Raw genomic sequence first — 56,017 nt, forward strand, 5'->3', positions numbered from 1 at the left:
AATCAGGGTTGTGCCTGGCCCAGCGAGGAGCGGATGCGGGTGCCGCGTTCGTGAGGGAGTTGCCGTGAACGCACGACGTCCCGCGAGCCGTACCTCAGGCTCATCGCGCAGTTCCTCCCCCAGGCGCAAGTCCGCCGCCCCAGCCATCACGACATATGTGCTGGACACGTCGGTACTGCTGTCCGATCCTCTCGCCCCCACCAGGTTCGCGGAGCACGAGGTCGTGCTGCCGCTCGTGGTGATCAGCGAGTTGGAGGGCAAGCGCCACCACCCCGAACTGGGCTGGTTCGCGAGGGAAGCCCTGCGTCTGCTCGACGACCTGCGCTTGCGGCATGGTCGCCTCGATTCGCCCATCCCCATCGGGGATGTGGGAGGCACCTTGCACGTCGAGCTCAACCACTCCGACCCGGAGGTGTTGCCATCAGGTTTCCGAACGGACTCCAACGACGCCCGGATCCTCGCGTGCTCGCTCAACCTCGCTGCTGAGGGACGCGATGTCACGCTGGTGACCAAAGACATGCCGCTGCGGGTCAAGGCCGGATCGGTCGGACTCAAGGCGGAGGAGTACCGGGCGCACGACGTCACCCTGTCAGGCTGGACGGGAATGTCCGATCTGGACGTTCCGCAGTCCCTGGTGGACAGCCTGTTCAAGGAGAACGTCGTCGACCCGACCCAGTACGAGGACCTGGAGCACATCGCGGAAATGCCCTGCCACACCGGACTCCGGTTGCTGGCGGGCACGTCGAGCGCTCTGGGCCGGGTGACCGCGGACAAGCAGATCAGGCTGGTGCGCGGAGATCGGGAGGCGTTCGGACTGCACGGAAGGTCCGCTGAGCAGCGGATCGCGCTGGACCTGCTGCTCGATTCCGAGGTCGGCATCGTCTCGCTGGGCGGACGTGCGGGCACGGGAAAGTCGGCGCTGGCGTTGTGCGCCGGCCTCGAAGCGGTGATGGAACGCAGGCAGCACCGGAAGGTCGTGGTGTTCCGGCCGTTGTACGCGGTCGGTGGCCAGGAGCTCGGGTACCTGCCGGGTAGCGAGAACGAGAAGATGGGCCCGTGGGCGCAGGCGGTGTTCGACACCCTCGGCGCGCTGGTGAGCCAGGCGGTGGTGGAAGAGGTGATGGACCGCGGGATGCTCGAGGTCCTGCCGCTCACCCACATCCGCGGCCGCTCGCTGCACGACTCCTTCGTGATCGTGGACGAGGCGCAGTCGTTGGAGCGCAACGTTTTGCTGACCGTGCTGTCGCGACTGGGCAGCAACTCGCGGGTGGTGCTGACGCACGACGTGGCGCAGCGCGACAACCTGCGGGTAGGCCGGCACGACGGTGTGGCGGCGGTGATCGAGAAGCTGAAGGGCCACCCGCTCTTCGCACACGTCACGCTGACCCGCTCGGAGCGTTCGCCGATCGCGGCTCTCGTCACGGAGATGCTGGAGGACTACGCCTCATAGTGTCCTGAGTGGAACGGCCCCGCGCAGCTTTCGTTGCGCGGGGCCGTTTCGCTTTAGTCCAGTGCGCGCTTCATGAAGCCGCGCAGACCGAGCCCGCCGAAGCCCGCGATCGCCACCACGAGCACCAGCAGCACGATCGGCAACGGGATGTGCGGCACGTTCGGCACCAGCTCCGCGCGCATGCCCTCGCTCACGTACGTCAGCGGGTTGAGCGCGCAGATCACCTTGAACCACAGCAGATCATCGCTGAGCGACCGCCACGGGAACTGCGAGGAGCCGGTGAACAGCAACGGCGTCAGGATCACCGCGAACATCACGTTGACCCGGCGCGCGGGCACCGACGTGCCGATGACCATGCCGACGGAGCCACCGGCGAGACAGCCCAGGATGATCACGACCAGCGCGCCCGGAATCCCCGACCAGGCCCAGGAAACGTCGAGCATCACGAACCCGACCGGCACCATCAGCACCGCCGCGAAGAACCCGCGGATCGCGCCGAACACGATCTTCTCCACCGCGACCAGCGGGATGGAGATCGGTGCCAGCAGCCGGTCCTCGATCTCCCGCGTCCACGAGAAGTCCAGCACCAGCGGCAGCGTCGTGTTCTGCAACGCGCCCAGGAACCCGTTCATCGCGATGATGCCCGGCAGGAGCACCTGCGCGAAGTCGTTCTGGACATAGCCGATGTCCCCCAGCACCTTCGCGAAGATGAAGAGGATGAAGAACGGCTGGATGATCACCTGCGCGAGGAAGCTCGGCAGCTCACGGCCCGTGACGAAGACGTCGCGCCACAGGATCGCCTGGAACGTGCGGAGCTGAGTCATTCTGGGTTGGCTCACCGCAGCTCCCTGCCGGTCAGGTGGATGAAGACGTCTTCCAGGCTGGGCTTGCCGATCGCGACGTCGCTGACGACGACGTCGAGGTCGCGCAACGCGTTCAGCACCGCGGGCAGCGTGACCGAGGTGTCCGCGTCGGTGTAGACGCGGAACATGCTGCCGACCTCCTCGACCCGCTGCGCTCCGTCCACTTCGGACAGCACTTGGGTGATCTTGGCGGGCTCGTGGCCGTTCAGACCGACCGTGACGCTGACGGTGTTGCTGCCGGGCAAGCTCTTCGTCAGTTCTTCCGGCGTGTCCAGGGTGAGCAGCTTGCCGTGGTCGACGATGCCGACGCGGTCGCACAGCTTCGTGGCCTCGTCCATGTCGTGCGTGGTCAGCACGACCGTGACGCCGTCCGCGTGCAGTGCGGCGACGCGTTCGTGGACGAAGAGCCTGGCCTGCGGGTCGAGGCCGGTGCTCGGTTCGTCCAGGAACAGCACCTTCGGGCGGTGCATCAGCGCGCGGGCGATCATCAGCCGTTGCGCCTGACCGCCGGACAACGTGTCGACGAGCGCCTTCTCGTGGTCCTTCAGGCCCATCCGCTCGAGGATGTCGTCGGCGAGCTTCTTGCGTTCCGCCGGCCCGATGCCGTGGTAGGCCGCGTGGAACAGCAGGTTCTGCTTCGCGTTGAGCGAGCGGTCGAGGTTGTTGCGCTGCGGCACGACAGCCAGCAGCTGCCGTGCGCGCTTCGAGTCGGCGACCACGTCGACGCCCTCCACGAGCGCCTGCCCCGCGGTGGGGCGGACGCGCGTGGTCAGGACGCCGACCGTGGTCGTCTTGCCGGCGCCGTTCGGGCCGAGCAGTCCGAAGACCTCACCGCGGCGGACGGTGAAGCTCAACCCGTCCACCGCTGGTTTTTGTCCGGTTTTATAGACTTTGCGGAGATCTCTTACTTCTACCGCTTCGTCCATTTCTCACCATCCCCCTGGCAACGGGCGTCCTTCCGCGAACCCAGCCGCCGACTGGATGCCGAGAACCGCCTTGTCGTGGAATTCCTCCAGCGAGTTCGCACCGGCATACGTGCAGGCCGAGCGCACACCGGACGTGATCGCATCCAACAGATCCTCCACGCTCGGACGCACCGGGTCCAAGCGCATTTTCGAAGTCGAGATGCCTTCTTCGAACAGCCCCTTCTTGGCCCGGTCGAACGCGTTGTCGCTCCGCGTACGGGCGGTCACGGCGCGCTTCGACGCCATTCCGAAGGATTCTTTGTAGAGGTTTCCGCGCTCGTCGCGCTGCAGGTCACCGGGCGACTCGTAGGTGCCGGCGAACCAGCTGCCGACCATCACGCTGCTGGCCCCCGCCGCGAGCGCCAACGCCACATCGCGCGGGTGCCGCACGCCACCGTCGGCCCACACGTGCTTGCCGAGCTTCCGCGCCTCTGCCGCGCACTCCGCGACCGCTGAGAACTGCGGCCTGCCGACCCCGGTCATCATGCGCGTGGTGCACATCGCGCCGGGCCCGACGCCGACCTTGATGATGTCCGCGCCCGCCTCGACCAGATCCCGCACACCTTGCGCGGTGACGACGTTGCCCGCCGCCACCGGCACGCTCGGGTTCGCTTCCTTCACGGCCTTCAGCGCCGCGATCATCTTCTCCTGGTGACCGTGCGCCGTGTCCACGACCAGCACGTCCACCCCGGCCTTGATCAGCGCCTCGGCCTTGGCCTTGACGTCCCCGTTGACCCCGACCGCGGCCGCGATCCGCAGCTGCCCGTCGTCGTCAGTGGCAGGCTTGTAGACCTCGGCCCGCAACGCCGTCAGCTCGGTCAGCACGCCGCTGAGCCGCTGCTCCTCGTCCACTCCGAGCGCGATCTTGTGCGCGCTGTGGTGGAGCTGGTCGAACACGTCCTGCGGCTTGGTGCCGAGCGGAAGCTGCAGGACGTCGGTGTTCATGACGTCGCCGAGGCGCGCGAACCGATCGACGCCTGTGAGCGCCGCCTCGTCGACCACCCCGATGGGCCTGCCGCCGTCGTCGATCACGACAACCGCCCCGTGAGCCCGCTTGTGCAGCAGGTTCCACGCGTCCGCCACCGCGTCACCCGTGGTGAGCGTCAGCGGGGTGTCCCAGACAGGATGCCGCTCCTTGACCCACGCGATGATCTCCGCGACGGCCTCGGTCGGTACGTCCTGCGGGATGACGACGAGGCCGCCCCGTCGCGCGATGGTCTCCGCCATCCGCCGCCCGGCGACAGCCGTCATGTTCGCGACGACGATCGGGATGGTGGCACCCGTGCCGTCCGAGGTGGACAGATCAACGCCGAACCGCGACTCCACGGCGCTGCGGCCGGGGATCAGGAACACGTCGTCGTAGGTCAGGTCGTAAGAGGGTCGATGCCCTTCGATGAACCGCACGTGCTTCCACGATACCCGCAGTGTCTCGATTGGGCAGTCAGTCGGAGTTCTGCCACCAGAGCACGCCCGGCCCGTCCGGCGTGAGCACCGGCAGCCACGCCTCGTCGAACTCCTGAATCCGGCTCTCGTCGAGCACGATCGGCACCGGTTCTGGGTACAGGCGGTCGTCCGCCCACCACGAGATCCGGCTGACCACCCGCCGGAGCAGGTCGAGCTGGTCCTCCCGCCACTCGAACCGCACTCCGTCGTGGTTGGTCGTGCCGTACGTCCCCAGCGTGCCCTCGAAGAAGTCCCGCAACTCTGCCAGCGCCTCGGCACCGAAGACGGGGACGAGGTAGCCCTGCACCTCGCCGTGCCGGCACATGACGCCGCCGTACTGGTGCTTGTAGACGATCCGGGTCCTGGCTCGGACCACGACGTGCAGCCGGCCCTCCGCCGGGCCGTCCACCCAGACGATCCGGACTCTCACCTCGGGTTCCAGGCATATCCAGTGGTCGTGGTGACGGCCACGAACCCGAGCCGCTCCAGGATCGGCCGGCTGTCCTCGGACGCGTCGACCTGCAGGTATTTGACGCCCCGCGCGACGGCGAGCCGGGCCCGATGCGCGATGAGCGCCCGGTAGATGCCCTTGCCGCGCCACTTCTCGAGCGTGCCGCCACCCCAGAGCCCGCCGAACTCCGTGCCCGGCACGATCTCGATCCGCGACGACGACACGACCTGCCCATCAGCCTCCGCGACCACCGCGACGACGTTCGGGTCGTCCTTCTTCTCCAGCAGACGCTCGATCAGCCAGTCGTGCCCCCGGCCGAACACTTCGGTGGCGGTCGCGGCGAGCCGGTGCACGTCCGCCTCCTCGGCGACCTCCCGCACGACGATCCCGTCGAGCTGAACCGGCGCCGTCATCTCCTCCGCGATGCCGACGAGCACGGTTTCGCGGCCCTCCGACACGAACCCGGCCGCCTGCAACCGTTCGGGCAGGTCAGCGGGCGTGTCATGGCCCCACGTCTTCCACTCGACGCCTTGGTCCCGCGCGGTGAAGAAGTCACGCTGCCGAGCGATGAGCTCGTCCAGCTCGACACCGGTGACGCCCAGGTCGGGCGGTCCCCCGACGAACCCGCGCCGGCGGGGCCAGGACACCCGGAACACGGGGCCGTCGCGGTCAACGGTGGCGCCGGGGTCGAGGACCGTCCACTCGGCGGGGCGGGCCTGGTCGTCGAAGGCGCGCAGGAGCGCGGCAGCATCGGTCATTGGTGCGACACTATTTGCCGATTCCGGGGAGCCGCACTCGATTTTCGCCGCCGAGCACTTCGACGTGCCGGGACAGTGGTGGTCGTGTCAGGCCTCGGGATTTGGTTGTGCGGTGGGCAGAAGTGCCCTCACCTCCTCGATCGTCGTGGCTTCTGACGGGTCCTTGTCCGGGCGGTAGCGCACGACGCGGGCGAACCGCAGTGCGACACCACCGGGGTAGCGCGGCGAGACCTGCACGCCGTCCAGTTCGATCTCGATCACGAGCTCCGGGCGGACCATGACCACCCAGTCGTTCTGCTCGGTCGCGATCTCCTGCAGGGCCTTGGTCTGCCACGTGAGCAGCTCGTCGGTGAGGCCCTTGAAGGTCTTGCCGACCATCACCGGCGGGCCGCCGTCCGGGTCGCGGGCGCCCAGGTGCAGGTTCGACAGCCAGCCGCGCCGGCGGCCGCTGCCCCATTCGACGCCGAGCACCACTAGATCGAGCGTGTGGACCGGCTTCACCTTCTGCCAGGCACGGCCGCGACGGCCCGCCGCGTACGGGGAAGCCAGCGACTTCACCATCACGCCCTCGTGGCCTGCACCGAGCGCTGCCGTGACGACCCCGGCGGCCTCGGAAGGCGACGGGTCCAGCACGCCTGGGATGACGTGCTCACCCGCGACCTGACGCAGGGCCGCCAGGCGGTCGCGCAGGGGTTCGTCGAGCAGGTCCTTGCCGTCGAGGTGCAGGCAGTCGAAGAAGTACGGGTGCAGGAGCAGCTCGCGCTCGTCCTGAGCGCCGAACCGGCTCATCGTCTCCTGGAACGGGCGGGGTCTCCCCTCGTCGGTCAGCGCCAGCGTCTCTCCGTCGAGCACCACCGACGTGCACGGCAGGCCGCGGACCAGCTCGACCAGTTCGGGCACCGTCTTGGTGATCTCGCGCAACGTGCGGGTGAAGACGTGCACGTCGTCGCCCGAGCGGTGCACCTGGATGCGCGCACCGTCGAGCTTGTGCTCCACCACGCAGCTGCCGAGCTCGGCCAGCGCGTCGTCGAGCGACTCCGCCGGCGAGGCCAGCATGGGGCGCAGTGGACGGCCGACCTCCAGCCGGAACGCCTCCAGCTCCGATGCGCCACCGGCGAGCGCGGCCACCGCCGTCTCCGGTAATCGGCCGGACAGCATGAACGCGCGCCGCACCGTCTCGCCCGGCACGTCCGCGGCCGAGGCGATCGCGTCGAGCATCACGCCTTCCAGCGCGCCCTGACGCAGCTCGCCCGTGAGCAGGCGGCGTAAGAAGTCCTGCTCCGCCTCGGTGGCACGGCCGAACAGCGCCGCCAGCAGATCGACCCGGCGTTGCGCCGAGCCCTTGCCGGACGTCGCGGCCACCTCGGCGAGCGCGGCGTCGACCTCGGCGACCGTGAGCCCGGCCTGCTCGACCGGCGGCACCGACAGGTCGAAGACCGTGCGCCAGCCCGCGCCGATGCGGCCCTGACGCGGCGTGCCTATGAGGAACGACACCACCGCGAGCACGACATCGGCAGACGCTCCGCGCAGCAACGCGGACAGCGCCTTGACCTTGGCCAGGCGCGACCGGGTCGCCGCGACGGCGGCCGACGTGTCGACTACTTCGGAGAGAAGCACGTACTCATGGTGCACCCGAGCACTGACATTTTCTGGAGTCGGCGGCTAGGCTGGCCGCGACAACCGTTCTGCCTGGGGGTTTACCACGCCATGCGTGCTTTCAAGATCATCGCTGCCGCCCTGCTGTTCGCTGCCGTCGCGGCGCTGACCGGACCGGCCATCGGCGAAGCCCGCGAACACATCCTCGGCGCGGACGTCGACACCAACGCCAAGCGCGAGCACATCCTCTAAGAGGCCGCCGCGATCTCCCTCACCGCCTCGCGCAGGCGGTCCGGCGTGAGTGCCGCGTAGCCCAGCACCAGCCCGGGCCACATCGGCGTGCGCGTGTACTGCGCCAACGCCCACACGTGCACCCCACGTTCCTCAAGCCTGCTCTTCAGCGCGAGGTCGTCCGTCCCGTCCGGCATGCGCAGCACGACGTGCAACCCGGCCGCAACGCCGATGGGCTGCCACGCAGGCAGGTACTCCGCCACCGCGTCCAACAGCGCGTCCCGACGCTTCCGGTAGAGCGCGCGCGTACGTCGCAGATGGCGGTCGTAGCCACCCGTTCGCAAGAGGTGCGCGAACGCCGCCTGCGGGATCGTCGCGGTGCCCATGTCGTTGTACTTCTTGCGGTTCACGACGCCCTCGCGCAACCGCTCCGGCACCACCAGCCACCCGAGCCGCAACGCCGGCGCCAGCACCTTGCTCGTCGTCCCCTGGTACACGACGTGCTCCGGCGCCAACGCCTGCAACGCCCCGAGCGCGGGCCGGTCGTACCGGTGCTCGGCGTCGTAGTCGTCCTCGATGATCAACCCGTCCCGTTCGCGCGCCCACTCGACCAGCGCCCGCCGCCGTTCCGGATGCAGCACCACGCCCAGCGGAAACTGGTGTGCCGCGGTGACCAGCACCGCCCGACAGTCCGTTTTGGACAGCAGATCGACCCGAATCCCCTTGTCGTCCACCGGAATCGGCACGGTGTTGAGCCCGTGCGACCGCAACATGTCCTCGCCACCGAAGTGGCTGGGCTCCTCGATCGCGATGCTGCCGCTGAGCAGTCTGGCCGTGAGCTGCAACCCGTCCGCCGCGCCGTTGGTGATCACCGCATCCCGCGCGACGACCGCCCTCACTCGTGCCAGGTAGTCGACGATCTCCTTGCGCAGCCCCACGAATCCGGCCGGATCCGGATACGCGAGGTCGTCGTCGGGCAGCTCCGCGAGCGCAGCGCGATGCGCCGCGACCCACTCGGCGCGCGGGAAGGCTCCCAGCGCCGGCAGCCCGGGCCGCAGGTTGAACCGCCACCGCTGCGGCGGCTCCGGCACACCGCACACCTCGGCGGGCCCGAGGCTCGCGACGGTCGTCCCTGAGCCGCGTTTGCTGGTCAGGTACCCCTCAGCCAACAGCTGCGTGTACGCCGACGTGACGGTGCCGCGCGCGACTCCGAGCTGCGCCGCGAGGTCCCGGCTCGACGGCAGCCGCGTCCCCGGCGCGAGCCGCCCGTCCCGGATGGCCCTGCGCAGCTCGACCTCCACCCCACGCCGCCGCTGATGCCCCGGCAACAGCAGCTCGCGAAAAGTGGTCCAGTTCGTAGTCATTGAAGTGGAGCTTAAACCTGGACCAGTTCGCCGCGAAGCTTCAGTCATGAAAATCGGGGTGGCCGCGGGAGCAACAGCGGCAACGATCGTCGGAGCGTCGGTCCCGGTAACGGGAATGCTGGAGGGCTACCCGGTGCTGACCGGCCAGGCCATGCGTTACCTGCTGGGTGCGGCGGTGCTGCTGCTCGTGGCCCGCCGTCTGCCCATGCCGTCGTGGCGCGACATCCCGCCGTTGCTGGGCGTCGTCGCCACGGGAATGCTCGGCTTCAACGCCGTCCTGCTCGCCGCCCAGCAGTACGCCGAACCGGGCTTCGTCGCCGCCGTGATGGGCGGCGCCCCGATCGCTCTGGCCCTGCTCTCACGCCAACGCACCACGTCCGCCGTTGTCGGCGCGGTGGTGGTGGCCGCGGGCATCGTGCTGTTGTCCGGCGGCGGCTCGTGGCACGGTCCGGGCCTCGCGCTGGCGTTGCTGACGATGGCCGGCGAGGTGTGCTTCACGCTGTTCGCCGTGGGTGTGGTTCGTCGCCTCGGCGTGCTGGGCGTGGCCACTTGGACCTGCTTGCTGGCCTCAGGGATCGGGGCGGTGCTCGGCACGTTCTTCGGCGGATGGCAGGTGCCCAACACACGGCAGGCCTTCTCTCTCGTGCTGCTCGCGTTGGTGGTGACCGCGCTGGCGTTCGGGCTCTGGTACTTCGCCGTGAACCGCCTCGGGTCTGACCGCGCGGGAGTGCTCATCGGCCTGATGCCGGTCTCTGGCCTTGTGACTTCCGTGTTGTTGGGCGCGCAGCAACTCACGATGGTGTCCGTGTTGGGTTCCGCGACGGTCGCGCTCGGATGTGCCATCGGTCTGCGTAAGGGTGCTCACCACACACACGGCGCGGGCCGGGTACCCCCAAATTCAACAATAGCGAGCGGGTCTGACATTCCGGCGGAGGTTGTTGCGCCGTAAGCGTTCAGCAGCTTCGAGGCAGCCGCGCACCAGCACGTGGATCAGGGTGGTGGTCTCCGAGAGCAGGTCCTCACGGGTTCGCGGCGGGGCAGGACGATCGCGGCTCACGGGATCCGCGAGGACGCGCCATCTGCCGAGCCTCGGCACGGGTCAGGCGTTGCTGACGACGACGGCCATCTGCCGCAACACGTACAGAGAGTCCCGGAGCTCTGAGTACGTCTGAAAGTCACGGGTGCCGTCCACCGCCGCGAACCGAGCGACTCGGTCAGCGCGCACCAGCTCGAACATCTCCCGCTGCACCGACGTGAACCGCCCGCGTTCCACCAGCGCGGCAACGAGGGCGTGCACGTCGATGTCCGCTGAGGCGCCCTTCGAGTACCAGAACCAGACAGCGTGCCCCGCGGCTTCTCGCCGGGCGCCGTGCCAGTGCGTTGGCCGGTGAGGGTTGAGATCCAACGGATGTGGCACGCGGTAGCCGAGTTGCTTGACCTGACGGCGAAGCACGCCGTACGCGCGGAGTTCGGCCTGCCAGGCGGTGTGGCCGGCGGTCAGCAGTTCCAGTGCCGATGTCAGGGCGGCCGGGTCGCGGTAGAGGTCGCCCGCCAACGACTCCAGGAAGCTGAACGACGCCTCGAAGCCGATCGGGTGGTAGTGCGACAGACATTCGCGCAGCGCTGTGACGCGGCGGTTCAGCGGGAGAGACGGATCGAGGACCTTCCTCGCGCCGGCAGCAAAGCTCACGACTTCACCTTGGCCAGCCAGGACGCGGTCTCGTCCGGCGACAGCTCCCGGACGACGTCCACCATCGGCGTCATCATCGGGTAGAGGCGGCCCGCGTTCCACGACCGCGCGTAGGCCGGCTCACCCAGCACGACCACGCGAACGCCGTCCAGCACAGGGATGTCCGCCGGGCGGCCCTCGTTCCAGATCGTCTCGCCGAACGCGTCGGAAAGCTCGAACTGGCCCTGAATCCCGCCCGCGGGCTCCAGCTCCTCCCCGACGGATGCGGCCTCCACCCAGGCCTGAAGAGGCGGCTCACCGGGCAGGAACGCAGGGATCAGGCGGTAGGCGAGCAGCGTGTGGAGCTGGAAGTTGTCGCCGAGACCGCCGATCGTCACCTCGAAACCCTTGCCGCTCAACGGGTGCAGCACCAGCAACGCCTCGAGGTCCACCACCCGCAGCAGGCCGTGCAACCACGAGTCCGAAGGCACGGCGGCCAGCAGCTCGGTACGTCGAGGCAGGCCGTGGCGAACGTCCTCGTCCTGCATCGGCAGCAGAAGAGCACTCTCCCACTCGTCGAAATCGCCGCGCACCAAGGAATCCAGCACGCGCTGCACCAACGGGTCCAGAGCCGGAGTGGCGCCGATGAAGTAGAGCAGGTTGCCGAGCAGGTGGTTGACCTGCACATCCTCAGAACCGGACAAGACCAGGGCCGCTGCCGACACTTCGTCGGGCGAGCGGCCCTGGGCCTCCTCCACGAACCGTTCGAACGCTCCGGGCTCCAGCGCGACAACAGATTCGGCGATCGACGTCAGCTCCACGCCGCGCAGGTTACGTCAGATCTGGCCCCTGCGAACGGAGATCGTCCACCTTCGACATCGCATCGCGCAGCTCGCCGAGCCACGAGTCCGCGTGCTCACCCACGAGCCGCACGGCCCACGCCAGAGCGTCCGCACGGGAGCGGGCGACACCGGCCGCGACCAGCGTGTCGAGCACTTGGCGTTCCGGCTGGCGCAGGCGCGTCATCACCGGCACGGCCAGGTGCGTGAACAGCTCGCGCGTTTCACCCAGAGCAGCTCCCCAGGCCACCTTGCGGCCGTAGCGGTGCTCCGCCTGGCGCGCGATCTCGATGCGCTCGTCGCGCGTCTCCTCGCGCCACCGGGCGATGCGTCCCGACTCGGCCGCGGAGCGCGAGGCGTCGTCGAACTCGCCCTCCAACGGGGAAAGCGTGCCGATGACCGTGATCTCCTCGCGGTCGACGATCACCTCGGGCGCGCCGACGAACCAGCCGTCGGGCAGCCGGCCCGCGAACCACGCCGCCGCGTCGTCGGCCGACGGCAGGTCAGCCTGTTGCCAGCCGCCTCTTCCTCGCCATCCACGTCCCATTTCAACCACCCCTGATTACATGATTACGTCATTACTGACGTTACGCCTGCAATCAGCTAGCGGGTGTTCGCCGACAGCGAAGTGACCAGGGCATCTACCGAAACCACCGGCCTGTCGCACACGTAGCCGCGGCACACGTAGGCCGCCGGAGCCTCGTCGACCAGCGGACGGTCCTCCAGCAACGGAGCGCTGCCCGGCTCACCGGCTACGACGACGCCGCCACCGGGTACATGAGCAACCGCGGCCGCCCACAACGACGCACGGCGCGCGTCGTCCACACCAACAACAGCAACCTGCAACGGGCCGGCCACCAACGTCTCGGCGACAGTCAGCCAGTGCCCGGCGAACCGAGGTGCCCGCGCGGCCAGCAGACCAGCGCGCGTCACGGCCTCCGAGGCAGCCGTGAAATACCCGGCAGATCGGTCGGCGCCGGCCAGCAGGGAAGCCGTCAGCAACGCCGAGGCCAGCGAAGACGCCCCAGAAGGCGACGCGTTGTCGGTCGAGTCGGCAGGGCGGCGAACCAACGACTCCGCGTCGTCAGCGGTGTCGTAGTAGGCGCCGGCAGAGCCGGCAACAGCGAAACGAGAGAGCGCGGTGTCCAACAGGCCGCACGCCAGGTCGAGCCACCGGATCGAGCCGGTCACCTGGTGCAACGCCAGCAGCCCATCGGCCAGACAGCCGTAGTCCTCCAGCACCCCGAACGACGGCCCGGCCACACCGTCACGCGAGGTCCGCAGCAGCCGCCCCTCGACCAGGTGCACCGAGGCCAGCAACGCCGCCGCCTCCGAAGCCGCCACGATCCACGACGGCTCCCCGAAGAACGCCCCCGCCTCAGCCAGAGCCGCGATCGCCATGCCGTTCCACGCGGCGATCACCTTGTCGTCACGACCAGGCTGCGGGCGAGCAGCACGCTCGGCCAGCAACGACGCCCGCACGTCCTCCCCCGGCTCCGACACGAACCGCAGAGTCGACTTGCCGTCCTCGAAGTTCGGCTCCTCCGAAACCCCGAAAGCCGCGGCAGCAGAACCCAGTTCCTCGAAGGACCACACGTAAGTCAGGCCCTCGACGCCATCGGTGTCGGCGTCCAGCGAAGCCGCGAACCCGCCCTCGGCCGTCCGCAGATCCCGCAGCAGGAACGAAGCCGTGTCGCGGGCCACCCGCGCATACCGCCCGGACTCGGTCACCCGCGCGAGATGCGTGTAGAACCGGAGCAGCAAAGCGTTGTCGTACAACATCTTCTCGAAGTGCGGCACCACCCACGACGCATCGACGCTGTAGCGCGCAAAGCCACCACCCAGTTGGTCGTACATGCCGCCGTTGGCCATCGCGTCAGCCGTCGAGGTCGCCATGGAGATCGCTTCGACCGATCCGGTGCGTTCGTGGTGCCGCAACAGGAACTCGCACACCATCGACGGCGGAAACTTCGGAGCACCACCGAATCCACCGTTGCGCCGGTCGAACTCGCCCAGCAACGACACCACCGCACCCGCCAACGCGTCGGCGTCCACAGCGGACGGAGGCAACGGCGCCGTGTTGCGTGAAATCTCCTCCACCACAACGGAAGCCGACTCCAGGATCTCGGCAGGCCGCGACGTCCACGCCGACGACACGGCCTCGATCAGCTGGGTGAACGAGGGCATGCCAGGACGCGGCGACGGCGGGTAGTAGGTCCCGGCGTGGAACGGCCTGGCGTCCGGCGTCAGGAACACCGTCATCGGCCACCCGCCGTGCCCGGTCATGGCCTGCGTGACCTCCATGTACACGGCGTCGACATCCGGACGTTCCTCGCGATCGACCTTCACCGCCACGAAGTTCTCATTCACCAAGGCGGCAACCGAAGCGTCCTCGAACGACTCGTGCGCCATCACGTGACACCAGTGACAGGCCGCGTACCCGACCGACAGCAGCACCGGCACGTTGCGCCGTCGCGCCTCCTCGAACGCCTCCGGGCTCCACGGCCACCAGTCGACCGGGTTGTCAGCGTGCTGCAGCAGGTAGGGGCTGGTCGCGTCCGCAAGGCGGTTGGTCATGCGATCCACACTAAATCAGCAGCGCAGAGGCCGACTCTCGATCAGACTCGACCTCGTGCTGCTCACCATGACCACCACCCACCAGCCGGCGACCGATCTCGGTCACCTGCTGCACAAACACCCGGACCGGGCTCAGTCCTTCACGACGAGCTCGGGTGTCGCGCACGTCTTCTACCCGAAGGCGACGAACGAGGAGTGCACGGTCGCGCTGCTCCTCGAGGTCGACCCCATCGCGCTGGTCCGAGGTCCCGGCAGCACGCTCACCCAATACGTCAACGACCGCCCCTACGCGGCCGGCTCGTTGCTGACGGTCGCGCTCGGCAGTGTGTTCCGCACCGCGATGAACGGACGGTCGGAGAGCTACCCGGAGCTCGCGCAGACCCCGATTCCGCTGGTCATCCGCATCCCGGCGCTGCCGCACAAGCTCGCGGAACGGCTGTTCACGCCGCTGGGCTGGGAAGTCCGGATCAACGAACACGGCGACTCGCGGTACGGCGACGTCACGCTCACCGGCACGGTGAAGCTCAGCGACGCGCTCAAACACCTCTACGTGCTGCTGCCCGTGCTCGACGGCGGCAAGCACTACTGGGTCGCGGCCGACGAGGTCGACAAGCTGCTCAAGGCCGGTGACGGCTGGCTGGCAGCTCACCCGGACAAGGAGCTGATCACCACCAGGTACCTGGCCCGGAAGCGCCCGCTCGTGCTGTCCGCGCTGGAACGCCTCGCCGAGGTCGACGAGGTCGAGCCGGAGGAGCTGGACAACGCGCTCGCGGAACCGAAGATCTCCCTTGCCAGACAGCGCAAAGAAGCCGTGATCAAGGCCCTGAAGGAGGCACGGGCCAAGCGCGTGCTCGATCTCGGCTGCGGGGGCGGCGCGTTGCTGCGCGAGCTCATCACGGAGCCTGAGTTCACCGAGATCCACGGCGTCGACGTGTCCGCGAAGGCGTTGCAGGAGGCCGCGCGCAAGCTGCGGCTCGACCGCATGCCCGACCGCACCCGCGAGCGGATCACGTTGCGGCAGTCGGCTTTGACGTACGCCGACACCGAGCTCGCCGGCTACGACGCGGCCGTGCTGATGGAGGTCGTCGAGCACGTCGACCCGTCGCGCCTGCCCGCGCTGGAGCACTCGGTGTTCGCGGTGGCGCGGCCGGCGACGGTGCTGGTGACGACGCCGAACGTCGAGTACAACGCGCTGTTCGAAACGTTGCCGGCCGGCCAGATGCGCCATTCCGACCACCGTTTCGAGTGGACTCGGGCAGAGTTCGCGCAGTGGGCGGAGGGCGTCGCTTCGCGGCGCGGCTACCGCGTGAAGTACGTGGGAATCGGGCCGGAGGACGCCGAACGCGGCGCTCCGACCCAGATGGCGGTGTTCAGCTTGGGGGACGAGAACTGATGGACCTGAAGATTCCAGACCTGTGCTTGGTGGTGCTGATCGGCGCCTCGGGTTCCGGCAAGTCCACGTTCGCGCGCAAGCACTTCCTCCCCACGCAGGTGCTGTCGAGCGACTACTTCCGCGGGCTCGTGTCCGACGACGAGAACGACCAGTCGGCGTCCGCGGCGGCGTTCGACGTACTGCACTACGTTGCGGCGAAACGGCTTGAGGCCGGCAAGGTCACCGTCATCGACGCGACCAACGTGCAGGCGCCGGACCGCGCCAAGCTGATCGAGGTCGCGAAGAAGGCCAACGTGCTGCCGGTCGCGATCGTGCTCGACACGCCGACCGACGTGTGCCTCAAGCGCAACGCTTCCAGGCCGGACCGGGACTTCGGCGCGCACGTCGTCAAGCGGCACCGGGCGGCGTTGCAGCGGTCGTTGAAGTTCCTCGGCAAGGAGGGCTTCAAACGCGTCCACGTACTGCACTCCGAGTCCGATGTGGACAATTCCGTCATCGTGTACGAGAGGCTGTTCAACGACCTCAGGCACGAGACCGGTCCGTTCGACGTGATCGGTGACGTGCACGGCTGCCGCGCCGAGCTGGAGGAGCTGCTCGTCGAACTCGGGTACACGCTGGTCCGCGACGCCGAAGACCGTTCGGTCGACGCGATCCCGCCGGACAACCGCAAGGCGGTGTTCGTCGGCGACCTCGTGGACCGCGGCCCGGACACTCCTGGCGTGCTACGGCTCGTCATGGGGATGGTCGGCAACGGCCACGCCCTCAGCGTGCGCGGAAACCACGAGGAGAAGCTCGTCCGGGCGTTGCGCGGGCACAAGGTGACGGTCCGGCACGGGCTGGAGAAGTCGCTGGAGCAGCTCGCGCACGAGACGCCCGAGTTCCGGCGCGCCGCGGAGAAGTTCTGCGACGGCCTTGTCGCGCACTACGTCCTCGACGACGGGAACCTCGTTGTGGCGCACGCGGGTCTGCCCGAGCGCTACCACGGTCGCGCGTCGGCGAAGGTGCGCAGTTTCGCGCTGTACGGCGACACGACCGGTGAGACCGACGAGTACGGACTGCCGGTGCGTCTCCCGTGGGCGAACGACTACCGCGGTTCGGCGATGGTGCTCTACGGGCACGTGCTGGTGCCGGAGGCCGAGTGGATCAACAACACCATGTGCCTCGAAACCGGTGTGGTGTTCGGCGGCAAGCTGACCGCGTTGCGCTACCCGGAGAAGGATCTCGTCTCCGTCAAGGCGCACCAGACCTGGTACGAGAACGAATGGCCGTTCCCACCGCCGGTCGCGGAACGCGCACCGGACGTGTTGGCGTTGACCGACGTCACCGGCCTGCGCCGGATCGAGACCTCGGTGATGGGTGCGGTGACGATCCGCGCGGAGCAGTCGGCTTCAGCACTCGAGGTGATGAGCCGGTTCGCGATCGACCCGCACGACCTGCTGTACCTGCCGCCGACGATGGCTCCTTGTGCGACCTCGCCGCGCGACGACGTGCTGGAGCACCCCGACCAGGCGTTCACGGAGTACGCGGCTGCCGGTGTCTCGCAGGTGATCTGCGAGGAGAAGCACATGGGGTCGCGTGCGGTGCTGTTGGTGCGCAGGGAGGGTGGTGCGATCTACACGCGCACCGGACGGACGTTCTTCGACGGCGCGCTGGGTGAAGAGCTGCTGGACCGCGTACGGGACGGCGCCAAGCCGTTGTTCGACGAGCTCAGCACCGACTGGCTGCTGCTCGACGCCGAGCTGATGCCGTGGAACGCCAAGGCTTCCGGGCTGATCCGCGAGCAGTACGCGGCGGTCGGCGCGGCAGCGGTCGGCGCGCTTCCCGTGGCTGTGTCCGCTTTGGAGACGGCTGCTGGTCGTGGTGTCGACGTGTCGGAACTGTTGGCGCGCACATCGCAGCGGGCCTCGAACGCTGAGGCTTACCGGAAGGCGTACGAGCGGTACTGCTGGCCGACCGAGGGACTGGACGGCGTGCGGATCGCGCCGTTCCAGCTGCTGGCGGCCGAGGGGCAGACGTTCCACGACCGTTCGCACCTGTGGCACCTGGAGACGCTGAGCAAGCTGGCAGGCCCGTTGTTCCAGCAGACCCGGCACCTCGTGGTCGACACGGCGGATCCCGCCGCGGGTGTGAAGTGGTGGGAGGAACTGACGGCAGAGGGCGGCGAGGGCATGGTCGTGAAGCCGCTGCAGAACCTGACGGGTCGCGTGCAGCCGGGTGTGAAGGTGCGCGGCCGCGAGTACCTGCGGATCATCTACGGCCCGGACTACACCGAGCCGCAGAACCTGCAGCGACTGCGCAAGCGGAGTCTCGGCCGCAAGCGCGGGCTGGCGCTGCGCGAGTACGCCCTGGGCATCGAGGCGCTGGAACGCGCCGCGCGCGGCGAGCCCTTGTGGCGCGTGCACGAATGCGTTTTCGGTGTGCTGGCGCTGGAATCGGAACCGGTGGACCCACGACTGTGATTCTCGAAGCGATCATCGGTTCGCACGCCTACGGGCTGGCGACCGAGGAGTCCGATGTAGACAGACGAGGTGTGTTCGTCGCACCCACGGAGTCGTTCTGGCGCCTGGACAAGCCACCGACGAGCGTCGAGGGCCCGGAACCGGAACGGCTCAGCTGGGAGGTCGAGCACTTCTGCAAGCTGGCGCTGAAGTCGAACCCGACCGTGCTCGAAACGCTGGTGAGCCCGTTGGTCGAGATCTGCACGCCGCTGGGAGAGGAACTGCGGGCGCTGCTGCCCGCGTTCCTGTCCCGGTACGCGGTGCGGGCGTACACGCGCGCGACGGAGATGCAGCTGTCGCGCGCGGGCCGCAACCTGAAGCCCAAGCAGCTCATGCACGTCGTGCGGCTGCGGCTGCTCGGCTTGCACCTGGTGCGCACGGGTGAGCTCGACATCCGAGCGGACCGCGAGCTCCTCAAGATCCGGAATGAGGAGATGCGCTGGGACGACGCGGTCAAGTGGGCACATCAGCTCGGCGACGAGCTGGCGAACGCCGAAGGACCGTTGCCCGAGGACCCGGATCGGGCACGGGTGGACGATTGGCTGGTCTCGGTGCGCAGGAGGGCGTTGTGAGCTACGAGGTTCCAGACCTGAGCGCGGTCGTCGCGGAGCAGTCGCACGACCTGCTCTTCGCGACCGTGTCCGGCGCGCACCTGTACGGCTTCCCGTCGCGCGACTCGGACGTGGATCTGCGCGGCGTGCACGTCCTGCCGCTCGCAGAGGTCGTCGGGCTGAAGCACGGCCCGGAGACCAAGGAGCGCATGTGGGTGCGCGACGGCGTCGAGATCGACCTGGTCACGCACGACGTGGAGAAGTTCTGCCGGCTGCTGACGCGCCCCAACGGTTACGTGCTGGAGCAGCTGCTCTCGCCTCTGGTGGTGCACACCACCGAGGGCCACCGGAAGCTGGCCGAGCTCGCCGCGGGGTGTCTGACGTCACGGCACGGGCACCACTACCGCGGGTTCGCCGTGACCCAGTGGCGGCTGTTCGAGCGGACCGGCGAGATCAAGCCGCTGCTCTACACGTTCCGCGCGCTGCTGACCGGCGTGCACTTGATGCGCACCGGCGAGGTCGTCGCGCACCTGCCGACGTTGCTGGAGAAGCTCGACGGGCCGGACTACCTGACCGCGCTGGTCGAGGCCAAGATCCTCGGCGAGCACCGGGCGCTGGCGGGCGTCGCGGAACGGCCGGCGCCAGAGCGGCTGGAGGCGGACCTCGCGCACTGGCAGGAAGAACTGCAGGTCGCGCGGATGACGACCGACCTGCCCGAGCACCCGCCGGCATTCGAGGCGGTGCACGAGTTCGTGGTCGCGACGCGGCTGAGTTAGTCCTTCTTCTCGGCCGGCGTCTCGGGCTTCTCGTCGGAAGCCGGCTCGTCGAACGACGCCGGCACCCGCTTGAGGTGCTTGTTCATCGACTTGACGAGGAAGAAGACCGCGATGAAGAAGACGATCAGCAGGACGAGGCCGACCGGGGAGGACTTGCCGAAGTCCTCGCCCTGGCCGCCCTTGTCGTTCTCGTTCGTGTTCGACGGCTGCACGGCGACGAGCGCCACCGTGTTGCCGAGCGAGAAATCTGGGGAGAGCACCCCTAGACCTTAACTCCGGCGAACAGGTCGTTCTCCGGCAGCGTCGAGTCGACGGCGGAGCGCACGAGCTCGTACTCCTCGGTCGGCCACACCTCACGCTGCAGGTCCTGCGGGATCGCGAACCAGCGGCTGGTCGGGTCGATCTGGGTGGCGTGGGCCTTGAGGGCCTCGTCCCGGATCTCGAAGTACTCGGCGCACTCGACCTGCGTGGTCACCCGGTCCATCACGTCGGGACGGTTGGCGTCCCAGTTCGCGAGCCACTCGGTGTACGGCGACTCGAGACCACGAGCCTCCATGGCCTCGTGGAACGCCTGCAGCTTCGCGCGTGAGAACCCGTGCCCGTAGTAGACCTTCTGCACCTCCCACGCCGAGCCCAGCGAGGGGTCGAACGCGGGATCCGCGGCGGCGTCCAGCGCGGCCATCGAGATCTCGTGCGTGCGGATGTGGTCAGGGTGCGGGTATCCGCCGTTCTCGTCGTACGTCACGACGACGTGCGGCCGGAAGTCGCGAATCGCCTCCACCAGCGACGGGACGGACTCCTCCAGCGGCACCAGGGCGAAGCAGCCCTCCGGCAGCGGTGGCTTCGGGTCGCCCTCTGGCAGGCCCGAGTCCTTGAAGCCCAGCCAGCGGTGCTGGATGCCGAGGATCTTGGCCGCGCGGGCCATCTCCTCGCGGCGGATCTCGATGATGTTCTCCAGCACGTCCGGCCTGTCCATCGCCGGATTCAACACACTGCCCGCGCCACCGTCGGTACAGGTCACGACCATCACGTCGTGCCCTTCGGCGATGTAGCGGGCCATCGTGGCCGCGCCCTTGCTCGACTCGTCGTCGGGATGTGCGTGCACTGCCATAAGGCGCAGCTTTTCGGCCATGACCCCCGTGGTCCTCCTGTGTGAACGGTCCTGCGACACTCAACAACTGAACGTCAGGCCACATTGTTCCCCAGCGGGTGAGGAGGCGCGGGAAAGTGTCGCAACGCGCGCTCCCCGAGGGACGCTACGGCAACAGCACTCGCAGGCCGCTCAACAAGTGGGCGCGCTGGCTGTTACTCGCTGTAGCCGTGGCCGTAGGTGCCGTGGTCGCCTTCGTCGGTTACCGAAATCTCGGCACAAAGCCGATCGAGGCGAAGCAGACGACGTTCATCCTCCTCGGCGACGACAGCGTGAAGGTCAGTTTCGAGGTTTCCCGAGATCAACCGGAGCGAGCAGCCGTCTGCATCATTCGGGCCCGGTCCAAGGACGGGGACGAAGCGGGCAGACGCGAAGTTCTGGTTCCTCCAGGGAATTCCGTCGTCGTCGAGACAACAGTTCTCCGCACCTCGAAGCCGCCGGTCACCGGCGAGGTGTTCGGGTGCTCCTACCAGGTTCCCGCCTACTTGTCCACGACCTAGCGGCCAAGCGGGTGATCTGCGGTTTAAACGGCGAGATGCGGAACAAATCGCCGTCGCTGAACGTTGTCTCCGTGTTACTATTGCCGCTCAAGCACGGCCCCGGCGCGGGCCGTGTTTTTCCGTTCCGAGCCCCAGGCCCGGGAACTATCTGGTGCACACGCATGCACCAGAGCAAGACGAGGAGTTGGTGACCGTGAGCGACACCCAGGTGACCTGGCTGACCCAGGAGGCCTACGACCGGCTCAAGGCTGAGCTGGACGAACTGATCGCGTACCGCCCGGTCATGGCTGCCGAGATCAACGCCCGTCGCGAAGAGGGCGACCTCCGCGAGAACGGCGGCTACCACGCGGCTCGCGAGGAGCAGGGCAAGCAGGAGGCGCGCATCCGCCAGCTGCACGAGCTGCTCCAGGCCGCGAAGGTCGGCGAGGCTCCCACCACGAAGGGTGTCGCGGCGCCGGGCACGGTGCTCACGATCCGCTACGACGGGGACGACGAGACGGAGACCTTCCTGCTCGCGACCCGCGAAGAGGGCGCGCACGGCGAGATGGAGGTCTACTCCCCGCTGTCGCCGCTCGGCAAGGCGCTCAACGGCGCGAAGGACGGCGAGACCGTCTCCTACGAGCTTCCGAACGGCAAGCAGCAGAAGGTCACGCTGATCTCCGCGGTGCCTTACCAGGCGTAGTCACGCCACAAAACGTGCGAAGGGCCGGTCACTTCGGTGGCCGGCCCTTCACGCGTTCCAGGAGTGGCCGCACGCGTGGGGGCACGGGAGTCGACAAAGCGATAGACGTCGACAAGCGGCGCACGTGCGGCACGTCCACGACGTGATCGACCACGCGCTGCAGGTCCGCGTTCGACCTCGCGACGATGCGCATGAAGAGGTCGCCCTGCCCGGTCGTCGCGTGCACCTCGCACACCTCGGGAATCGCGGCCAGCCCCTCGCACACCTCGGCACGCCGTCCCTGGGCGATTTCCACCACCGCGAACGCCGTCAGCCCGTACCCCATCGCGCCCAGATCGAGCGCCGGCGGGAACCCGGTGAGCACGGCGCGTTCGACCAACCGGTCCAGCCGGGCCTGTACGGTTCCGCGCGCGACACCGAGCCGGCGGGAGCATTCGAGGACGCCGAGGCGGGGCTCGTCGGTCAGCAGCAACAGCAGCCGCGCGTCCAGTTCGTCCACGGGCTGGTCAGAGTGCTCACTCTGTTGGTCAACAACCATGATTCACTATACAAACTGTCCAGCAAAATCGCAGACTGTTGCTCACCCTGCTAGGCCGTTTCATGCTGTGAAGCATGACGCAGCAGCTTGACGACGTGAGCTACGACCAGCTCCGGCAGCTCGTGGGGTTGGTCGACTACGACGCGACCAAGGACCCCTTCCCCGTGCGCGCCATGGACGCCGTGGTGTTCGTCGCGGGCAACGCCACCCAGACCGCGTGGCTGTACCAGGTGGCGTTCGGCATGGAGCTCGTGGCCTACGCGGGCCCCGAGACCGGCCAGCGCTCCCACAAGTCGTTCGTGCTGAAGTCGGGCTCAGCCCGCTTCGTGATCCACGGCGGCGTCCTGCCCGGCTCCGAGCTCCTCGACCACCACCGCCGTCACGGCGACGGCGTGGTCGATCTGGCCCTGGAGGTCGGCGACGTCGACCAGTGCATCAAGCACGCGCGTGAGCAGGGCGCGACCGTGCTGGAGGAGCCGCACGACGTCTCCGACGAGCACGGCACCGTCCGTCTCGCGGCCATCGCGACCTACGGCGAGACCCGCCACACGTTGGTGGACCGCTCCCGCTACTCCGGCCCGTACCTGCCCGGCTACGTCGCCCGCACCTCGACGGTCAAGCGTCCGGAGGGTGCGCCGAAGCGCCTCTTCCAGGCCGTCGACCACTGCGTCGGCAACGTCGAGCTCGGCAAGATGGACTACTGGGTCGAGTGGTACAACCGCGTCATGGGCTTCGTGAACATGGCGGAGTTCATCGGCGACGACATCGCCACGGACTACTCGGCGCTGATGTCCAAGGTCGTCTCCAACGGCAACCACCGCGTCAAGTTCCCGCTGAACGAGCCGGCCGTCGCCAAGAAGAAGTCGCAGATCGACGAGTACCTCGAGTTCTACGAGGGCGCGGGCGTGCAGCACATCGCGCTGGCGACCAACGACATCATCCGCACGGTCACCGCCATGCGCGACGCCGGTGTCGAGTTCCTCGAGACCCCGGACTCCTACTACGACGACCCGGAGCTCCGCGCCCGCATCGGCGAGGTCCGCGTCCCGATCGAGGTCCTGAAGGAACACCGAATCCTGGTCGACCGCGACGAGGACGGCTACCTCCTGCAGATCTTCACCAAGCCGATCGGCGACCGCCCCACGGTCTTCTACGAGCTGATCGAACGTCACGGCTCGTTGGGCTTCGGCAAGGGCAACTTCAAGGCACTTTTCGAGGCGATCGAGCGGGAACAGGAACGCCGCGGCAACCTCTGATGGCGTTCCCCCGGTAAGGTGCTTTACGGGGGATACACATCGTGGGGAGGTGGCATGGCACTCGTACGACGCGTGGCCGCGGTGATTCCGCTGGTCGGAGCCGTGACCACGGCTGCGGCACTGACCGGAGCGGCGTTCCTGACCGTGGCGCACGCCGGGTGTGACGAGGCCGGCCGCTTCGTCCGCAACGGCGAGTCGATCGAGTTCGTCGGCGGCTGTGTCAACGGCGCCGACCTCCCGTCGGCACCGACTGCGGACAACGCTGAGAACGTGGACAGGTTCGGCGGCTCCAAGAAGCCGTGATGCGCTGAGGGCGTCTGCAAGTACTACCAACTCGCAGTTGGCGGTACTTGCAGACGCCCTTTCGCGTTGCCGAAACCTCAGCCCAGGGCTTCGAGCAGGTCGGCCACCAGGTCGTCGCCGGACTCGATGCCCACGGAGACGCGGACCAGGTCCGAGGGCACTTCCAGCATGGAGCCGGCCGTGGAGGCGTGCGTCATCTTGCCGGGGTGCTCGATCAGCGACTCGACGCCGCCCAGCGACTCGGCCAGCGTGAACAGCTTGGTGCGGGCGCACACGTCCAGCGCGGCCTGCTCACCACCCTCGACGAGGAACGACACCATGCCGCCGAACCGCCGCATCTGCTTGGCGGCCACCACGTGGTTCGGGTGCGACTCCAGCCCGGGGTACAGCACCTTCTTCACCTTCGGGTGCCGCAGCAACGCCTCGGCCACCAGCTCGGCGTTGTCCGAGTGCTTCTCCATCCGCAGCTCGAGCGTCTTGAGCCCGCGCAGGGTCAGGTAGGCGTCGAACGGCCCTGGCACCGCGCCGGCACCGTTCTGCAGGAACCCGAACGCCGCGTCGATCTCCTCGTCAGAAGTGATCAGCGCACCACCGACGACGTCGGAGTGGCCGCCGATGTACTTGGTGGTCGAGTGCAGGACGACGTCCGCACCGAGCTCCAGCGGCGTCTGCAGAGCAGGCGAAGCGAACGTGTTGTCCACGACGAACTTGGCCCCGGCCGCGTGCGCCACCTCGGCGATCGCGGCGATGTCACCGATGTTCAGCAGCGGGTTGGTCGGGGTCTCGATCCACACCAGCTTCGTCTCCGGGCGCACCGCCGCGCGGATGGCGTCGACGTCCGAGACCGGGGCAGGCGAGTGGGTGACACCCCACTGCGAGAAGACCTTGTCGATCAGCCGGAACGTGCCGCCGTACGCGTCGTTCGGGATGACGATGTGGTCGCCGGGCTTGAGGAACGTGCGCAGCGCCGCGTCGGTCGCACCCATGCCGGAGGAGAACGCACGGCCGTAGCGGCCCCGTTCCAGCGACGCGAGGGCGGTTTCCAGCGCGCGGCGGGTCGGGTTGCCGGTGCGCGAGTACTCGAAGCCCTCACGCAGACCGCCCACGCCGTCCTGGGCGTAGGTCGACGTCGCGTAGATGGGCACGTTCACCGCACCCGTCGTCGGGTCCGGGTCCTGGCCGGCGTGGATCGCCCTGGTCGCGAAGCCGTAAGGGGTGCTCATCACCCAAGGGTACTCACCCGTCTGGCGGTCGACGGCATTAGTCCAACCAGTGAAAAGAGCCCCCGGCCGCGAGGGCCGGAGGCTCTTCTGGACTGCTGAGGGCTTACCAGCCCTGCTGCTGACCGCCGTAACCCTGCTGCGGCGGCTGGCCGTAGCCACCCGGCTGCTGCTGCGGGTAACCGCCGGTACCCGGCTGCTGCGGGTAGCCACCGGTGCCGGGCTGCTGCGGGTAACCGCCGCCGCCGTAGGGCGAAGCGGTCTCCGGGGCGTTGATCACGATGGACTTCATGATCTTGTCGGCCCAGGTCTGCTTCTTGGGCTCCCACAACGGGGCGAAGAAGCCCGCGTAGCACGGCAGGCCGTCGACGACGTGGCACAGCTGGCGCACGAACGTCGTACCGCCGCCGAGCGGCTGCATGGTCTCCTCGGAGACCAGCTTGATCTTCGCGACCTTCTTGCCGATCGACTGGCCGGTCTGCCCCTGCTTGATCACCGTGTTCCAGATGATGAAGCCGAGGTTCGCGAGCCACACCAGCACGCCCAGGAACATCAGGCCGGGTGCGTCGGAGGCGACCGCGATGCCGATGATCACGTAGTACAGGATGACCGTGACCACGGTCGGGGCGCCGATGTCGATCAGGTAGCCGACGAAGCGCGAGCCCCACTCGGCGTAGCCCGTGGGAGGCGGCGGTGCCATCGCGGGCATGCCGTAGCCGGGCTGGCCGTAAGGCTGCTGCGGCTGGCCGTACGGGTTCGACTGCGGCGCACCGTACGGCTGCTGCGGCTGACCGTAGGCCGGCTGCTGCGGCTGGCCGTACGGGTTGGACTGCGGAGCGCCGTACGGCTGCTGCTGCGGAGCCCCGTAGGGCTGCTGCGGTGCGCCGTACGCGGGCGGCTGCTGGGCGGGGAACCCGCCGGAGCCGGGTCCCTGCGCCGGGAAGCCACCCGAACCGGGAGCTGCCGGCGGCACCTGCCCGGGGCTGACGACCTGGGTGGCGTCCGCGTTCTGCTGCGGTGCTGCGGGAACCTGACCAGGCGAGACGACCTGCGTCGCGTCCGGGTTCGGGTTCGCCGCGGACGGCTGGCCACCTCCCGGGACGACCTGCGTTGCGTCCGCGTTGGGCTCCTGCGGCTGACCGCCGAACGGATTTCCTGGCGGCTGCGGAGCGTTCATCCGGTTTCCAACCCCCTTGGCTGGGCCGTGTGTGGTTACAGACTGATGATCTGGGGCGTCACGCTATCGGACGCACCGGGCTCCACGCTCAGCGACCAGCCAAGAACCCCAGAATGTCCTGCCGAGTTACCACTCCGGCAGGCTTTCCGTCCTCCAGGACGAGGGCCGCGTCGGCATTCGAAAGCGCGTTCATCGCGATGCCGACGGGCTCACCCGCGCCGAGCGTGGGCAGCGGCGGCGACATGTGCTTGTCCAGGCGGTCCGCCAGCTGGGCCTTGCCGGTGAACAGGGCGTCGAGCAGGTCGCGTTCGTTGACCGCGCCCGCGACCTCGGCGGCCATGATGGGCGGTTCGGCGTTGACGACCGGCATCTGCGAGACACCGAACTCGCGCAGGATCGCGACCGCGTCACCCACGGTCTCGTTCGGGTGCGCGTGCACGAGGTCGGGGAGCATGCCGCCCTTGCGACGGAGCACGTCGCCGACGGTCGCACCGGTCGAGTCCGGCGGGAGGAAGCCGTACGAGGCCATCCAGCGGTCGTTGAAGACCTTGGACAGGTAGCCGCGGCCGCCGTCCGGGAGGATCACGACCACGACGGCGTCCTCCGGCAGGTCCTTCGCGATGCGCAACGCCGCCGCGGCCGCCATGCCGCAGGAGCCGCCGACCAGCAGGCCCTCCTCGCGGGCGAGGCGGCGGGTGATGTCGAACGAGTCCGCGTCCGAGACCTCGACGATCTGGTCGCAGATGGTCTTGTCGTACGCCTCCGGCCAGAAGTCCTCGCCGACGCCCTCGACCAGGTACGGACGACCGGTGCCGCCCGAGTAGACCGAGCCTTCCGGGTCCGCGCCGATGACCTGCACGGCGCCGTCCGAGACCTCCTTGAGGTAACGGCCGGTGCCGGAGATCGTGCCGCCGGTGCCGACGCCCGCGACGAAGTGCGTGATCTTGCCCGCCGTCTGGCGCCAGATCTCGGGACCGGTCTGGTGGTAGTGGCTCGCCGGGTTCTCGGGGTTCGAGTACTGGTTCGGCTTCCAGGCTCCGGGGATCTCCCGCACGAGCCGGTCCGACACGTTGTAGTAGGAGTCCGGGTGCTCCGGCGCGACGGCGGTCGGGCACACCACGACCTCGGCGCCGTAGGCCTTCAGGACGTTGCGCTTGTCCTCGCTGACCTTGTCCGGGCAGACGAAGACGCACTTGTAGCCCTTGCGCTGGGCGACCAGCGCGAGCCCGACTCCGGTGTTGCCCGAGGTCGGCTCCACGATCGTGCCACCGGGCTGCAGCTCACCGGACTTCTCCGCGGCTTCGACCATGCGCAGTGCGATGCGGTCCTTCACGCTGCCGCCGGGGTTCAGGTACTCGACCTTCGCCAGCACGGTGGCCTTGATCCCCGTGGTCAGGGAGTTGAGCTTCACCAGCGGCGTGTTGCCCACCAGGTCGACGACGTGCTCGACGTACTCCACCGGTATCTACTCCCCACTCCCACTCTCCGAGATAGCGAAACGAAGCCTAGCTCTAGTGGCTGCGGAGGTTAATTCGAACAGCGGTACCGACGATTCATCTGGAAAGGGGTTGTTGCGGATGATCGGACTGAGGACGCTGCGAGCGGTGGCGATGACCGCCGCGACGCTCGGCGGGCTGTCGGGGGCGCTGGTCGGGTTGCTGACGGAGCAGGGCAGACGTGCCCGGCTGGCCATCGGGGTGCTGGAGCACCTGTGGCCCGCGCCGGACGGCGTCTACCGCGACGACGGCCGCGACCCGCTGCGGCTGGCACTGCTCGGCGACTCGATGGCGGTGGGCGTCGGTGTGACACATCCCTCGCAGATGCCGGGCGTGCTGCTGGCCCAGGCGCTGGCCGAGGAGGCCGAGCGGCCGGTGCGCCTGTCCACCTACGCCATCAGCGGTTCGACGACGCGGGACCTGGTGCCGCAGGTCGACGCGGCCGTGCGGGACGCACCTCAAGTGGCGTTGATCATCATCGGTGCGAACGACGTGACGTCGCGGTTGGGCGTGCGGGAGTCGGCCCGGTTGCTGGGCGAACAGATCCGGAAACTGCGCGCTGTCGGCTGTGGCGTCGTCGTCGGGACGTGTCCTGACCTGGGAACCGTGCGGCCGATTCCACAACCGCTGCGGTTCGTCGGGCGGCAGTACAGCCTGCGCCTCGCGGCGGCGCAGACCGCCGAGGTGCGCCGGGACGGTGGCGTGCCGGTGTCGTTGTCGAACCTGTTGTCGCCGGAGTTCATGGCACGGCACCTCGACATGTTCAGCTCCGACCGCTTTCATCCCAGCGCCGTCGGCTACGAGGCCGCGGCTGGAGTGCTGCTGGCGCCGTTGTGCCAGGTGGCGGGGCTGTGGCAGGGCTGGGCTCCTGCTGCTTTGCCGGTGCGGTCCGCGGCGGCGATGGCGCTGCGGCAGTCGCGGGTCCCGGCCTGGCTGCAAAGACGGCACGCGTGAGTTCCGGAATTCTCGTCACGTGCGCTGGCCGGGGTGAGCGGGCGTTAACTAGGCTCGGCGGCAACCTTGACTCTCAACGAGGAGTTTCGTGATGCCTGAGGCCGTGATCGTCTCCGCTGCCCGCTCCCCCATCGGCCGCGCGGGCAAGGGCTCGCTGAAGGACGTCCGCCCGGACGACCTGGCCGCGCAGATGATCCAGGCGGCGCTGGCCAAGGTGCCGCAGCTCGACCCCGCGCAGATCGACGACCTGATGCTCGGCTGCGGCCTGCCCGGCGGTGAGCAGGGCTTCAACATGGCCCGCGTCGTCGCCGTGCTGCTCGGCCACGACTCGCTGCCCGGCACGACCGTGACGCGGTACTGCGCTTCTTCGCTGCAGACCACGCGCATGGCCCTGCACGCCATCAAGGCGGGCGAGGGCGACGTGTTCATCAGTGCCGGTGTCGAGACCGTGTCGCGGTTCGCGAAGGGCAGCTCCGACTCGTGGCCGGACACGCACAACCCGCTGTTCGCCGACGCCGAGGCCCGGACCGTCTCCGTTGCCCAGACCGGCGCTTCTTCCTGGGACGACCCGCGCGTGTCGGGTGTCGTGCCGGACATCTACATCCCGATGGGCCAGACCGCCGAGAACCTGGCGCTGCTGAAGGGCGTCTCGCGGCAGGAGATGGACGAGTTCGGCGTCCGCTCGCAGAACCTGGCCGAGAAGGCGATCGCGGACGGCTTCTGGGCACGCGAGATCACGCCCGTGACGCTGCCGGACGGTTCGGTCGTCTCCGCTGACGACGGCCCGCGCGCCGGCGTGACCTACGAGGCCGTTTCGCAGCTGAAGCCGGTCTTCCGTCCCGATGGCCGCATCAACGCCGGCAACTGCTGCCCGTTGAACGACGGCGCCGCGGCCCTGGTGATCATGTCCGACACGAAGGCGCGCGAGCTCGGCATCACGCCGCTGGCCCGGATCGTCTCCACCGGTGTCTCCGGTCTGTCGCCGGAGATCATGGGTCTCGGCCCGGTCGAGGCTTCCAAGCGCGCATTGGCGTTGGCCGGTCTGTCGGTCTCCGACATCGACCTGGTGGAGATCAACGAGGCGTTCGCGGCCCAGGTGATTCCGTCGTACCAGGACCTCGGAATCGAATTGGACCGTTTGAACGTGAATGGTGGCGCTATTGCCGTCGGCCACCCGTTCGGCATGACGGGCGCGCGGATCACCACGACCTTGATCAATTCCCTGCAGTTCCACGACAAGCAGTTCGGTCTCGAGACCATGTGCGTCGGCGGTGGCCAGGGCATGGCGATGGTCCTCGAACGCCTCAGCTGATCTGGGCTTTTACTGGGGATTCCCCATAGTTCAGCCCTCAAGATCTGCAATTTGACGCTTGCAAGTAGCTCCGCTTCACCCGAACGGAGCTACTTGCCTGCGACCTTTCTGCCGATGAGATGAATCGTCGCGCAACTGCGTCATCAGGCGAGGGGGAGTCCGTCCCTACCGATGAGTAAGGAGGGTCGGACATGCCGTACGTGTGGTGGCAAAGCGAATACGACCTGCAATGCCATGCTTTCTCTCTCGATCAAGCCAATGGGCCTCGCAGTTTTTACGAGGCCGTCTGCGAACACTCGGTGCCCGATGAACGGGTGTCGCGCGCGCAGGCAGGCGCTCTGTGCACGAACTGCCTGATCAAGGTGGGCACGGAGATGCCGGACGTGCGCTGGCGGGCCTAGGCCCTGCGCATTCCGATCGAGCCCGGTGCGGTCTCCACGAACCCATGTCGTGCGTAGAGACGACGGCCGGGCGGATCGGCCAGCAGGTTGACGTAGGCGCCGGGCGCCTCTTCGTCGATCCTGTTCAGCAATGCCGTCATGATCGCGTCGCCGATGCCTTTGCGTTGGTGGTGCGGCAACACGGCCATGTCGATGATGTGGAAGTACCAGCCGCCGTCGCCGATCACGCGGCCCATGCCGGCGGTCTCTCCGGTTTCCTCGTGGACTACGTGGCACGCCGCCCACGCACCTCCGACGCACTTCTCAGCCTGTTCCCTGGTGCGCTCGCTGAGGCCTGACTCCTTGCGCAATCGCAGGTAGTCGTCGACGGCAGGCGGTTCCATGACGATGCGGTACGCGGAGTCCACGCATTCCCTCTCAGTGTGCGCATTGTTCGCCCGCTAACCGAAAGGGGGCGCCCCGCCGCAGCGGAACGCCCCTCGCGGAAAGCCTCGGATCAGTCCGAGTTGAAGTACGACAGCAGGCGCAGGATCTCGGTGTACAGCCACACCAGGGTGACCGTGAGACCGAACGCGATCTGCCACGCGTACTTCGCGGGCACGCCGGCCCGGATCGCCTGGTCGGCCGCGTCGAAGTCGATCAGGAAGCTGAACGCCGCGAGGCCGATGCAGACGAGGCTGAAGATGATCGCGAGCGGGCCACCGCTGCGGATGCCGAGGCCGCCGTCGGTGAAGAAGCTCATGATCAGGTTGACGATCATCAGGAAGACCACGCCGATGATGGCGCCGGTGATCCACTTGGTGAACTTCGGCGTGACGCGGATCGCGCCCGTCTTGTAGACGAACAACATGCCGCCGAACACACCGATCGTGCCGATGATGGCCTGACCGATGACCACGAGCCCCTGGCCGGGGTTTTGCGTCAGGGCGTCGATCCTGCCCCCGATGATGCCGCTGAAGGCACCGAGCACGATGCCCTGGGCGACCGCGTACGCGATGATCAGGGGCGGGCTCGGGACTCGCTTGAACGAGTTGACCAGGCCCAGCACGAAACCGATGATCAACGCGGGGAAGAACAGCCCCCACAGTTCCAGCGTGTACGTGGTCACGGCGCCGACGGCCACGATGCCCAGCATGATGCCGGACTTCGTGACGACGTCGTCGATCGTCATCGGCCGCTCACTGGTCAGCGGCGGCGGAGCCTGCTGGTAGCCAGCCTGTTCTGGCTGGCCGAAGCCTGCGTAGCCTCCGTACCCGCCGCCGGTCGGCAGGTTACGGAAAGCCGGGTTGCTGCTCGAGCGCACCTGGTCCTCCTGGGGCGTTGCTTTACGCCGTCACGGGTACAACGAGCACACTCGGTGCCGGGTTCCCCGTCGGTAAAGGCGACTTTACCCCCGACGACGATCACACGTGCGCAAATACTGCGCTAACTCCGGAGCGTAGTGAGACAACGGCGTGTCGCGGCGTGTCACTCACAAAGTGAGTAAGGCCCGTCACATTTCAATCACGTTCACACCCAGAGTGACGACACACTTCCCCCTCGTGGCGGCTTGTCCCCGGTGTGGGGTACCGACAGGCTCGCACGCGGGAATTACCACAGGTCAGAGGGGACCAAGATCCAAAATGGGCTGGAAACGTCTTGCCGCTGTGGCAGCGGTCGCGGGCCTCGCGCTCCTGACCTCTCCCACGACGGCGACAGCAGTCGGCGTCAAGGGCATCGGTCACAACGCGTCAGAGCGCCAGCCCCACGCCGTGCCGGGCAGCGAGTGGCACGGGTCGTACATCTACCAGGACAAGCAGGTGTGGTGCGTGCAGTACGCGCTGCCCGCACCGGACAGCACCGTCCCCTACAAGGAAGGTGACTCGCTGCGGACGAAGGCGGGCAAGGAGCTCGCGCCCGACGTCGCGGCGAACATCTCCTACCTGCTGCTGCGCTACTCCACGACCAAGTCGCCGGACGAGGCCGCCGCGCTCGCGCACCTGCTGCACACCTGGACCTCCCCGGTCGACGGCGCGGTGCGGCTCGACACGGACGACCAGAAGCTCCTCGCCTACGACAGCGCCTTCTACGCCTCGAAGCTGCCGCCGTCCGTCATGGACGCGGTCGCGCGCATGAAGGCCGACGCCGAGGCCAACCGCGGCCCGTGGGCGCTCAGCGCCACCGCGCCGAAGGAACCGCTGATCATCGGCACCGAGTCGGACTGGACCGTGTCGCTGGTCAAGGCCAACGGCCAGGGCGTGCCGAAGGCGCCGATCAACTTCACGCTCGTCGACGCCACGCTGGTCGACGGCAGCGTCGGCGGCAAGGTCGAAACCGGCGCCGACGGCGGCCCGGCGACCATCAAGATCGTCCCCACCGGCCCGAAGCCCTCCGTGGCGGCCGTGGCGGACTCCCCCGCGGACAAGCCGGTCGTGCACCAGCCGATCCCGACGGACAACATGCAGCGCATGGTCACGACCGGCGGCGAGAAGAAGCTGACCGCGAACGCCAACGGCCTGGCCAAGACCGCTCCGGGCGCCGTGAAGATCACGAAGATCGACTCGGAGACCAAGAAGGCCATCGCCGGTGTCGCGCTGAAGGTCACGGCCAAGGACCAGACGTCGCCCGCGAAGAAGCAGGACGACACCGACCTGGTCGGCACCGACGGCAAGCCGATCGTGCTGCAGACCGGCGCCGACGGCACGGTCGAGGTTCCCGGCCTGCGCACCCCGCAGGAGATCTGCCTCGTCGAGGTGGCCGCGCCCAAGGGTTACGAGGAGTTCTTCGACCCGAAGTCGCCGCCCGCATCGTGCGGAACGGTCGCGGCGGGGCAGACGCTCGCGCTCGAACTGGTGAACAAGCCGAACAAGCCGGTGGTGCCGAGCACGATCCCGGCCGGTCAGGACGGCAGCACGCCGGTCGCGACCGCGTCGTTCGACACGCAGCTGCGTCCGGGCCTGATGCTCGCGGTGGGTGGCCTGGTGCTGCTCGGTGCCGCGCTGGCAGGCTTCCTGGTGTGGCGCAGGCAGTGAGTCCCAAGGCTTTTCTGACCGGCGTGCTGGTGGCGGGAGTAGCCGCCACCAGCGTGCTGGTCAGCACGTCCGAGACCGAGGTCCTCAAGGGCCGCGCGCTCGCGGACGAGATCCCCGTGGTCGGGGCCGGCCCGGTCGCGGACAGCCTGAGCACCGGCCGCGGCGCCGACCTCACCGGACTGATCGGCGGGGCGAACACGGCCAAGGCCAAGCCCGCCGACCCGACCCAGCAACAGCCCGCGCCACCGAAAGCGGGTCCGGGCTCGGTCAAGCTCCCCGCGGGCGGCACGGCCACGCTGGTCCGCCGCGAGGTCAAGGACGGCGTGCTGCCCGTTCCGGACGGCATCGGCGAGGCGACCTGGTGGGGCACCGAGCTGGCGGGTTCCGAGGGTGCGACAGTCCTCGCCGGGCACGTCGACTGGAAGGGCGCCAAGGGTCCCTTCGCCGAGCTGTGGCAGGCGCAGAACGGTCGTGAGGTCGTGATCGCGGACAGCGCCGGGAAGCAGTTCACGTTCCGGATCACCCAGATAGAGACTGTCCGAAAGGACGAACTTCCGGCCCGCGCCGTCGAGTTCTTCGGCCCGCGCGGCCCGCACCGGTTGGTGCTGGTCACCTGTGGTGGCACCTGGATCGGCGGGCAGAAGGGCTACGAGGCGAACCGAGTGGTGATCGCCGAACCCGTTGGGTGATGAAGCAACCCCTTCGGGTGACCATCCGTCTCCTTTAGTGTGAAACGGTGGGGATGGTTGACCACGGGCGTGGCCCTCGCGCTGGCTCTCGCGCTGGTGATGACTCTGGGGCCGCACAAGGACCAGGAGAGCCAGGCGGACTCCGGCCCCTTACCGATGGCGCCGCGACTGCCCACCCCCAAGGACGCCGGCCCGACGCCGACGGTGCCCGCCCCCACCGCCGCCCAGTTGCAGAAGCAGCCGTGGATGCACAAACTCGCGCCCGGTGAGAAGCCACCGCAGTTCGTGCTGTTCTCGTTCGACGGCGCGGTGTCCAAGCAGCACTGGGACAAGGTCCTGCCGATCGCCCGGCAGAAGAACGCGCACGTGACGGGTCTGCTGTCCGGCGTGTACATGCTCGCGGACCAGGACGCGAACCAGTACCAGCCGCCGGCCGGGCTCAAGCGCGGTGCGAACGACATCTCGTTCGGCGGCAGCAGGCAGGACATCGCCGCCCGGATCGGCTACCTCAACCAGGTGATCGACGAAGGCCACGAGATCGGCACGCACTACAACGGCCACTTCTGCTCCGGCGGCACCCAGCCGTCGGTCGACAAGTGGAACACCGACGCGTGGAACCAGGAGCTCGACCAGTTCAAGCAGATCGTGGACCAGGCGCGCGCCGCCGGGTTCAAGCTGCCGGCCGACGCCGTCCGGGGTGGACGGACGCCGTGCCTGGAAGGCGTGTGGGACCAGGCTTTCCCGGCGATGGCCGCGCACGGCCTGGTCTACGACACCAGCAAGGTCGCGCTCGGTGTGCAGTGGCCGTCCGTCCAAAACGGAGTGTACGAGTTCCCGATGCCCGAGGTGAGGGTTCCCGCGCTGGGCAAGCAGGTCGTCATGATGGACTTCAACCTCTGGTACTCGCTCAACGGCGCCCAGGAGCAGCCGGAGCGCGCGCCCGAGTTCACCCAGATCGTCTTCGACACCTACAAGTCGGTGCACCAGGCGGCGCTGAACGGCAACCGCGCGCCGCTCGTGGTCGGCAACCACTTCAACGAGTGGAACGGATCGGCGTTCTCCAGCGCGATGGAGCAGTTCCTCGGGTACGTGTGCGACAAGCCGGAGACGGTGTGCGCCACCTACACCGAGGTGATCCAGTGGATGCAGCTGCAGGATCCTGCGGTGCTGGACCAGCTCCGCAAGATGCCCGCCGCGCGCAACTAGGTCCCCCATCCGTGTTTGCGGACCGCACGCGGGGACCTTTCGTCCTGCAGGAGAGGACGAAGGGTCCCCGCGTCAAATCAAGGTCAGACCGAACGGGTTAGCCGTCGGTTGAGAGGATGCGGTCGTCGGTCGCACCCGGCGAGCCGTTGTTGTCCTGGTTCGAGGTGCTCAGCCACAAGGTGCCGTCCGGGGCGGCGGCGACTGCGCGGACACGGCCGTAGCCGGTGAAGACGGACTGCGGGGTGCCGAGCGAGGTGCCGTTCACCGGGATCTTCCACACGCGCTTGCCCGTGACCGCGCCGATGTACAGCGCGCCCTTGTACAGCGCGATGCCGGTCGGTCCGGCTTCCTTGTTGCTCCACGTCTTGACCGGGTTGGTCATGCCGGCGACGTTGCAGTTGCCTTCGCAGTTCGGCCAGCCGTAGTTCTTGCCGGCCTCGATCTTGTTCAGCTCGTCGGTCTTCGAGTCGCCGAACTCGGTGGCGTACGCGGTGGTGCCGATCCACGTGATGCCCTGGACGTTGCGGTGGCCGATCGAGTAGACGATGCTGCCGGCGCGAGGGTTGCCGGCAGCGGGCTTACCCGCCGTGTCGAAGCGGAGAACCTTGCCGCCCAACGAGTTCCAGTTCTGCGCGTTCGGCTTGTTCTGGCCGTCGCCGGTGGTCGCCCACAGGAAGCCGTCCGGACCGAACTCGAGGCCGCCGCCGTTGTGGTAGGTGTTCTTCGGGATTCCGGTGACGATCGGCTCCGGTGTGCCACCGATCTTCATCTTGGCGACGCGGTTGTCGTTCGCCGTCGAGTAGTAGATGAAAACCGTGTTGTCCGTCGCGAAGGACTTCGACAGGGCGAGACCGAGCAGGCCGCCTTCACCGCCGGTCGTCTGGGCCTGTTCCACCGTGTCCAGAGTGGTCACGGTGGTGCCCTTGATCTTCTTGATCTTCTTGGTGTCCCGCTCGGTGAAGATGCCGCTGCCATCAGGCGCGAACTCGATGTCCCACGGGATGTCGAGCTTGGTGGCGAGCGTCCGCACGGCCTGGGCGCTTGGCCCGTCCTGCGCGGAGGCTCCGGGGATCACGCAGAGGGATGCGGCCACAGCAGTACAGGCTGCCGCGACCGCGATACGACGAGCACGCATGTGTGCTCTCCTTTGGGTCCGCTCGTAATTAGGCTGCGGCGGCGGCGTTGCAGGGCGTATTTACCCAATCACACATCGGAGTAACCCACAACGGTCATCGGATGTCTCGGGACGCTCCTCGCCTCCGAGCGGGTGAGGCGAGGAGCGTTCTCAACTACCCGAGGTAGCCGAGCTTGAAGATCAGGACCCGTCGGCGATGTGGATACCGCCGGGCGTGATCACCCAGAGTGACCCGTCGGGACCCGCGACCTCGTCCCGCGTGCGGCCGAGGCTGGTGTAGATCTTGCCGCCGTTGCCGCTGGTGTCGAGCTTGTACGTGCCGCCCTTCAGCGACGCCATGTACAGCGAGCCCTTGTAGGTCGTGATGCCAGACGGGGTGGCGGACGAGGTCGGCCACTGCTTGACCGGGTTGGTCATGCCCGCGGTGTTGCAGGAGCCCTCGCACTTCGGCCAGCCGTAGTTCTTGCCGGCCTCGATCTTGTTGAGCTCGTCGACCTTGCTGGCGCCGATGTCGGAGACGTAGAGCTGGCTGCCGACCCAGGTCAGGCCCTGCACGTTGCGGTGGCCGTAGGAGTAGACGAGCGAGTTGAAAGGGTTGCCGGGCGCGGGCTTGCCGTCCTTGGTCACGCGCAGGACCTTGCCGCCCAACGAGTTCTTGTTCTGCGCGTTGTCACCGTTCTGACCGTCACCTGTCCCGGCGTAGAGGAAGCCGTCGGGACCGAACTTGATGCGGCCGCCGTGGTGGAAGTCCGAGCCGCGCGGGATGCCGGTGACGATGGGCTTCGGTGCGCCGCCGCCGATCTGCCAGGTGGCGATCCGGTTGTCGCTTCCGGTGGTGTAGTAGAGGAAGAGCGTCTTGTCCGCGGCGTACGAGGGCGACACCGCGATGCCGAGCAGACCGGCTTCCTTGGTCACCGAGACGCCCGGGATGTCCCCGACCTTGGTGACCTTGCCGTCCTTGGTGATGGTGGAGACGGTCTTGGCGTCCTTCTGCGTGAAGATGCCGGTGCCGTCCGGCAGGAAGTCGATGCTCCAGGCCTGCTTGAGGCCGCTGGCGATGGTCTTCACGGCCATCGTGCCGACTTGGTCACTCTTCGCGCCGCTCTCGGCCGCGGACGCCAGCGTGCCGCTGGACAGTCCTGCCGCGAGTGCGAGGACGCCGACGTAAGCACTTCGACGAGCACCCATTGTGCTGACCCCTCAAACTTTCGCGTCGGTGCGGCGACGGAAGAGGGCCTTCAGATACAACCACGGTGTGTAGTCGGCGCCGAATCCGCCGATCAGGTAACCCATCCGATGACTTTAGGTAACTTTATGTACGGTCTAGACCTTGACCGCTCGCACGACATACGGTGTGGTTCGCCGCCGCGCCCCCACGGAAGTGCCGCGTGCCCGCTTCGGGCCCGCAGGCCAGGACCCGAGGAGTTGCGCCATGAACGTTGCCGTCACCGCTACCGAGCAGAAGCTTCCCGAGGTCAAGCGCGAGTGGGTCAAGCCCGACTTCCGCGACTTCGAGACGCCGATGGAGGTCACCGCCTACGCAGCTCGCAGCTGACGTCAGGCTTCGCCGGGGTTGCCGCCTTCCGCGGAAACCCCGGCCCCACTCCGAGGAGTTTCCGCCCATGTCTGCCGTGCCCGCCGAGGAGTTCGTCGCCGAGCTCCGCGCCCTCGCCCCCCGGTACTGGGACAGCCATCCGTTCCACCTGCGCATGCACGCGGGCCAGCTGAGCAAGCACGAGCTGCAGGCGTGGGCCGCGAACCGCTGGTACTACCAGCGCTGCATCGCGCAGAAGGACGCCGCGATCCTCTCGAACTGCCCGTTGCCCGAGATCCGCCGCCAGTGGCGGGAGCGGATCATCTGGCACGACGGCACTCAGCCGGGTGAGGGCGGCGCCGAGAACTGGATCCGCCTCGCGGAAGCCGTTGGGCTGACGCGGGAAGAGGTGCTCGACGAACGCCATGTGCTGCCCGGCACCCGGTTCGCCGTCGACGCCTACGTGAACTTCGCGCGCACGCAGCCGTGGGTCGTCGGAATCGCGTCCGGCCTGACCGAGATGTTCTCCGGTGCGTTGATGCGCAAGCGTTTGGCGGCGTTGCGGGAGCAGTACCCGTGGATCGCCGAGGAGGGTTTCGCCTACTTCACCAACCGCATCCAGGCGGTGGCCGGTGAGGGACGGGCCACTTTGGACATCGTGGTCGAGCACTCGCTGACCCGTGAGCAGCAGTTGGCGGCCGTGGCGGCGCTGTCGTTCAAGTGCGACGTGCTGCGGGCCGTGCTGGACGCCGTCGACTACTACTCGGGCAAGGGCAAGCCGTGACGTCCGTGGTCGCGCTGGACGCCGTGCCGCACATCCGGCGCGGCGTGAAGTGCACTTACGACCAGATCCGCGAGTCGCACGTCGTCTTGTTCCCCGAGGGTGTGCTCGTGTTGAACGAGACCGCTGCTTCTGTTGTGGCGCTTTGTGATGGCGTGCGGTCGGTCGGGGAGATCGCGTTGTCGTTGGGCGATGTGTACGCGGGTGTGGAGCCTGAGGACATCGCCGGACTGGTGGCGCGGCTGGTCGAGCGGAGGGTGGTGGACGTCGATGGCTGAGGCACCGTTCGGCCTGCTGGCCGAGCTGACGCACCGATGCCCGTTGCAGTGCGGTTACTGCTCGAACCCCGTCGAGCTGGTGAAGCGCAACGCCGAGCTGGACACCGAGTCGTGGCGGCGTGTTTTCGACCAGGCCCGGTCGCTGGGAGCGTTGCAGATCCACCTGTCGGGCGGCGAACCGTTGCTGCGGCCGGACCTGCCGGAGCTGGTGGTGCACGCGAACAGCCTCGGCTGCTACGTCAACCTGGTCACCTCGGGAGTGGGACTCTCGCGGGACCGGTTGCGGGACCTGGCTTCGCGCGGTGTCGACCACGTGCAGCTCTCCCTGCAGGACGCGACCCGTGAGGGCAACGACCGGATCGCGGGCATCAAGGCGTTCGACCGGAAGGTGGAGGCCGCGGCCCACATCCGGGAGGAAGGCCTGCCACTCACCGTCAACACGGTGCTGCACCGGCAGAACCTCGACAACATCGCGGGAATCATCGCGATGGCCGAGGAGATGGGCGCGGAACGGCTGGAGCTGGCCAACACCCAGTACTACGGCTGGGCGCTGCGCAACCGCGCGGTACTGCTGCCCACTCGCGAACAGCTTTCGGTGGCGGACCCGATCGTCGCCGCGGCGCAGGAACGTCTGCGCGGCCGGATGGAGATCGTCTACGTCATCGCGGACTACCACGAGGCTCATCCCAAGCCGTGCATGTACGGGTGGGGTGCGCGGCAGCTGACCGTGGCACCGAACGGCGACGTGCTCCCCTGTCCGGCCGCCACGGTGATCTCGTCGCTGAAGATCGAGAACGTACGGGACTCGTCGTTGCACGACATCTGGTACGACTCGCCGTCGTTCAACGCCTTCCGCGGCTTCGAGTGGATGAAGGACCCGTGCCGCTCGTGCCCGCGCAAGGAGATCGACTTCGGCGGGTGCCGGTGTCAGGCTTTCCAGCTGACCGGTGATGCCGCGAACACCGACCCGGTTTGTTCGCTGTCGCCTGACCGGTCCACTGTGGACCTGATCCTGGAGACCGAGATGACGCCTTCGGTCGTGCCCGCGATGGCCATGAGGAAGATGAGTTGAAAGCGGTTCTGCTCGGTACGACGGCCGGTGGTGGGTTCCCGCAGTGGAACTGCGCGTGCGGTCTGTGCGTGCGCGCTCGCTCCGGTTCGTTGCCGTCGCGGTCGCAGGACTGCCTGGCGGTCAGCGGCAACGGCACGGACTGGTGGCTGGTCAACGCTTCTCCGGACATCCGCACCCAGATCGCCGGCTGTTCCTCGTTGAATCCCGGTCCTGGCCCGCGTGACACGCCTCTGCGTGGCGCGCTGTTCACCGACGCCGAACTGGACCACACGCTGGGGTTGCTGACGTTGCGCGGCGGGGCCGGGCTGACGGTGTGGGCGCCTGGGACGGTGTTGCACGCGTTGAAGGACCAGTTCGACCTGCGCACGGTGATCGACGGCTACGCGCCCGTGGTGTGGCGTGAGGTCGAGCCGGAGCAGTCGTTCGACCTAGGTGGCCTGCAGGTGTCCGCGATCCCGATCAGCGGCAAGCGGCCGAAGTACGCCCGTTCGTCCACTGTGGATGGCCCGTGGGTGGTCGCTTACCGCTTCTGCGATCCCGTGAGTGGCGGCGTGCTGGTCTACGCGCCGTGCCTGGCGTCGTGGCCGGAGGGTTTCGACGACGTCGTGGCCGGGGCCGACTGCGTGCTGCTCGACGGCACGTTCTACGCGGCGTCCGAGATGGGGTCGGCGACCGGCAGCTCGTCCGGTCAGGCCGCGATGGGCCACCTGCCGATCACGCACAGCCTGCCGGAGCTGCTGCGGTTCCCGGAGGTTCGGCGGATCTACACCCACCTCAACAACACCAACCCGGTGCTGGATCCCGAGTCGCCGGAAGCCCTGAAGCTGCGTGAGGCCGGCGTCGAGGTACCCCTGGACGGCACGGTCATCGAACTCTGATCACTCTTTCGAGTAGCTTTTCTCCCCTTTAGAGCGAATAACTGGACGACAATTCTTGCTATGAGTTGTTGATATCCCTCTAATGGGGATCGCCCTCGCGGCTCCGTATTCTTCGGGGCCTTGACGAGGGAGGTCCTGCGTGTCCGGATACCTTGAGCTCGTTGTCTCCACCGCGCTCTACGGCCTGGGCATCGTGGCCCAGACGGTGGCGGCGCAGCGGGCGGACCGGCGGCCTGGAACCGGGATGGGACTGCTCGCGCGACTGGCCAAGGACCGTCTTTACCTGTTCGGTTTCGCGGGCCAGGTGGGTGGTTTCGGGTTCGCCTTTCTCGCTCGCGCCGAGCTGCCGTTGTACTTGGTGCAGGCGGGTTCTTCGTGCGCCGTCGGCCTGGCCACGGCGTTCGGTCTGCTGGTGCTGAAGTGGCACGTGCGGCCGGTCGAGATCGCGGTCCTGGTCATGATGGCGGCCGGGCTCGTCCTGCTGGTCACCGCGTCGGAGTCGTCGGTCGCGAAGGACATCCCGGCCGTGCCCGGACTGATCCTGCTCGGGTTGCCGTTGCTCGTGGTCGTGTTCGGCACGCGGGCGATGCAGAACACGAACGCCGTGATGATCTCGGTGCTCGCCGGGGTGGCGTTCGCGGTGGTGGCGATCATCGGCCGGTCCGTCGCGGACGGGTCGGTGCTCGACGTGCTGCTGAACCCGTTGACGTGGCTGATGATCGTGGCGGCGCTGATCGGCCAGTCGCGCCTCGCGGTGGCGTTGCAGCGCGGCACGGCCACGTCGTCCGTCGCGGCCATGGACGCGACGACGGTGGTGCTCACGTCGATCGTCGGCATCGGGATGCTCGGTGACCGGATCACGCCTGGCTGGGAGTGGGCGGTCGGGTTCGGGATGACGCTCGTGGTCGCCGGGGTGCTGACGCTGGGTGCGCCGAGCCGGGTCGCCGCCGGAGCGGCCACGTGAGAACCGCGAGCGTCTCGCTGGACCTGGACAACCTGTGGGCCTATCTGAAGACCCACGGCGATCCCAGCTGGGAGAGCAGGCCGAGCTTCCTCGCCACGGCTGTGCCGCGGTTGCTGGACGTGTTCGGTGAACACCGGCTCACCACAACGGTTTTCGTCGTCGGGGCGGATGCCGAGCGGGACGACGGTGCGCAGGCCGTTCGAGATGTCGTGGCGGCGGGGCACGAGGTGGCGAACCACTCGTGGGGGCACGAGCCCTGGCTGCACCGGTACTCGCGGGCCGAACTGGAAGCCGAGCTGACCAGGGCCGAGGACGCGCTCGTCGCCGCCGGTGCGCCCCGGCCCGTCGGGTTCCGCGGTCCCGGGTACAGCGTCACGCCTGCTTTGCTGGAGATCCTGGCTGCGCGTGGTTATCGCTACGACGCGAGCACGTTGCCGACGTGGATCGGGCCGCTGGCTCGTGCGTACCACAACCGCACTGCTCCCAGTGGTGCCGCTGAGGACCTCTTCGGCGGGTTCGGCAAGGTGCGCTCGCCGAACATCCCGTTCCGGTGGGGTGCCACCGGTCTGGTCGAACTGCCGGTGACCACGATGCCGTTGCTGCGGGTGCCGATCCACGGCGCGTACCTGTTGCAGCTGCACCAGATCTCGCCGCGGCTGGCGCGTGGGTACTTCCGCGCCGCGCTGCGCTTGTGCTTGCTGACCGGCACCGCGCCGTCGTTGCTGCTGCACCCGACGGATGTGCTGAGCGGTGCCGAGGCGCCGGGGATGGAGTTCTTCCCGGGCATGGCCGTGCCGGGTGCCGAGAAGGTGGCGTTGCTCGGCTGGGTGTTGTCGTTTTTGCGCAGGCACTTCGACGTCGTCGGCACCGGTGCGCACGTCGACCGGCTGGCTCTGCTCCGAGAACGCCGGACGGAGCTGTGCGGATGACGTTGCTGCTGCGGGTGCTCGCGTGCGCGACGGTTCTGCTGGCTCCGCTGGAGGGCTACCTGCAGGAGGTGCACCCGCACCTCGCCAAGGTGGCGCCGGGGCTGCTGATCGTGTCGTGGGTCGCGCAACGGGTGCGTCAGCGCCGTTGGCCCGCACCGCATCAGTTGCACGCGTTGCTGGCTCTGTTCGGCGTGGTGTTGCTGGCGTCGTCGGCCGTGCACGCCGGCGATCAGTTCACGATGGACTACGCCCAGCGGTTCCTGCCGTTCCTGGTGATCACCGCCGTGCTCGTCGACGTCGTGGCCCGGGAGGTGCCGGTACGGGCGGTGCTCGGCGCTGCCGTGGGTGGTGCTCTGTTCGCTGCGCTCGGCGCGCTGTACAGCCTGGTCTTCGAGGGTGAGCCACGGGCGACCGGTCCGCTGGAGGACCCGAACGACCTCGCCTACTTCCTGGTCGTGGCGCTGCCGTTGCTGATCGCGTTGCCTGCCAGGAAGTTCCTGCTTCCTGTGGGCGCGGTGCTGGCGGCTGGTGCGGCTGCCACGTTCTCGCGTGGTGGTGGGATCGCGCTGGCGTTGGCCGCGGTGTGGCTCGTGGCGCGGCGCGGGGTGTCGATGCGCGCGGTGGCGGCGACGGTGGGCGGGCTCGCGGTCATCGGGCTCGGGGCCGTGGTGTTCGCGGGGCCGGTGCTGGACCGGGCACTCGACGAGAAGAAGTACATCGCGGCGACCAATGTGGACACTCGTGAGCTGCGCTGGCAGGCCGCCGCCCGGATGCTGGCCGCGAATCCCGCACTGGGCGTGGGACCGGGTGGGTTCCGCAGCAATTATGCCGCCGCTTCGCGCAACGCCGAGATCGACGAGCAGCAGCCGGTGGCGCACAACATCTACCTGGAGATCGGCGCGGAGCTGGGACTGCCTGGCCTGGCCTGTTTCCTCGGCGCGGTCGCGCTGGCGTTCGTGGCAACGGAACGCGTGCTGCGGGTGAGCTCCGATCGGCGGCCGATGCTCGCCGTCCAGGCCTCGCTGATCGCCGCGCTGGTCGCGTCGACCTTTCTTTCCGAGCAGTACTACCTGCCGATCTGGTCGCTGGTCGCGGTGGCGATCGCGGCTCAGGTGCGTGTTGAGGAGCGTGAGCGCGATGCGTGTGTTGCACGTCATCAGTGAGATGGGTGCGGGAGGGGCCGAGGCCGTCGTCGCGGGCATGGTGCGGTCCGGTTCCGACTTCGGCTGGGAGTCAGGGGTCGCGAGCGGGGGTGGGCATCGAGCAGAAGCCTTGCGTGCACAGGGCTTCTCGACGTTCGACGTGCCGGTCGCGCGGCGCAGGGCCGTGGGTGTGCTTCGAGCTGTTTCCGCTGCCCGGTCTGCGATTCGGGCTTTCTCGCCGGACGTCATCGTGGCGCACAACGTGTCCGCGTCGCTGGTTGCTCGGCTGGCAGCGCGGGGAAAGCCCGTGGTGACCGTGTTCCACGGCGTTGCCGAAGCGGATCTTTCCGGTGCCGCGCGGGTGTTGCGGCGGACTTCGCGTGCGGTGGTGGCGGTGTCGTCGGCCAGCGCGGACCGGTTGCGGGTTGGTGGTCTTGCGGTCGAGGTGATTCCGAACGCGGTGTTCGCGGAACCGCCGCGAGTGCCTCGGGCCGCGGTGCGCGGGGTGCTCGGCATCGGCGCCGACGTGCCGGTGGCGTTGTGTCCCGCCCGCCTCGAACCGCAGAAGCGGCACGATGTGCTGCTGGAGGCGTGGACGAGGGTCGCCGGTGCCGTGCTGTTGCTGGCAGGTGACGGCAGCCTGCGCTCGGATCTCGAACACCGCGCTGCCGAACTCGAGGTGGCGGACCGCGTGCGGTTCCTCGGCACCCGGTGCGACGTCCCGGATCTGCTGGAGGCAGCAGACGTCACGGTGCTCACCAGTGACTGGGAGGGCATGCCGATCGCGGTGCTGGAGTCGCTGGCCGCAGGGCGCCCGGTCGTCGCGTCCGATGTGGACGGTGTTCGTGAGGCGCTGGCCGGTGGCGGCGGAGTGCTCGTGCCGCGTCGTTCTCCAGAGGCGACGGCTACCGCGCTGGCCTCGTTCCTGTTCGACGCGCGGGCGTGCGCCGCGGCCGGCTCGGCGGGCCAGGCGGCGGTCGAGCGCGACCACGACCCGCACACCTTCATGAAGTCCTACGACGAACTGCTCCGAACCTTTGTGGGAGAACGACGGTGAACAAGCGCACGCTGCTGGAGGCGACGGCGGTGGCGCTGATCGTCGCGGTGCTCGTGCTGGCGGTGACGTCACTGCGCGGCGAGCAGTACGAATCGCGGGTCGCCGTGCTCGCCGTGCCCGTCGCGCAGACCGACTCCGCCGCCCAGTACGGCGAGGTCGCGTCGTTGGCGATGCCGGCGATCGTTCAACTGGTGCACAGCCCTTCCGTGCTCGACGCCGCCGCGGCCGCTTCGGGCAGCACCGCGAGTGAGATCGCCGCGGGTGTGGGCGTGGAGCTGATACCGGCGTCCGGCCTGGCGCGGCTGTCCGTGCGCGCGGGTTCTGCCGCTGCCGCTTCGGCTGCCGTGACCGCCGTGGCCAAAACCGTGGCGGACGCGAACCTCCTCGCCCCCGCCGGCAAGTTGCGCGTGCTCGACGACCGCCCCGACACCACTCGCGTGGCTCCGGACTGGAAGCTGGCGGCAGGACTGGCATTGGCCGCCGCACTGGCAGCCGGGATCGCCACCGCCGCGGTTCGGACGTTGCGCCGGCCCCGCACCGGAGAAGCGGCTGTGCGGGCGGCCATTGCCGCCGCTGGAGTGCGCCATCCGGTGGCGCTGGTCCGGGAAGACGACCCGGACATGCTCGACCGGCTGACCGCGTTGTGCGTGGCGGCTGCGAGGCCGGTGCGGGTGATTCCGGCTGATCACGGGCTCACCGCGCAGGCGGAGTCGCTCGCGGACTCGTTGCCGGACAAGGCAGGAGAGCCAGGCGACGGCACTGCGGTGATCGCGGTGGCCGATGCCGAGAGCGAACCGGGAGACCTCGCGGCGGCACTGGCCGTGTTGCCGGGGTCGGCGGTGCTGGTGGCGGTGGTGCTGACGTGAGCGAGCACGAGGAAGAGGACTTCGTCGACATCTCCATCGTGCCGCCAACGCTGTTGTTGCCGCCGTGCGAAAGCGACGAAGTCCGAACGTTGGCCGTGCCGGCAGCCCTCGTTGCGGAGGCGCTCGCGTGATCACCGCCACCAAGCCCGACGCCCGCACCCTCGTCACCATCGCGGTCGCCGCCCTGGGCGCGTTCTCCGCGGCACGTGCTCTCCGGCCGGCCTGGGAGGCTCCCTCCCCCACCGAGGCCAACCTCGCTGAGGAACGCCTTCAGGACTTCCGGGACGCCACCTACTTCCCGATCCGCGAGTTCCTGGCGGGCGGCAACCCGTACGACCCGGCCGCGATGTTCGACCACTGGCCGGTGCGCCAGATGTTCAACCTCTACCAGCCCTACCACCTCGTGCTGCACATGCCGTTCGCGTTGCCCGACTACCGGATCGGCGCGGTCGCCTTCACCCTGGCGTCCCTGGTCCTGCTGGGGTTGTTGGGCTTGCTGGCTGCGCGCCAGGCGAAGCTGCCGCTCCTTCTCGGCACCGTGGTGATCGCCACGCTGCTGGTCACCAGCCAGGTGGGCAAGGCTCAGCTGTACGTCGGGCAGGTCAACCCGTTGATCGCGGTGGGTGCGGCGGCCGCGTTGATGGCGCGGTCCAGTCATCCGCGGGTGGCGGCGCTCGGGTTGGCGGTGGCGTGGTTGAAGCCGCAGTTCGGGCTCCCGTTGGCGGTCTTGCTGTACGCGCGCGGGTCGCGACGGGTGGCGCTCGGGGGCACGGCCATCGCGGCGATCGCGAGTCTGCCCGTGGTCGGGCTGCTGATCTTCCGAGGTGGCGGCGTCGGGCCGTTCCTGGACGTGATCGCGGCGAACCTCGCGCACGCCAGCCACACCAGCTACGGCGCGGTCGACTCCCTCACGGCACAACGTGTCGACGTCGCAGCGGTGTTCGTCCGGACCACCGGCTGGCTGCCACCGGCGGCCGAACTGGTCGCCCTCATCGGGGTGCTCGCCGCGACCGCGTTCCTCGCGCGGAAGCTCGACCGCGGTGGCGAGGACAGTCGCTCGGTGGCGGATCTGATCACCTGTGTCGGCGCGGTGGTGGCGTTGGTGCACCAGCCTGGCGACGTGCTGATCGCAGTGCCCGCCATGGCCGCGGTCGCGGTGGTGTGCTGGCGACGCCGGCAAGACTGGCAACTCCTCGGCGCGGCACTGCTCGCCCTCGTGGTTCCCTTCGTGCACCTGTACTTCGTCAACAGCGCGATCGTCGGACTGTTCGGGAGCCGGACAGATGTGACGGTGGACGGCGTGGCGATCGTGGTGGCCTGGGTGCTGCTGGTGGTCACAGCGGCCAGGAAACGCGCGTGACGAACCAGGTCGGCGCGCGGGCGGTCCGGGGGTCGTTGTGGCTCTTCGCCGTCAACGTGATCAGCAAGGGCTGCCAGGTCGCGGTCACGCTGGCGCTCGCGGCGCTGCTCACCGAGGACGGCCTCGGCGCGGTGTCGATCGTGGTGTCGCTGGTCAACATCGGCCAGGTCGTGCAGTCGGCCGGTGTCTACGACGTGATCAGCCGGACGAACCGCGATCCGCACCGGCTCGCGGGCACGGTCCTCACCATGAGCATCGCAGGTGGCGCAGCGCTGACAGCGCTCCTGTTGCTCGCCGCGGAACCGCTGGCCGACGCGCTGGGCACACCTGCACACCTCATCAGGATCGCCGTGCTCAGCCTGCCGTTCACCGCGATCGGCGGCGTGCAGATGGCGATGATGCACCGCGAGCTGAACTTCCAGAAGCGCATGCTGCCGGACGCGGGCGGCATGGTGCTGGGCGCAGCCGTCACGATCGTGCTGGCAGCGCTGGGTGAAGGGCCGCTCGCGATGGCGATCGGACTGCTGTGCACGGCCGTCGCCCAGCCCGTGCTGGCAGTCGTGGCGGGCGCACGGGTACGCCCGCGCTGGGACAAGGCCGACGCGAAAGAAGCCCTGGGCTGGACGGCCATCGTCGGGCCAGGAGCCGTCGTCGCCACCCTGTTGATCAACGTCGACTACCTGACGATCGGGCACGTGCTCGGCCCGTCAGCGGTAGGCGTTTACTCACTCGCGTTCCGGATCGCCTGGATGCCGTACATCCTCGTGGCCGTCGTGCTGGGCGGCGTGCTGTTCCCGGTCTGCACCGAACTCGTCCGCAATGGACAGACGGTGTCGGGAGCCTTGCTGAGGTTCACCAAGGCAACACTGCTGATCACCGGCGGCCTCTACGTCGTCACCGCACTGCTCGCGGACCACATCGTGCTGTTCGGCGAACGCTGGGCTCCCGCGGCACCGGTGCTGGTCGCGTTGTGCGGCTACGGACTCGGGCTCGGCCTGCTGCACACCTGGTACCAGGTCATCCGCGCCGCCGGGCACGCCCGCTGGTACCTGGCACTCGAAGTAACTCACCTGGCAGCCCTGCTGGCAGCGCTGGCGCTGACCACACAACACGGCGTGCTGGCCGTCGCAGGAGCCCAGGCAGCAATCGTCTGGCTGCTCGTCCCGCTCACGTGGTGGGTGCTGGCAAAGCACGGACTCGCTTTCCCGCCAGGAGAACTTGCCCGCACGGTGGCAGGCCTGCTGGCCGGAGCCGTTGCCTGTGCCTTCGTCGTGCAGGTCCTGCCAACTGACGGAATCGGCGGCGCGGTGCTCTGCGGACTCGTGCTGCTCGGCGTCTACGCGGCGATCGTGCTGCCCCTCAACCGCGAAGCCGTCCGGGAACTGCGAGGAAACCTGTGAAGGTCGTGCACGTGACGCAGCCGGTCGAGGCCGGCGTCGCGAAGGTCGTGCTGGATCTGGTGAACGCGCAACGGGCCGCGGGCTGGGACGTGCACGTCATCTGCCCACCAGATGGCTGGCTGCCCGATCAGCTGAAACAGATCCACCCGTGGCGAGCGACCCGCTCCCCCAGAACAGCCCTGGGAGAAACCTGGCGGCTGCGGAAACTCCTGCGCGAACTCCGTCCTGACGTCGTGCATCTGCACAGCTCCAAGGCCGGGCTGACCGGCAGGCTGGCGATCCGCGGGAAGACGCCGACGATCTTCCAGCCACACCTGTGGTCGTTCCGGCTCTCGGACGGCCTGCTGCAAAAGGCCTGTACCCGCTGGGAGTCCTTCGCCTCCAGGTGGACGCACCAGCTGGTGTGCGTGAGCGACGACGAACTCGAATCCGGCCGCCGGGCAGGGGTGACCACCCCGGCCGAGGTCGTGTGCAACGGCGTCGACACGGCGAGACTCCGCCCAACGGACCGCACCACCGCACGACGCCGGCTGAACCTGCCGGAACGACCGACCGCGGTGTGCGTCGGCAGGCTGGCACCCCAGAAGGGCCAGGACCTCCTGCTCGCCGCGTGGCCCGCAGTGCTCGAAGACGTCCCGGACGCACAGCTGGTCCTGGTCGGCGACGGTCCGATGAGGACGGAGTGGCAGCAGGAGCAGGATTCCGTCCTCTGGTGGGGCCACAGCGACGACGTCGAGTCCTTCTACGCGGCCGCGGACGTCGTCGTGCTGCCGTCCCGCGCCGAGGGCATGGCCCTGGTACCGCTGGAAGCCATGGCCTGCGGGCGTTCCGTGGTCGCGTTCAACGTCGGCGGCGTCAAGCAAAGCCTCGGCCCGGCAGGAGCAGTTGTGCCGCAGGAAGACATCGCCGCGCTCGGACGAGAGCTCAGCGCACGCCTCGCGTACCCGTCATTGGCGGACCACGAGGGCCTCACCGGACGGCGGCGAGCCGAGACGTTGTTCGACCGTGGCCGCATGACCGACCAGATCATCACGCTCACCGAGAAGCTCGAAGGAGAAGCACGATGAGGGTCGCGTTCCTGCTCACCCAGGACCGGGGCGGCCCGGTCGACGTCACGGTCAGGCTCGCCACCGCGCTGCAGGCCTCCACCGAGGTCAGGGTGTTCGGCCCGAAACCGGCAAGGGACGCGCACCTGATCGACCACCAGGAGATCTCCGTACCCCGCAAGGGAGATCTCAAGGCGAGCCGCGAGGCACGAGCGGCGATCAAGGCCTGGCGGCCGGACGTGGTGCACGCGCAGGACCGCCGCAGCGGACTCGTGTGCGCCGGTCTGAGCGACATCCCGGTGGTGCACACGTATCACGGCGTACCGGACGACGTGAGCGAACAGTGGTTCCGCGCCGCGAGGCCGCCGAGACCGTCGATGTACACGATGACCGTGCTGGCCGCGGACGCCCTCGTCGCCCGCAGGGTCGCCCGCACGATCGTCCCGGCGCCCGCGATGGACAAGTTCCTCCGCGAACGGCTGCGCGTTCCCGCGCAACGGATCACGCACATCGACAACTGCGTCACGATCGGCGACGCCGAGCCGCCCACCACTCCGGTGCGACGACTGCTGTTCGTCGGCCTGCTCACCGAACGCAAGGGCTTGCCGATCCTGCTGGAGGCTCTGCGAGGCGCGCTGCCCCGCGACGTGACGCTGACCGTGGCGGGCGACGGCCCCCTCCGCGCCAAGTGTGAAGAGCTCGCCCGAGGCCTGCCCGTCGAGTTCCTCGGCTTCCGCGCCGACGTGCCCGAACTGATCGGCAAGCACGACGCACTCGTCCTGCCGTCCACAATGGAACAGCAGCCGCTGGTGATCGCCGAGGCCATGGCCGCCGGAAAGCCCGTGGTGGCAACGGACACCGGCGGCGTGGCGGACATGCTCGACGTGCCGGGCACGGCACTGCGCCTCGCCGCCCCGGACAACCCCGCCTCACTGGCCAAGCAGCTGCGCGCGCTCTTCGCCGATCCGGACCCGGCGGTGACGGGCCGGCTGTTGGCGAAGAACGCCCGCGAGCGCTTCAGCTCGGAGGTGTGTGCTCAACACCATCTGGAGCTGTACCGGGAGCTGAGCTAGCCGGCTTGGGAGGAATCGGCGGCAACGGCTTCGTGGTGGTGGTCGTCGGCACCGTCGGCGGTTTGACCGGCGGTGAAGTCGGCCCTGCCTTGGGCTTCACCAGTACCTTCGCGTCCGCACCGGCCAGCTCGAACGGAGACGTCGGCGCCACCCCGTTGATGTCGACCAGCCCGGCCGGCGGCGTCACCTGGACCGCCTTGCTCGTCGGGTTCACCACCACCCAGCCGTTGCTGAACGCACGCGTCCACAACCCGTTCGGCATCCGGTTCGCCGCCTCGACCGCCTCGCCCAGCCCGGCTTCCTGGTACTGCGACCACGAGGGGTTCTTGTAGTCCGGGGACGCACCGTTCCAGCAGGTGAACGGACCGGCGAGCAGCGCAGCCGTGGCATATCCGACACGTTCCTCGCGCGGGCTCGCGGTGTGCGTGACCAGCAGCAGCCACGACTCGCCGAGCGCGGCCTGAGCGCGCAGCTCCTTGAACTCGTTGCCGCGGAACGTGAGCAGCTCGGCGTCGGCGCCGTCGTCGCGCAGCCCGAAGTTCTCCTCCATCGCGCCGTCGTACCGGGAGTGCGCGGTCCACCGGCCGGGCCGCAGGTGCGACTCGGACACGTTGGGCACCAGCATCTTCCCGGCCTTCTGCAGCTCGTCACCCGCGATGCCGAGGAACGAGTCGTAACCGTCGCGCAGCAGGCGGTCGGTGGCCTCGACGTCCGCGGTTCCCTTGAGCACGGCCGGGGAGTAGAACCGCAGCGAGCTGAAGTCGTTGTCCGCCAGCACTCCGTCCCAGCCCTCGCGGACGACCTCGTCGACGACCGACTTCGTCCACGCACGCTGGTAGCCCTCGGTCCACACCGCCATCTGCCAGTGCTTCTCGTAGCCGTCCCACTCGATCCGCTTGTCCGCGGTGTCGAGGGCGAACCAGTCCGGGTGGGCCTTCTCGGTGGCCACGAACCCGAGTCCGGTCGGCAGGTACGTCGCGTCGATGCCGTTGTCGACGGTGCCGGGATAGTTGCGCGTGCTGGAGAAGTCCTTGTACACCAGCACCTTCACCTTGGGGTTCAGCTGGCGCAGGCGGCGCATCGCCGCCGTCTCCCACGCGTTGAGCACGACCAGGCTGTAGTGCTCCGCGGCGAACTTGAGCTGCAACGACGTCGGCTTCGCACCGATGCCGTACCACCACGCGCACGGCGCGAGGGGCTTTGGATGAGGACCGCTGACGACCGAGGGATCCGGCGGCGCGAGGCTGTCCTGCGCGGCCCTGTCGGAGACCGGCAGGTAGGTGCACGCGCTCGCGGTGAACACGAGCAGCACCGCCAGAAGACGACCTGTCAGCGATTCCTTCGGCAACACAGCTCACCCACCGTCAAGAGCACGATTTTGACGTCCAGCCACAGCGACCAGTTCGCGATGTAGTAGTTGTCGTACCGAGATCTGTCCACGATCGAGGTGTCCCCTCTCAATCCGTGGACCTGGGCGAGCCCGGTCAATCCGGTGGGTACCCGATGGCGCGCCCAGTATAGTTCGTGGATCGCCGAAAACTGGCGAACGAAACCCGGCCTTTCCGGCCGCGGCCCGACAATGCACATGTCTCCGCGCAACACGTTCCACAGCTGCGGGAGCTCGTCGAGCGAAGTCCTGCGCAGGAACGCGCCGACCGGCCCGACCCGCGAGTCGCCCTCCACCGACCACCGGACGTCCGAGTCGTCCACGCCGGTCTGCCGGACGCTGCGCAGCTTGAGGATCACGAACTTCCGGTCGTCCATGCCGACGCGGACCTGCCGGAAGATGATCGGCCGGCCGCTCTCGAACAGCACCGCGAGCGCGCACAGCGCGATGACCGGCGACAGCACGATCAGGGCGAGCGCCGCGAGCGACCGCTCCACGAAGCGCTTGATCCACCAGGTCGGCCGCGCGGTCGGTGCCGTGCTCAGCCGCAGCAACGGGTAGCTGCGCAGCCGTTCGACGTCCGGCCCGTCCTGGTGCAGCTCGAACATCCGCGGCACGACGAGCGTCGTGCAGCCGAGCCGGTGCGCCGTCACGGCCGCGTCGACCAGCGGTGAGTCGACTGCGTGCGAGAACGCGATCACCACGGTGCCGACGCCGAGCCGTTCGATGGCCGTGGCCAGGTCCTCGTGCAGCAGGTCGACGGGCAGCTTCCGGTCGCTCAGCGGTTCCGGGTCGATGAACCCGACCGGACGCAGGCCGTACTCGGGGTGGCGCAGCATCACCTCGGCCAGGTCGGTGCCGACCTGGCCCGCGCCGATCACGATCGCCCGGTCGCAGCGGTCGAACCGGCGCCGGCACCACCTGCCGAACGCGAACACCGCCAGCCTGACCGGTTCGCCCACGACCGCGAACGCCACCGCACCTGCCAGGAGCTGCGGAAACACCTCCGGCTCCCAGCCCGCTGCCAACGCCGCGACACTCACGGCGGCGAACGCGATCGCCGTCGTCGCGAGCGACCGCGGCAGGTCGTACAGCCACGAGAGCATCAGGCGCCGGCGGTAGATCCGCCCCGACGCCCTGATGCCCAGCAGCGCGCACGCCAGCACGAACGCCCATCCGCCCGGCACGGCGGTTTTGGCCGCCATCACGAGCAGTGCCGCCGCATCCACCAGGACGAGCAGCACCGCCACCCCGTTGACCCGGCCGAGCAAGCCGCGCGGACGCGCCTCGTCACGCACCGGCGCCATCGGAGCCGTCAGCTCTCCGGCGAACCACTCTTCCAGGGGAAGACCCACCCTTGACCCCGCCTCAGCGCTTTGTCTCATTCGAGATCACCCGATCGAGATCATCTGGGAGGAAAATGTTCCGAGAATGACGGCAGCGAGCCCCGTCGTCACCCGTTCGAGGAACACTCGTACCCCTTTCGAATTACATCCGGAATCAGTTCGGCCTTCCGCTCCCCTGTTGCCGAGCAGAAGTCAGCCAGGGGTGGCCCGAAATTTACTGCCGGGCGTGCGAATAATTCTCGCCGCCGCTCTGAGTCAACATGAAATGGGGTGCCGCATGACAGTCGACGGACGTGAGGTCCGCACCTCGCCGACGCCCGGCCCAAGGCCTGCGACGGCGATCGCGACACCGGCCCGAGGGCGCGCGCACTTCGTGCTGCCCGCCTACAACGAGGCCGCCTCGCTCCCGTCGTTGCTGCGCCGCATCGCTGACGTGGCCCGCACCGAGCAGATCACCGTGTGGGTCGTCGACGACGGGTCGTCCGACGGCACGGGCGACGTGGTGGAGGGCATGACCGACCTGGCAGGGCTCGACGTCCGGCTGGTCCGCCACCCGGTGAACCTCGGCCTCGGTCAGGCGGTACAAACAGGACTGAGGTCCGCGTTGGCCGACGCCGGCGAAGACGACTTCATCGTCGTGATGGACGCCGACGACACGCACGACCCCGTGCTCGTCACCAGGCTGGGCAACGAGATCCTCGCCGGCGCCGACGTGGTGATCTGCTCCCGTTTCGTGGCGGGAGGCGACGACAAGACCGCCCCGCTGTTCCGCCGGATGCTCTCCCGTGGCGCCGCCGTGCTGTTCCGCCGCGTGCTCGGGCTGGTCGACGTGCACGACTTCACCAGCGGGTTCCGCGCGTACCGGGTCAGCCTGCTCACCCGCGCTTCGACGCACTGGGGCGAACGGCTCGTCGAGGAACGCGGTTTCGCCTGCATGGTCGAGCTGCTGCTCAAGCTCCGGCACTGCCACCCGGTGATCACCGAGGTGCCGCTGGAGCTGCAGTACGACCGCAAGCAGGGGCCGAGCAAGCTCCAGCTGCGCCGCACGATCGTGCAGTACGTCCGGCTGCTGGCGCGTGACCGGCTCACGCCCGCGCCGTACCGGGAGCTGTGATGCGCACGGTCGTCATCGGCGGTGGCATCTGCGGCCTCGCGGTCGCACACCGCCTGGCCCGCGCGGGCGTCGAGGTCACGTTGCTCGAGGCCTCGGACCAGCTCGGCGGGCTCGGCACGTTCTTCCCGTGGCGCGACAGGTGGGTCGAGCGCTTCTACCACTGCGTCATGCCGACGGACGAGAACCTGTTGCCGCTGCTGGGAGAGCTCGGGCTGCGCGACGACGTCTGCTGGGAGCGCACCAGCATGGGCATGATCGTCGACGGCACGCACTACCCGTTCAACTCGGCGCTGGATCTCTTGCGGTTCACCGCATTGGGTGTCGTCGACCGAGTCCGGTTCGGCGTGATCTCGGTGCTGCTGCGCCGGTTGGGCAAGGGCAAGGACCTCGACAACCTGCGCACCGAGGACTGGTTGCGCGGCCTGTACGGCGACAAGGTGTGGGAGAACCTCTTCGCCCCGCTGTTCGGGTCGAAGTTCGGCGCGGCGTTCGGTGACGTGCCCGCGCTGTACCTGTGGCAGCGTCTGGGCCGCGAACGCAACGTCGCCGTGCGCGGGTACCCGGCCGGTGGCTACAAGTCGATCATCGACGCGCTGAGGGCCTCGATCGAGTCGCACGGCGGGACCGTGCGGACGTCCGCCGCGGTCCGGGTGCTGCGGGACGGCGAGGTCGAGCTCGACGGCGAGACGATCAGGGCCGACCGGATCGTGTCCACGTTGCCGCTGCCGGCGTTGCGTCAGGTGGCGGACGGCGAGCTGGCACCGTTGCTGCCTTCGGTGAACCTGCGCTACCAGGGCGTCGTGAACGCGCTTTTCGTGCTGCGCAAGCCGTTGTCCGGCCACTACTGGACGCCGGTGCTGCGGTCGGGCACCGAGTTCGACGGCGTGGTCGAGATGTCGCCGCTGACCGGACCGGTCGACGGCCGCCACCTCGCGTACGTCATGCGCTACACCGGCCGGGACTCGTCGTTGTTCGCCGAGGACGAGAGCGCGATCGCGGCCAGGTGGACCGATCAGCTGCGGTCACTGCACCCCGGCGCGGACGTCGAGGAGGTGCACGTCTTCCGCGCGCCGTTCGTGGAACCCGTGTACCCGGTGGGATATCTGGCGTCGAGGCCTGAGGTGGAGGTGGCGGGCACGTCACTGCTGCTCGCCACCACCGCCCACGTCTACCCCTCGGTGACGAGCTGGAACTCGAGCGTCGGGCTGGCCAACCGGGTGTCGGAGACCATCCTGCGCACGGCGGCCTCGATGAGCCCGGACGGCGAACCGGTGCCGTAGGGCGAGGGGATGCCGGCGAGCTTCTCCCGGTGCCCGCTCACGTCGTCGAGCCAGCG

At 68.5% G+C, this 56,017-nt stretch carries 58 protein-coding genes (1 of these 58 only partly in view); 34 read left to right on the forward strand and 24 right to left on the reverse strand.

What is annotated here, in order from left to right; genetic code table 11:
- The first annotated feature begins 157 nt into the window (after positions 1-157).
- Complete coding sequence (locus UK23_RS03965; protein ID WP_045309961.1) at positions 158-1,450, forward strand: PhoH family protein; 1,293 nt, start codon at positions 158-160, stop codon at positions 1,448-1,450.
- 53 nt (positions 1,451-1,503) lie between these two features.
- Here the strand turns inward: UK23_RS03965 and UK23_RS03970 are convergent, their stop codons facing one another.
- The 6 genes from UK23_RS03970 to UK23_RS03995 all read right to left on the reverse strand — a co-directional run bounded on the left by UK23_RS03970 (position 1,504) and on the right by UK23_RS03995 (position 7,547).
- Positions 1,504-2,289: an ABC transporter permease gene (locus UK23_RS03970; protein ID WP_330769831.1), complete on the reverse strand. Its 786-nt coding sequence runs from the start codon at positions 2,287-2,289 to the stop codon at positions 1,504-1,506.
- Entirely contained in the window at positions 2,286-3,239 is a 954-nt protein-coding gene (locus tag UK23_RS03975) for an ABC transporter ATP-binding protein (protein WP_045309963.1), read from the reverse strand. The genes UK23_RS03970 and UK23_RS03975 overlap by 4 nt, the downstream gene beginning before the upstream one ends.
- Before the next feature lie 3 nt (positions 3,240-3,242).
- Complete coding sequence (locus UK23_RS03980; RefSeq protein ID WP_045309964.1) at positions 3,243-4,682, reverse strand: GuaB1 family IMP dehydrogenase-related protein; 1,440 nt, start codon at positions 4,680-4,682, stop codon at positions 3,243-3,245.
- Between the two features lie 37 nt (positions 4,683-4,719).
- The gene (locus UK23_RS03985; protein WP_052684333.1) at positions 4,720-5,151 is read right to left on the reverse strand and encodes a DUF6210 family protein; all 432 of its coding nucleotides are present in this window, start codon (positions 5,149-5,151) and stop codon (positions 4,720-4,722) included.
- On the reverse strand, positions 5,148-5,930 hold the full coding sequence (locus tag UK23_RS03990; protein ID WP_045309965.1) for a GNAT family N-acetyltransferase: 783 nt from the start codon (positions 5,928-5,930) through the stop codon (positions 5,148-5,150). Before UK23_RS03990 ends, UK23_RS03985 begins: the two co-directional genes overlap by 4 nt.
- Before the next feature lie 87 nt (positions 5,931-6,017).
- Positions 6,018-7,547 carry an ATP-dependent DNA ligase gene (locus tag UK23_RS03995; RefSeq protein ID WP_045309966.1) on the reverse strand — a complete coding sequence of 510 codons (1,530 nt, stop codon included), beginning with the start codon at positions 7,545-7,547 and terminating at the stop codon, positions 6,018-6,020.
- A 90-nt stretch (positions 7,548-7,637) separates the two neighbouring features.
- On the opposite strand from UK23_RS03995, the gene UK23_RS51245 reads away from it, so the two are divergent.
- Positions 7,638-7,778 (forward strand): hypothetical protein, encoded by a 141-nt coding sequence (locus UK23_RS51245; protein WP_156212732.1) that lies wholly within the window; start codon positions 7,638-7,640, stop codon positions 7,776-7,778.
- On the opposite strand, the gene UK23_RS04000 is transcribed toward UK23_RS51245, so the two are convergent.
- Positions 7,775-9,121: a PLP-dependent aminotransferase family protein gene (locus UK23_RS04000; protein WP_045309967.1), complete on the reverse strand. Its 1,347-nt coding sequence runs from the start codon at positions 9,119-9,121 to the stop codon at positions 7,775-7,777. The two genes, UK23_RS51245 and UK23_RS04000, sit on opposite strands and share 4 nt — an antisense overlap.
- 46 nt (positions 9,122-9,167) lie before the next feature.
- Between UK23_RS04000 and UK23_RS04005 the strand changes: the two genes are divergently transcribed.
- Positions 9,168-10,070 (forward strand): DMT family transporter, encoded by a 903-nt coding sequence (locus UK23_RS04005; RefSeq protein WP_082114391.1) that lies wholly within the window; start codon positions 9,168-9,170, stop codon positions 10,068-10,070.
- Positions 10,071-10,220: 150 nt separating this feature from the next.
- Here UK23_RS04005 and UK23_RS48225 read toward each other — a convergent pair whose 3' ends face one another.
- Genes UK23_RS48225 through UK23_RS04025 form a run of 4 tightly spaced genes read right to left on the reverse strand, consistent with a single transcriptional unit; the run spans position 10,221 to position 14,206 of the window.
- Positions 10,221-10,811, reverse strand: coding sequence for a hypothetical protein (locus UK23_RS48225; RefSeq protein ID WP_052684334.1), 591 nt, complete (start codon positions 10,809-10,811; stop codon positions 10,221-10,223).
- Complete coding sequence (locus tag UK23_RS48230; RefSeq protein ID WP_052684335.1) at positions 10,808-11,611, reverse strand: hypothetical protein; 804 nt, start codon at positions 11,609-11,611, stop codon at positions 10,808-10,810. The genes UK23_RS48225 and UK23_RS48230 overlap by 4 nt, the downstream gene beginning before the upstream one ends.
- Before the next feature lie 10 nt (positions 11,612-11,621).
- The gene (locus tag UK23_RS04020) at positions 11,622-12,176 is read right to left on the reverse strand and encodes a hypothetical protein (RefSeq protein WP_045309968.1); all 555 of its coding nucleotides are present in this window, start codon (positions 12,174-12,176) and stop codon (positions 11,622-11,624) included.
- Between the two features lie 56 nt (positions 12,177-12,232).
- Positions 12,233-14,206, reverse strand: coding sequence for a thioredoxin domain-containing protein (locus UK23_RS04025; RefSeq protein ID WP_045309969.1), 1,974 nt, complete (start codon positions 14,204-14,206; stop codon positions 12,233-12,235).
- Between the two features lie 55 nt (positions 14,207-14,261).
- Between UK23_RS04025 and UK23_RS04030 the strand changes: the two genes are divergently transcribed.
- From UK23_RS04030 to UK23_RS04045, 4 genes are read left to right on the forward strand one after another with little or no spacing between them, the layout of a single operon-like run.
- The gene (locus UK23_RS04030; protein WP_045309970.1) at positions 14,262-15,599 is read left to right on the forward strand and encodes a 3' terminal RNA ribose 2'-O-methyltransferase Hen1; all 1,338 of its coding nucleotides are present in this window, start codon (positions 14,262-14,264) and stop codon (positions 15,597-15,599) included.
- A complete protein-coding gene (locus UK23_RS04035) occupies positions 15,599-18,058 on the forward strand; it encodes a polynucleotide kinase-phosphatase (protein WP_045309971.1) in 2,460 nt (819 codons plus the stop codon). Before UK23_RS04030 ends, UK23_RS04035 begins: the two co-directional genes overlap by 1 nt.
- Positions 18,055-18,669, forward strand: a complete 615-nt coding sequence (locus tag UK23_RS04040) for a DNA polymerase beta superfamily protein (protein ID WP_196777597.1) — start codon at positions 18,055-18,057, stop codon at positions 18,667-18,669. The genes UK23_RS04035 and UK23_RS04040 overlap by 4 nt, the downstream gene beginning before the upstream one ends.
- Positions 18,666-19,424, forward strand: a complete 759-nt coding sequence (locus tag UK23_RS04045) for a DNA polymerase beta superfamily protein (protein ID WP_045309973.1) — start codon at positions 18,666-18,668, stop codon at positions 19,422-19,424. Before UK23_RS04040 ends, UK23_RS04045 begins: the two co-directional genes overlap by 4 nt.
- Here the strand turns inward: UK23_RS04045 and UK23_RS04050 are convergent.
- A complete protein-coding gene (locus UK23_RS04050; RefSeq protein ID WP_045310024.1) occupies positions 19,421-19,651 on the reverse strand; it encodes a hypothetical protein in 231 nt (76 codons plus the stop codon). The two genes, UK23_RS04045 and UK23_RS04050, sit on opposite strands and share 4 nt — an antisense overlap.
- Positions 19,652-19,686: 35 nt before the next feature.
- Entirely contained in the window at positions 19,687-20,556 is an 870-nt protein-coding gene (mca, locus tag UK23_RS04055) for a mycothiol conjugate amidase Mca (protein WP_045309974.1), read from the reverse strand.
- A gap of 95 nt (positions 20,557-20,651) precedes the next feature.
- Here mca and UK23_RS04060 point away from each other — a divergent pair, with 95 nt between their 5' ends.
- Both UK23_RS04060 and greA read left to right on the forward strand, forming a co-directional pair.
- Positions 20,652-21,074 carry a DUF4307 domain-containing protein gene (locus UK23_RS04060; RefSeq protein ID WP_045309975.1) on the forward strand — a complete coding sequence of 141 codons (423 nt, stop codon included), beginning with the start codon at positions 20,652-20,654 and terminating at the stop codon, positions 21,072-21,074.
- 187 nt (positions 21,075-21,261) lie between these two features.
- Positions 21,262-21,756 (forward strand): transcription elongation factor GreA, encoded by a 495-nt coding sequence (gene greA, locus UK23_RS04065; RefSeq protein ID WP_045309976.1) that lies wholly within the window; start codon positions 21,262-21,264, stop codon positions 21,754-21,756.
- 28 nt (positions 21,757-21,784) lie between these two features.
- Here the strand turns inward: greA and UK23_RS04070 are convergent, their stop codons facing one another.
- Entirely contained in the window at positions 21,785-22,294 is a 510-nt protein-coding gene (locus UK23_RS04070) for an Lrp/AsnC family transcriptional regulator (RefSeq protein ID WP_045309977.1), read from the reverse strand.
- Between the two features lie 74 nt (positions 22,295-22,368).
- Here UK23_RS04070 and hppD point away from each other — a divergent pair, with 74 nt between their 5' ends.
- Positions 22,369-23,550, forward strand: a complete 1,182-nt coding sequence (gene hppD / locus UK23_RS04075; protein WP_045309978.1) for a 4-hydroxyphenylpyruvate dioxygenase — start codon at positions 22,369-22,371, stop codon at positions 23,548-23,550.
- 54 nt (positions 23,551-23,604) lie between these two features.
- The gene (locus tag UK23_RS04080) at positions 23,605-23,853 is read left to right on the forward strand and encodes a hypothetical protein (protein ID WP_045309979.1); all 249 of its coding nucleotides are present in this window, start codon (positions 23,605-23,607) and stop codon (positions 23,851-23,853) included.
- A 77-nt stretch (positions 23,854-23,930) separates the two neighbouring features.
- Here UK23_RS04080 and UK23_RS04085 read toward each other — a convergent pair whose 3' ends face one another.
- The 3 genes from UK23_RS04085 to UK23_RS04095 all read right to left on the reverse strand — a co-directional run bounded on the left by UK23_RS04085 (position 23,931) and on the right by UK23_RS04095 (position 27,709).
- The gene (locus UK23_RS04085; protein ID WP_045309980.1) at positions 23,931-25,076 is read right to left on the reverse strand and encodes a cystathionine gamma-synthase; all 1,146 of its coding nucleotides are present in this window, start codon (positions 25,074-25,076) and stop codon (positions 23,931-23,933) included.
- A 103-nt stretch (positions 25,077-25,179) separates the two neighbouring features.
- The gene (locus UK23_RS04090; protein WP_052684336.1) at positions 25,180-26,250 is read right to left on the reverse strand and encodes an RDD family protein; all 1,071 of its coding nucleotides are present in this window, start codon (positions 26,248-26,250) and stop codon (positions 25,180-25,182) included.
- 88 nt (positions 26,251-26,338) lie between these two features.
- The gene (locus tag UK23_RS04095; RefSeq protein ID WP_045309981.1) at positions 26,339-27,709 is read right to left on the reverse strand and encodes a cystathionine beta-synthase; all 1,371 of its coding nucleotides are present in this window, start codon (positions 27,707-27,709) and stop codon (positions 26,339-26,341) included.
- 118 nt (positions 27,710-27,827) lie between these two features.
- On the opposite strand from UK23_RS04095, the gene UK23_RS04100 reads away from it, so the two are divergent.
- The 3 genes from UK23_RS04100 to UK23_RS51255 all read left to right on the forward strand — a co-directional run bounded on the left by UK23_RS04100 (position 27,828) and on the right by UK23_RS51255 (position 30,413).
- Positions 27,828-28,700: an SGNH/GDSL hydrolase family protein gene (locus UK23_RS04100; protein WP_045309982.1), complete on the forward strand. Its 873-nt coding sequence runs from the start codon at positions 27,828-27,830 to the stop codon at positions 28,698-28,700.
- Positions 28,701-28,791: 91 nt separating this feature from the next.
- Entirely contained in the window at positions 28,792-30,012 is a 1,221-nt protein-coding gene (locus tag UK23_RS04105; RefSeq protein ID WP_045309983.1) for an acetyl-CoA C-acetyltransferase, read from the forward strand.
- Positions 30,013-30,203: 191 nt separating this feature from the next.
- Entirely contained in the window at positions 30,204-30,413 is a 210-nt protein-coding gene (locus UK23_RS51255) for a hypothetical protein (protein WP_156212737.1), read from the forward strand.
- Here UK23_RS51255 and UK23_RS04110 read toward each other — a convergent pair.
- Both UK23_RS04110 and UK23_RS04115 read right to left on the reverse strand, forming a co-directional pair.
- The gene (locus UK23_RS04110) at positions 30,410-30,820 is read right to left on the reverse strand and encodes a GNAT family N-acetyltransferase (protein WP_231114363.1); all 411 of its coding nucleotides are present in this window, start codon (positions 30,818-30,820) and stop codon (positions 30,410-30,412) included. The genes UK23_RS51255 and UK23_RS04110 overlap by 4 nt on opposite strands.
- Positions 30,821-30,909: 89 nt before the next feature.
- Complete coding sequence (locus UK23_RS04115; protein WP_045309984.1) at positions 30,910-31,716, reverse strand: Bax inhibitor-1/YccA family membrane protein; 807 nt, start codon at positions 31,714-31,716, stop codon at positions 30,910-30,912.
- 319 nt (positions 31,717-32,035) lie between these two features.
- Between UK23_RS04115 and UK23_RS04120 the strand changes: the two genes are divergently transcribed.
- The 3 genes from UK23_RS04120 to UK23_RS04130 are packed head-to-tail and all read left to right on the forward strand — an operon-like array spanning position 32,036 to position 35,319.
- Positions 32,036-33,424 carry an MSCRAMM family protein gene (locus UK23_RS04120; RefSeq protein WP_045309985.1) on the forward strand — a complete coding sequence of 463 codons (1,389 nt, stop codon included), beginning with the start codon at positions 32,036-32,038 and terminating at the stop codon, positions 33,422-33,424.
- The gene (locus tag UK23_RS04125; RefSeq protein WP_082114392.1) at positions 33,409-34,113 is read left to right on the forward strand and encodes a class F sortase; all 705 of its coding nucleotides are present in this window, start codon (positions 33,409-33,411) and stop codon (positions 34,111-34,113) included. The genes UK23_RS04120 and UK23_RS04125 overlap by 16 nt, the downstream gene beginning before the upstream one ends.
- A gap of 57 nt (positions 34,114-34,170) precedes the next feature.
- A complete protein-coding gene (locus UK23_RS04130) occupies positions 34,171-35,319 on the forward strand; it encodes a polysaccharide deacetylase (RefSeq protein WP_231114364.1) in 1,149 nt (382 codons plus the stop codon).
- 97 nt (positions 35,320-35,416) lie between these two features.
- On the opposite strand, the gene UK23_RS04135 is transcribed toward UK23_RS04130, so the two are convergent.
- Both UK23_RS04135 and UK23_RS04140 read right to left on the reverse strand, forming a co-directional pair.
- Positions 35,417-36,454, reverse strand: a complete 1,038-nt coding sequence (locus tag UK23_RS04135) for a PQQ-dependent sugar dehydrogenase (protein WP_045309987.1) — start codon at positions 36,452-36,454, stop codon at positions 35,417-35,419.
- A 180-nt stretch (positions 36,455-36,634) separates the two neighbouring features.
- Positions 36,635-37,642 carry a PQQ-dependent sugar dehydrogenase gene (locus tag UK23_RS04140; RefSeq protein ID WP_045309988.1) on the reverse strand — a complete coding sequence of 336 codons (1,008 nt, stop codon included), beginning with the start codon at positions 37,640-37,642 and terminating at the stop codon, positions 36,635-36,637.
- 244 nt (positions 37,643-37,886) lie between these two features.
- Here UK23_RS04140 and pqqA point away from each other — a divergent pair, with 244 nt between their 5' ends.
- The 15 genes from pqqA to UK23_RS04205 all read left to right on the forward strand — a co-directional run bounded on the left by pqqA (position 37,887) and on the right by UK23_RS04205 (position 50,834).
- A complete protein-coding gene (gene pqqA / locus UK23_RS49650) occupies positions 37,887-38,009 on the forward strand; it encodes a pyrroloquinoline quinone precursor peptide PqqA (protein ID WP_063778039.1) in 123 nt (40 codons plus the stop codon).
- A 67-nt stretch (positions 38,010-38,076) separates the two neighbouring features.
- Positions 38,077-38,772 carry a pyrroloquinoline-quinone synthase PqqC gene (gene pqqC, locus UK23_RS04145; RefSeq protein WP_045309989.1) on the forward strand — a complete coding sequence of 232 codons (696 nt, stop codon included), beginning with the start codon at positions 38,077-38,079 and terminating at the stop codon, positions 38,770-38,772.
- A gap of 5 nt (positions 38,773-38,777) precedes the next feature.
- A complete protein-coding gene (pqqD, locus tag UK23_RS04150; protein ID WP_045310028.1) occupies positions 38,778-39,047 on the forward strand; it encodes a pyrroloquinoline quinone biosynthesis peptide chaperone PqqD in 270 nt (89 codons plus the stop codon).
- Positions 39,040-40,119 (forward strand): pyrroloquinoline quinone biosynthesis protein PqqE, encoded by a 1,080-nt coding sequence (gene pqqE, locus UK23_RS04155; protein WP_045309990.1) that lies wholly within the window; start codon positions 39,040-39,042, stop codon positions 40,117-40,119. The genes pqqD and pqqE overlap by 8 nt, the downstream gene beginning before the upstream one ends.
- A complete protein-coding gene (pqqB, locus tag UK23_RS04160; protein ID WP_045309991.1) occupies positions 40,116-40,997 on the forward strand; it encodes a pyrroloquinoline quinone biosynthesis protein PqqB in 882 nt (293 codons plus the stop codon). The genes pqqE and pqqB overlap by 4 nt, the downstream gene beginning before the upstream one ends.
- A gap of 139 nt (positions 40,998-41,136) precedes the next feature.
- Complete coding sequence (locus UK23_RS04165) at positions 41,137-41,961, forward strand: hypothetical protein (RefSeq protein ID WP_052684337.1); 825 nt, start codon at positions 41,137-41,139, stop codon at positions 41,959-41,961.
- On the forward strand, positions 41,958-42,890 hold the full coding sequence (locus UK23_RS04170; protein ID WP_045309992.1) for a polysaccharide deacetylase family protein: 933 nt from the start codon (positions 41,958-41,960) through the stop codon (positions 42,888-42,890). Before UK23_RS04165 ends, UK23_RS04170 begins: the two co-directional genes overlap by 4 nt.
- Entirely contained in the window at positions 42,887-44,053 is a 1,167-nt protein-coding gene (locus tag UK23_RS04175) for an O-antigen ligase family protein (RefSeq protein WP_045309993.1), read from the forward strand. Before UK23_RS04170 ends, UK23_RS04175 begins: the two co-directional genes overlap by 4 nt.
- The gene (locus UK23_RS04180; RefSeq protein WP_045310030.1) at positions 44,028-45,089 is read left to right on the forward strand and encodes a glycosyltransferase; all 1,062 of its coding nucleotides are present in this window, start codon (positions 44,028-44,030) and stop codon (positions 45,087-45,089) included. The genes UK23_RS04175 and UK23_RS04180 overlap by 26 nt, the downstream gene beginning before the upstream one ends.
- Entirely contained in the window at positions 45,086-45,955 is an 870-nt protein-coding gene (locus UK23_RS04185; RefSeq protein WP_045309994.1) for a hypothetical protein, read from the forward strand. The genes UK23_RS04180 and UK23_RS04185 overlap by 4 nt, the downstream gene beginning before the upstream one ends.
- The gene (locus UK23_RS54490) at positions 45,952-46,086 is read left to right on the forward strand and encodes a hypothetical protein (protein ID WP_269112242.1); all 135 of its coding nucleotides are present in this window, start codon (positions 45,952-45,954) and stop codon (positions 46,084-46,086) included. The genes UK23_RS04185 and UK23_RS54490 overlap by 4 nt, the downstream gene beginning before the upstream one ends.
- Complete coding sequence (locus UK23_RS04190; protein ID WP_196777598.1) at positions 46,083-47,315, forward strand: glycosyltransferase family 87 protein; 1,233 nt, start codon at positions 46,083-46,085, stop codon at positions 47,313-47,315. The genes UK23_RS54490 and UK23_RS04190 overlap by 4 nt, the downstream gene beginning before the upstream one ends.
- Positions 47,312-48,715 carry an oligosaccharide flippase family protein gene (locus UK23_RS04195; protein WP_231114365.1) on the forward strand — a complete coding sequence of 468 codons (1,404 nt, stop codon included), beginning with the start codon at positions 47,312-47,314 and terminating at the stop codon, positions 48,713-48,715. Before UK23_RS04190 ends, UK23_RS04195 begins: the two co-directional genes overlap by 4 nt.
- Entirely contained in the window at positions 48,712-49,782 is a 1,071-nt protein-coding gene (locus tag UK23_RS04200) for a glycosyltransferase (RefSeq protein ID WP_045309995.1), read from the forward strand. Before UK23_RS04195 ends, UK23_RS04200 begins: the two co-directional genes overlap by 4 nt.
- Entirely contained in the window at positions 49,779-50,834 is a 1,056-nt protein-coding gene (locus tag UK23_RS04205; protein ID WP_045309996.1) for a glycosyltransferase family 4 protein, read from the forward strand. The genes UK23_RS04200 and UK23_RS04205 overlap by 4 nt, the downstream gene beginning before the upstream one ends.
- Here UK23_RS04205 and UK23_RS04210 read toward each other — a convergent pair.
- The gene (locus UK23_RS04210; RefSeq protein WP_231114366.1) at positions 50,779-52,185 is read right to left on the reverse strand and encodes a putative glycoside hydrolase family 15 protein; all 1,407 of its coding nucleotides are present in this window, start codon (positions 52,183-52,185) and stop codon (positions 50,779-50,781) included. The genes UK23_RS04205 and UK23_RS04210 overlap by 56 nt on opposite strands.
- A complete protein-coding gene (locus UK23_RS04215; protein ID WP_045309997.1) occupies positions 52,164-53,576 on the reverse strand; it encodes a sugar transferase in 1,413 nt (470 codons plus the stop codon). The genes UK23_RS04210 and UK23_RS04215 overlap by 22 nt, the downstream gene beginning before the upstream one ends.
- Before the next feature lie 268 nt (positions 53,577-53,844).
- Here UK23_RS04215 and UK23_RS04220 point away from each other — a divergent pair, with 268 nt between their 5' ends.
- Entirely contained in the window at positions 53,845-54,681 is an 837-nt protein-coding gene (locus UK23_RS04220; RefSeq protein WP_082114393.1) for a glycosyltransferase, read from the forward strand.
- Positions 54,681-55,961, forward strand: coding sequence for an FAD-dependent oxidoreductase (locus UK23_RS04225; RefSeq protein WP_045309998.1), 1,281 nt, complete (start codon positions 54,681-54,683; stop codon positions 55,959-55,961). Before UK23_RS04220 ends, UK23_RS04225 begins: the two co-directional genes overlap by 1 nt.
- Here the strand turns inward: UK23_RS04225 and wecB are convergent.
- A protein-coding gene (gene wecB, locus UK23_RS04230; RefSeq protein WP_082114400.1) for a non-hydrolyzing UDP-N-acetylglucosamine 2-epimerase crosses the window boundary here: on the reverse strand, positions 55,850-56,017 show its end. It continues 963 nt past the right edge of the window; the window shows 168 of its 1,131 coding nt (coding positions 964-1,131); the start codon falls outside the window, past its right edge; it ends in the stop codon at positions 55,850-55,852. The genes UK23_RS04225 and wecB overlap by 112 nt on opposite strands.

It is taken from the genome of Lentzea aerocolonigenes, from assembly GCF_000955955.1.
Lineage (GTDB): Bacteria > Actinomycetota > Actinomycetes > Mycobacteriales > Pseudonocardiaceae > Lentzea > Lentzea aerocolonigenes_A.

What these genes read in the sequence shown, in the direction of transcription:
- pqqC (WP_045309989.1), top strand. Translation starts at nt 38,077, where the DNA reads ATGTCTGCCGTGCCCGCCGAGGAGTTCGTCGCCGAGCTCCGCGCCCTC.
- UK23_RS51255 (WP_156212737.1), top strand. Translation starts at nt 30,204, where the DNA reads ATGCCGTACGTGTGGTGGCAAAGCGAATACGACCTGCAATGCCATGCT.
- UK23_RS04085 (WP_045309980.1), bottom strand. Translation starts at nt 25,076, where the DNA reads ATGAGCACCCCTTACGGCTTCGCGACCAGGGCGATCCACGCCGGCCAG.
- UK23_RS04105 (WP_045309983.1), top strand. Translation starts at nt 28,792, where the DNA reads ATGCCTGAGGCCGTGATCGTCTCCGCTGCCCGCTCCCCCATCGGCCGC.
- UK23_RS04180 (WP_045310030.1), top strand. Translation starts at nt 44,028, where the DNA reads ATGCGTGTGTTGCACGTCATCAGTGAGATGGGTGCGGGAGGGGCCGAG.
- UK23_RS04175 (WP_045309993.1), top strand. Translation starts at nt 42,887, where the DNA reads ATGACGTTGCTGCTGCGGGTGCTCGCGTGCGCGACGGTTCTGCTGGCT.
- UK23_RS04025 (WP_045309969.1), bottom strand. Translation starts at nt 14,206, where the DNA reads ATGACCAACCGCCTTGCGGACGCGACCAGCCCCTACCTGCTGCAGCAC.
- hppD (WP_045309978.1), top strand. Translation starts at nt 22,369, where the DNA reads ATGACGCAGCAGCTTGACGACGTGAGCTACGACCAGCTCCGGCAGCTC.
- UK23_RS04035 (WP_045309971.1), top strand. Translation starts at nt 15,599, where the DNA reads ATGGACCTGAAGATTCCAGACCTGTGCTTGGTGGTGCTGATCGGCGCC.
- UK23_RS04205 (WP_045309996.1), top strand. Translation starts at nt 49,779, where the DNA reads ATGAGGGTCGCGTTCCTGCTCACCCAGGACCGGGGCGGCCCGGTCGAC.
- UK23_RS04080 (WP_045309979.1), top strand. Translation starts at nt 23,605, where the DNA reads ATGGCACTCGTACGACGCGTGGCCGCGGTGATTCCGCTGGTCGGAGCC.
- UK23_RS04225 (WP_045309998.1), top strand. Translation starts at nt 54,681, where the DNA reads ATGCGCACGGTCGTCATCGGCGGTGGCATCTGCGGCCTCGCGGTCGCA.
- UK23_RS04000 (WP_045309967.1), bottom strand. Translation starts at nt 9,121, where the DNA reads ATGACTACGAACTGGACCACTTTTCGCGAGCTGCTGTTGCCGGGGCAT.
- UK23_RS04070 (WP_045309977.1), bottom strand. Translation starts at nt 22,294, where the DNA reads ATGGTTGTTGACCAACAGAGTGAGCACTCTGACCAGCCCGTGGACGAA.
- UK23_RS51245 (WP_156212732.1), top strand. Translation starts at nt 7,638, where the DNA reads ATGCGTGCTTTCAAGATCATCGCTGCCGCCCTGCTGTTCGCTGCCGTC.
- UK23_RS03975 (WP_045309963.1), bottom strand. Translation starts at nt 3,239, where the DNA reads ATGGACGAAGCGGTAGAAGTAAGAGATCTCCGCAAAGTCTATAAAACC.
- UK23_RS04135 (WP_045309987.1), bottom strand. Translation starts at nt 36,454, where the DNA reads ATGCGTGCTCGTCGTATCGCGGTCGCGGCAGCCTGTACTGCTGTGGCC.
- pqqA (WP_063778039.1), top strand. Translation starts at nt 37,887, where the DNA reads ATGAACGTTGCCGTCACCGCTACCGAGCAGAAGCTTCCCGAGGTCAAG.
- UK23_RS04220 (WP_082114393.1), top strand. Translation starts at nt 53,845, where the DNA reads ATGACAGTCGACGGACGTGAGGTCCGCACCTCGCCGACGCCCGGCCCA.
- UK23_RS04100 (WP_045309982.1), top strand. Translation starts at nt 27,828, where the DNA reads ATGATCGGACTGAGGACGCTGCGAGCGGTGGCGATGACCGCCGCGACG.
- UK23_RS04140 (WP_045309988.1), bottom strand. Translation starts at nt 37,642, where the DNA reads ATGGGTGCTCGTCGAAGTGCTTACGTCGGCGTCCTCGCACTCGCGGCA.
- UK23_RS03990 (WP_045309965.1), bottom strand. Translation starts at nt 5,930, where the DNA reads ATGACCGATGCTGCCGCGCTCCTGCGCGCCTTCGACGACCAGGCCCGC.
- pqqE (WP_045309990.1), top strand. Translation starts at nt 39,040, where the DNA reads ATGGCTGAGGCACCGTTCGGCCTGCTGGCCGAGCTGACGCACCGATGC.
- UK23_RS04005 (WP_082114391.1), top strand. Translation starts at nt 9,168, where the DNA reads ATGAAAATCGGGGTGGCCGCGGGAGCAACAGCGGCAACGATCGTCGGA.
- UK23_RS04020 (WP_045309968.1), bottom strand. Translation starts at nt 12,176, where the DNA reads ATGGGACGTGGATGGCGAGGAAGAGGCGGCTGGCAACAGGCTGACCTG.
- UK23_RS04120 (WP_045309985.1), top strand. Translation starts at nt 32,036, where the DNA reads ATGGGCTGGAAACGTCTTGCCGCTGTGGCAGCGGTCGCGGGCCTCGCG.
- mca (WP_045309974.1), bottom strand. Translation starts at nt 20,556, where the DNA reads ATGGCCGAAAAGCTGCGCCTTATGGCAGTGCACGCACATCCCGACGAC.
- UK23_RS04090 (WP_052684336.1), bottom strand. Translation starts at nt 26,250, where the DNA reads ATGAACGCTCCGCAGCCGCCAGGAAATCCGTTCGGCGGTCAGCCGCAG.